We start from the raw sequence: 57196 nt of genomic DNA, 5'->3' as shown, positions 1-57196 counted from the left end.
ATCCCAGATTTCGAGGTAGTCCACCGCACCGATCACGACGCACTCCTTGGTCAGGCTCGCGTAGCGACGGTGATCGCCGGACAGGGTGATGCGGCCCTGCGCGTCGGGGTGCTGCTCGTCGGCGCCTGCGGCGAAAACGCGCAGGTCGGCACGAGCAGCGGGGTCATTCCGCGGAGTGCTCGCCACGCGGCGGGCAATCTCTTCTTCGAACTCGGCCCTCGGGTACACGGCGAGGCTGTGATCTGGACTCTTGGCGACCATCAACCCTCCTGCCAGTGCGTCGCGGAACTTGGCGGGCAACGTCAGTCGCCCCTTGTCGTCGAGCTTCGGCGTGTAGGTACCCAGGAACATCAGGCACCTCCTACCACTCCGGAGTCCGGTCTCTCCGACGTCCGCCACATTACCCCACAATCCCCCACTTCTCTCCATTCAAAGTCTAAAAATGACCTTATCTGCCCCACCCGGCACAGTGATCACGACAATCCCGGGGTGGAGGATGGCGGCAAACAGCCTGGATGCGCACTAAAACCGCAGCTGGAAGGCCATGTGGGGATGCGGTGGGGCAATGTGGGGAGCCGCGGAGCTCAGCCCCTGCAAAATCGCCGCGTCGCAGCCGCCGGCAAATTTCGCTACCAACCCGGCGTGTCTCGGAGTCACACCCCTCAAGGGGCGGCGAAAACAAAAACAGGGGTAGCCGAATCGGCTACCCCTGTTTCACGCGTCAGCGTTTACTCGTCGAACCTGCGACGGAATCGATCTTCCATCCGGTTTGTGAAGGAGTTACCGGCGCGAGCACGCTTGGACTTCCCGCCGGCCGGCACCGACTTCTCCTTGGACAGCACCCGGGGGCCGGTCACCGCGAACACCGCACCGGCAAACATCACCACGAAACCGATCACGCTCAGGATCGGCAGCTGGTTGACCCACAGAATCCGAAATGCCACGCCCAGCACCAACAGCGCCAGACCCAGGACGAACAACCCCGCGCCCTGTAGCCGACGGCGCGCCGACGGCGCGTGCACCGTGCCGCCCCGGACGCTCGAAGCGAACTTCGGGTCCTCGGCGTACAGCGCACTCTCGATCTGGTCGAGCATGCGCTGCTCATGATCGGAGAGTGGCATCCGCGCCTCCCAACTCACACCGCTGCCCGCAGCGGCTCCTGACGTCTGCACCCGTGGTCACGGATCCCTAACAGTCATGATACGAGGTCACACAGACACGTACCACATACTTCAGACTCCCGAATTGTAAGACTGGGACGTCGGCCCTGCGACAGCGCCTGTTCAGTACCCCGACACCGACTTCCCCGCCGCACCGAAAGGCTCACACCGTGGCGACGCTGCTGACCGATCTGTCGCTGGCTGACATGCAGCATCGACTCGACGACGCGTTGTCCGTCTACGTCGACGCCATGCGCTATCCGCGCGGCACCGAACGCCAGCGGGCCTCGATGTGGCTCGAACACACCCGACGTGACGGCTGGACCGGCGTCGCCGCGTTCGATGTTCCCTCGCCGGAATTGGCTGAAGGCGGGTCGATCGACTCGGCGCCCATGATCGGCGTCGCCTACGGGTACCGCGGCGCGCCCGATCAGTGGTGGTACCAACAGGTCGCCACGGGGCTGCGTCACGTCGGTACCCCGAGCGAACGCATCGACCAGCTGATGAATGGGTACTTCGAGCTCACCGAGCTGCACATCCATCCGCGGGCCCAGGGGCACGGGCTCGGCGAGGCACTCGCCCGCCGGCTGCTCGCCGGCGCCGCCGAATCGCACGTCCTGCTGTCGACGCCGGAGATCCTCGGCGAAGGCAACCGGGCCTGGCGGCTGTACCGCCGGCTGGGTTTCCACGACGTGATGCGCAACTACTTCTTCCCCGGTGATCCGCGACCGTTCGCCATTTTGGGCCGCGCCCTGCCACTCTGAAGCCCTGTGCACGCGCCATCTGGCACGATAACGGCGTGAACCGCCGCCGCCACCTGCGCGCCATGCTGCTGTTTCTGATGCTGCTCCCCCTCGCCGTCGGCTGCGTGCGCGTCCACACCTCACTCACCGTCTCGCCGGACGACCGGGTTTCGGGCCAGATCGTGGCCGCCGCCAAGGCCAAGAACTCGGACGACAAGGGTCCGCAGTTGACCAACAACCTGCCGTTCGCCCAGAAAGTGGCGGTCTCGGACTATCGCAAGGACGACTACGTCGGCTCCGAGGCGGTGTTCTCGGACCTGAGCTTCTCCGAGGTGCCCCAGCTGGCCAATCTGAGTCGCGACTCGGCCGGCGCCGACATCTCGCTGCGCCGTGCCGGTGACCTGGTGATCCTCGAAGGCCGCGTGGACCTGACCACGCTCAGCGATCCGGATTCCGACGTCACGCTGTCGGTAGCGTTCCCCGGCGACGTCACGTCGACCAACGGCGAGCGGGTGGCCAGCGACATCGTCCAGTGGAAACTCAAGCCCGGCGTCGTGAGCACCATGAAGGCCCAGGCGCGCTACACCGACCCGAGCGCGCGCTCGTTCACCACGGCCGCGATCTGGATGGCCGTCCTGGCCTTCGCGATCGCGGGCGTCATCGGCGGCCTCGCCTACTGGAGCCGCGACCGGTCCCCCACGTTCGCCGCAGCGTCCGATGAGTGACTTTGTCACTGTGTCCGATGAGTGACTTTGTCACTGTGTCCGACCTCTGATCCGACACCCTCTAATCTGGATGCACGATTCCGGGGTCAGGAGAGGGGACGCGCGCTGAGCGTCGATGCCGCAGGTCCGTCGGCTGGCGAGCTGGCGAATGCCATCACAGATCAACTGCGCGACTATCTCGCCGAACGCCGGCGGGACAGCGCCTACATCGGCGACGCCTACGCCGAGGTGACGGGCGCACTCGAAGAGTTCGTGCTCCGCGGCGGCAAGCGGGTCCGCCCGGCGTTCGCCTACTGGGGCTGGCGCGCCGTGGCTCCCGACCCCGGCCACCCGGCCGACTCCGCGATGTTGCGCCTGTTCTCCGCATTGGAACTGCTACAGGCCTGCGCCCTGGTCCACGATGACGTCATCGACTGTTCGGCAACCCGGCGCGGCCTGCCCACGGTGCACCGGCTGTTCGCCGACCGGCACCGCCGGCAGGGCTGGCGCGGCTCCTCGGAGCAGTTCGGATTGTCCGCGGCCATCCTGCTCGGCGACCTCGCGCTGTCGTGGGCCGACGACGTGGTCTCGGCCGCCGACCTGTCCGCCGATGCGCGGCGGCGCGTCAACGAGGTGTGGGCGCACATCCGCACCGAGGTCCTCGGCGGGCAGTACCTCGACATCGTCGCCGAATCCAGCGGCGCCGACACCGTGGCTTCCGCGATGAACGTGAACTTGTACAAAACCGCGTCGTACACCGTCACCCGGCCGCTGCAGCTGGGCGCCGCGGCGGCGGCCGACCGGCCCGACGTACAGAAGATCTTCCACGCGGTCGGCACCGATCTGGGCATCGCGTTCCAGCTGCGCGACGACGTGCTCGGCGTGTTCGGCGATCCGGCCGTCACCGGCAAGCCGTCGGGTGACGACCTGCGCTCGGGCAAGCGCACGGTGCTGCTGGCCGAGGCCGTTGAACTGGCCGAACGCGCCGACCCGGCCGCGGCGAGCCTGCTGCGCGACTCGATCGGGACCGACCTGACCGACGGCCAGGTCAGCGACCTGTGCGGCGTGATCGAGTCCGTGGGTGCGCTGGCCGCCGTCGAACAGCGCATCGCGCTGCTCACCGACCGCGGACTGGACGCCCTCGCGTCGTCCCCCATCGACGACCAGGCCAAGGCCGGACTCACCGAACTCGCCCGGCGGGCGTCGAACCGGTCCGCGTAGACACCGACGATGACCACCTCGACTACTGCGCCCGGGGCGCTGGCCCGGCTGACCACGTTCGGACGATCCGACGAGGGCCGCCCGGCGCTGCTCGGCTTTGCCGGCGCCATCCTGATCGCTCTGGGCGGGCTGGGCGCCGGGAGCACCCGTCAGCACGATCCGCTGCTGGAGTCGATGCACCTGTCGTGGTTCCGGTTCGGTCATGGACTGGTGCTGTCGTCGATCCTGCTGTGGACCGGCGTGGCCCTGATGCTCGTCGCCTGGCTGGCACTGGGCCGGCGCGTGGTGGACCGCACGGCGACCGACTACACGATGATCGCGACGACCGGCTTCTGGCTGGCCCCACTGCTGTTGAGCGTGCCGGTGTTCAGCCGCGACACCTACTCCTACCTGGCCCAGGGCGCGCTGCTGCGCGACGGACTGGACCCCTATCTCGTCGGGCCGGTGGACAACCCGAACTCGTTGCTGGACAACGTGAGTCCGATCTGGACCACCACCACCGCGCCGTATGGGCCGGCGTTCATCCTGGTGGCGAAATTCGTCACCATGATCGTCGGCGACCATGTGGTGCAGGGCACCATGCTGCTGCGGCTGTGCATGCTGCCCGGCCTGGTCATGTTGATCTGGGCGGCGCCCCGGGTGGCCCGCCACGTCGGCGCCAACAGCGCTGCCGCCCTGTGGATTTGCGTCCTCAACCCGCTGGTGATCATCCATCTGATGGGCGGCGTCCACAACGAGATGCTGATGGTCGGGCTGATGATGGCCGCCATCGCGCTGACCTTCGAACGGCATCCCATCGCCGGCGTCAGCATGATCGCCCTCGCGGTGGCGGTGAAAGCCACCGCGGGACTGGCGCTTCCATTCATGGTGTGGGTCTGGATGCGCCAGTTACGCGAACGACACCCGTGGGGCGCGGTGCGCACCTGGATCGCGGCGACCGCCGCATCCGGAGCGATCTTCACCGTGGTGTTCGCCGTGGTCACGGTGGCGGCGGGCGTCGGGCTCGGCTGGCTGACCGCGTTGGCCGGCTCGGTGAAGATCGTGAACTGGCTGACCATCCCGACTGCTGTGGCCAACCTGATTCACGCCATCGGCGGGCTGTTCACCACCGTCAGCTTCTACGCGGTACTGGACGTCACCCGCATCATCGGCATCGCGATCATCGCAATCTCCCTGCCGTTGCTGTGGTGGCGATTCCGCCACACCGACCGGGAGGCGCTGATCGGCATCGCGCTGGTGATGGCCGTCGTCGTGCTGTTCGTGCCCGCCGCGCTGCCCTGGTACTACACGTGGCCGCTGGCGATCGTCTCGGCACTGGCGCAGAGCCGGTCGGCGATCGCGCTGATCGCCGGTTTCTCGACCTGGATCATGGTGATCTTCAAACCCGACGGATCGCACGGCATGTACTCCTGGCTACATGTCATCCTGGCGACGGGATGCGCCGTGGCAGCGTGGTACTCGCTGGCCCACGCGCCGGAGCCGCAGACGGCGACGGCGACAGCCGAGCCGGCTAGTACCCCATAGCCTGGGCGCGCCGCAGCACTTCCCTGGCCTGGTGCGAATGCAGCGCGTCGACCGGACGGGCGTTGACGTGGCGTTCGGTGCTGCCGTCGCGGGTGAGGGTCAGCGACTCGTCGGCAGTGAACAACCAACGCACGATGTGGGTGTCGTCGTATCCGCCGTCGCGCAACAACACCAGCAGGCCGGGCAGCTGCTTGACCACATGACCCTTGGCGTCGAAGAAGATCTTGGGCACCACGACGGCACCACCCCGCCGCACTCCGATCAGATGACCATCCCGCAGCTGCTGATGCACCTTGGTCACCGGAATACCCAGCATGGATGCCACTGCGGGAAGGTCGTAGACCGCTTCATCGGGATCGATAACGTCCTCGGCGGCCGGAATGCTGCTCACCCAGGAGATTCTAGAGCCGTACGATTGCCACGTGCAGCCATCCCACCAACCCGACCCACTGATCGGTACGGTGCTGGACGGGCGCTACCGCGTGGATGCCCCGATCGCCAGCGGCGGCATGTCGACGGTGTACCGCGGCCTGGACACCCGGCTTGACCGGCTGGTCGCACTCAAGGTCATGGATTCGCGGTACTCCGGCGATCAGCAGTTCCTGACCCGGTTCCAGCGCGAGGCCCGCGCCGCCGCCGGTTTGAAAAGCCCTGGGCTGGTAGCAGTTTACGACCAAGGCGGCGGAGACATCAGCCGGGCGGCGCCTTATCTCGTCATGGAACTCGTCGAGGGCGGCACCCTGCGCGAGTTGCTGCGCGAGCGCGGCCCCATGCCCCCGCACGCGGTGGCGGCCGTGCTGGCTCCCATGCTCGACGGCCTCGCGGTGGCCCACCAGGCCGGCCTGGTGCATCGCGACATCAAGCCCGAGAACGTCCTGATCTCCGACAGCGGTGAGGTCAAGATCGCCGATTTTGGGCTGGTGCGCGCGGTAGCTGAGGCCAAGATCACATCGACGAGCGTCATCCTCGGCACCGCGGCGTACCTCTCCCCCGAACAGGTGAGCACCGGGGACGCCGACCCGCGCAGCGACGTCTACTCCGTCGGCATCCTGGCGTACGAGCTCCTGACGGGCACCGCGCCGTTCACCGGTGACAACCCACTCAGCGTCGCATATCAGCGACTGGACCAGGACGTGCCACCGCCGAGCGCCGCAATCGCCGGTGTGCCAAAGCAATTCGACGACCTGGTGGCGTGCGCGACCGCCCGCGTGCCCGACGACCGCTACCTCGATGCCGGCGACATGGCGGCAGAGCTGGCCGCGATCGTCACCGACCTGGGCCTGCCCGAATTCCGCGTGCCGGCACCGCAGAATTCGGCGCAGCACACCGCGGCGGCTGCCCAACGCGGCCGGGCTGATCGCACCACGGTGGCGACGGGCCGGGCACCGGCACCGAAGCCAGCGCCGCAGCACACGCTGCAGTTCACCATGGACCCGGCGATGGACCCGGCCCTACTCGAATCACCCGTGGTCGCAAAGCAATTCGCGGGCATCGACCTCGACGACTTCGCCTGGGCCCGGCAACGCTCGCGGCGCGCCGTGCTCTTCTGGGTCATCGCGGTCGTCACCCTGACGGCGCTGGTCGCCGCCGGCGCCTGGACGCTCGGCACCAATATCAACGGGTTGTTCTAGAACGCCGAGAGGCCACCTACTGCGCGGATTTCTCGGAAATCGCGCGGTAAGTGGCCACCGGCGGGCGGTTCTAGTCGCGCAGCATCTCCGCGACCAGGAACGCCAATTCCAGGCTCTGCTGGGTGTTCAGGCGCGGGTCGCACGCCGTCTCGTAGCGGCCGGCCAGGTCGTCGTCGGAGATGTCCTGCGCGCCACCAAGACATTCGGTGACGTTCTCGCCGGTGATCTCGACGTGGATGCCGCCCGGGTGGGTGCCCAGCGCGCGGTGCACCTCGAAGAAGCCCTGCACCTCGTCGACGATGCGGTCGAAGTGCCGGGTCTTGTAGCCGGTCGAGCTCTCGTGGGTGTTGCCGTGCATGGGGTCGCACTGCCAAATGACCTGGTGGCCAGAGGCTTCCACCTTCTGGATGATGCCCGGCAGCACGTCGCGCACCTTGCCGTTACCCATCCGGCTGACCAGCGTGAGCCGGCCCGGAATGTTGTGCGGGTCAAGGCGTTCCACGTACTCGACGGCCATCTCGGGCGTCGTCGTGGGGCCGATCTTGATGCCGATGGGGTTGGCGATGGTCTCCACGAACGCGATGTGCGCATGGTCGAGCTGGCGGGTGCGCTCGCCGATCCACACGTAGTGCGCAGACAGGTCGTACAGGCGCGGTTCGCCGAACTCCGTCGACAGCCGCAGCATGGCGCGCTCGTAGTCCAGCACCAGGGCCTCGTGGCTGGCGTAGATCTCAGCGGTCTGCAGGTTTCGGTCGTTGACGCCGCAGGCGGTCATGAAGTTCAGACCGCGGTCGATCTCGCCCGCCAGCGCCTCGTACCGGGCACCCGCCGGCGACGTGCGGACGAACTCGCGGTTCCACTCGTGCACCTGCTGCAGCGACGCCAGGCCCGACGAGGTCAGCGCCCGCACCAGGTTCATCGCGGCGCTCGCGTTGGCGTAGGCGCGCACCAGGCGCGACGCGTCGTGCACCCGCACCGCGGGGTCCGGGTCGAAACCGTTGACCATGTCACCGCGGTAGGACGTCAGGCCCAGGGAGTCGGTGTCCGACGAGCGCGGCTTGGCGTACTGCCCCGCGATGCGGGCCACCTTGACCACCGGCATGCTGGCGCCGTAGGTCAGCACGACGGCCATCTGCAGCAGGGTCCGGATGTTGGCCCGGATGTGCGGCTCGGTGTTGTCGACGAACGTCTCGGCGCAGTCGCCGCCCTGCAGCAGGAACGCCTTGCCCTGCGCCACGTCGGCCAGCTGCAGCTTGAGCTTCTCGATCTCCGACGGCACGGTGATGGGCGGCACGCTCTCGAGCACCTTGCGCATCGCGGCAGCCTGGTCCGCGGGCCAGCTGGGCTGCTGCGCGGCCGGGCGGGACAGCGCGTCGGCAAGGCGCGCGTGCAGGTCCCCGGGCAGCGGGGGCAGCTCGGGCAGCTGGTCGATGGGTACGTCGACGGTCCAGTTCACGTGTCCATGGTACCGGCGCCGACCAGCGAGTATTTACCCACCAAGACGGCCTTGGATCGACGGATTCGGGACCACTGGGAGAAAACCGGGCCCCGTGCGCGACTATTGACGATGTGGAGTGCGAGATTGCTCGGGAGGCGCTGTCCGCGCGGATGGACGGCGAGCACGAACCCGTCCCCGCGCGCCGCGTCGACGAGCATCTGGCGTCCTGCCCGGACTGCCGGCAGTGGCACGACGAGCTGAACGGCCAGATGGAACTCTTGCGCGGGCTCATCGCCTCTGACCGCACCCGCGTCACCGCGGTCGCCGACACCGTCTCCCATCCTGCCCTGCCCGACAACGGCACCGGTATCGACTGGGTGCGCGGCAGCCTCACGGCGGTGGGCGCCATCCAGATCGTGCTCGCCGTGCTCCAGGCAGCGGGCGTCAGCATCGGCGTGCATGTCGGCCATTCGATGGGCGGCCACGTGGTCAACGAATCGACGGCCTGGTCCGTCGCGCTCGGCGTCGCCATGCTGGTCGCCGCCGCCCGGCCCGCCGCGGCCATGGGTCTGGCCATCGTCGGCGGGGTGTTCACCTTGGTGCTCGCCGGCTACGTCGTCGTCGACGGACTGACCGGCGCGGTCGGTACGGTACGCATGCTGAGCCATCTGCCGGCGCTGGCCGGTGTGGTGCTGACCGTGCTGGTATGGCGTCGCCATACCAGCGAGCCGCCCCGGCGGGATCGCGACGCGGCGCCCACGCTCGACGACATCACGCTGCCGGACAACGCCTCGCGCGGGCGCCGCCGGGGCCATCTGTGGCCCACCGACGGCAACGCGGCCTGAGCCACTGCTTCAGACCATCACGGCGAACATGATCGCCATCCCGGCCGCCGCCATCGCCTGGCAGGCGACGGCGAACCACAGGTGCGCCGGAGCGTCGGGGCGCTGCTGCCGCACTGTGAAGTAGCGGATGGCCCACCACGCCGCCGCAACGCCGAACACCCCGGTGACCGTCCAGTTCACGACGCCGACCCACTCCGGCGGGTGCCCGCAGCCACTCATCGGGCCGGAATGCGTCGCCATGCCGGACATGTCCATGCCCGGCATGGACGGCATCGACGACGACGCCTCTGGTACGTCGGCAACCGTCCCGGCGCACTGCGCAGGCAGCACCCGACCATCCATCACCGCGTACATCCACGCCATCGCCAGCATCATCACCGCGTGATAGCCGTCGGCGACCCGGTGTCCGGTGCGCACCAGCAGGACCACGACGAACCATCCGGCCGCCAGCAGGAAGAGCACCATGGGCGGCCGGTTCGGCACCGCCATCCCCGCCGGCCATGCCATGACCAGCATCGCCACCGCCATCAGCAGATGCAGCACGCGGCTGGTCTGGTCGATCCACGTCCGGTTCTCGTGGGCCGTGACCAGGGCATACACGCATTGTGCCGCACTCAGGAGGAACAGCGCGGTCACGAACAACCGGAGCCAGATGTCGGCGATCATTGGAGCGCCTGCCGGCGCTGACGCCAACCGAGCGCGACGTCGACCGCCACGAACAGGGCAAGGGTGAGGCCGAACAGCGGGGCGAAGGAACCCACGCCGGCGAGCACCAGCACGAGCAGCACCGCCTCGTAGGGCCGTAGCGCCGACAGCGCGCCGCGCCGCCGGCCGGTGGGCAGTGCGAACCCGGCACCGCGGGTCGGCCGCCGTCGCCACCACATGCGGTAGCCCAGCAGGATCGCCACGATCATCGCGATGGCGACCGCGATCAACGCCAGCTGGTTGACCAGGCCGAACAGGATGCCCATGTGCAGATCGATGACCCAGTCGGTCATCTTGGCCATGAGCGGCCACTCGGCGAAGTCGAGCCGCGACGTCACCTTGCTCGTGGCGGGGTCGACGACGATCGCGTCGTACTGCGTCGGCCAGTCGCGTTTGCGCTCGGCCACTTGCCAACCCTGCCCGCTGGTCGCCGGCGGATACATCCACATCGGGGTCCTCAGGTGCGCATCGCGTGCGACCTGCAGCGTCGCGTCCGCACCACGTAGCGCGGTGGCCTCGTCCAGCGTCGTGCCGGCCGTCTGGCCCGGTAGCGCGGTGTCGACCGACGGGCTGGTCCAGCTCAGCTGTGTCCGCAGCTGGGCGACGTTCTCCCCTGCGAACCGGGACCATGTCATGCCCGACACCGCCAGCAGCGCGACCGCCGCGAGGATCCAGACCCCGAGGGTGCCGTGCCACGACAGCAACCGGCGCCGCCCCGCCGCCCGCACATCCGGGACGACCAGTCGGCGCGGCTGTCCCTTGTTGTGTCCGATCCACAGCAGCAGGCCGACACCGGCGATCACCCACGACCAGCTGGCCGCCAGCTCGCTGTAGTTCCGCCCGAAGGCCCCGAGGTGCAGGTTGCGGTGCAGTTCGTCGAACCAGGCGCGCACCGGCAGCCACTGGCCGTACGTGGTCAGGGCGCCGCGGACCGCGCCGGTGTACGGGTCGACGAACACCGTGCGCGCGTAGTCGGCCGGGACGTCGTCCACCGCGAGCGTCACCTGCGTCGTCTCGTCCGGCGCGGCGGGCGGCCGAATGCTGGTGACGGTGCCCTCAGGGTGGGCTGCGCGGACCGACGCCAGTTGAGCCGCCAATGGCAGCTGGCGGTCCCCGACATGGTCGACGGTGAGTTCGTGCCGGTACACCGCGCTGTCGATCTGCGGGATCACCGCGTACAGCAGCCCGGTGACCGCAGCGATCAGGATGAACGGCGCGACGAACAGACCGGCGTAGAAGTGCAACCGCAGCAAGGCCGGGCGAAAGCGCTTCCACAGCGATGGATCGGACGTTGCGGGGACGTCCGATTCAGGCAGTTGGGTGTGACTCACAATTTGTATTGGTCGGCCCGCGCGGCCAGGAGTTCCTGCGCCCGGGAAATTTCTACGACACCTGGTCGTAGACTGGGCGTGATCAGTTCTTCAGGTGGAAGGCCGGTATTTCGATGGGCACGGACGAGGCGCCGTCGCCGCGCCAGACCGGCAGGTTCGCAGCAGGGCGAGCGAAGCGACGGGATCAGTCACCGGGGCCAGCGAAGCGACGGGATCAGCTCGTGCCGTTGCTGGGGTATCTGGCCGCGCTGGTGGCACTGGTCGCCTACGCACTCATCTCGGGCGACCAGCGTTTTGTTGCCACGGGCGACAGCTACCCCGGCACGCTCACCTCGTGCGCTGAGCCGGTGGGGTACTTCACGGCCGTCCTCGCCGGCGCGATCTGCCTCGGTGGGCTGTTCTACATCGTCACCACCGCGCGACCGGACTCCAAAGGCGTCATCGACCCGCCGGCCTTCCGGATCCACCTTGTGCTGGAACGGGTTTCACTGGTGTGGCTGGTCGCCTCCGCGCTCATGGTTGTGGTGCAGGCGGCGACCGACGCCGGCGCCCCGGCGCTGCGGCTCGTGGAAAGTGGCCGGCTGGGCGAGGCCATCGGCGCCTCGGAGATGTCCCGCGGCTGGATCGCCGCAACCGTGTGTGCCGCGGTGGTAGCGCTGACGCTGCGGTTCAGCGTGCGCTGGATCGCGATGGTCGTGCTGCTGCTGCCCAGCGTCATCGGCGTGCTGGCACTGCCGGTCACCGGCAACGCGAGCGAAGGCCCCGACCACGACTACACCACCAGCGCCGTGATCGTGCTCGCGGTGGTGCTGGCGGTGCTGGCCGGCACGAAGATCGCCGCCGTCGTCAGCCCACCGGCCGCCGACCTCTACCGGCGCGTGCTGCTCATCCAGGTCGCCTGCGGAACCGCGGCCCTGATCTACGGCGTGCTGCTGCTGGCCGAACAACTCGGCCCCACCGGGCTGACGGGCAGCGGCTATGGGCGGTGGGCCATCGTCGCCGCGATAGCGCTCGCCGCGTCCTGGATCACCGATGCCGCGGCACTGCGCCGCGCCAAGCCGTCACCGCCGGCCACCTGCCTGCCCGCGATCACCGCGCTCGCCGCGGTGTCCGCCATGGCCGTACAGACGGCGCCGCGTCTACTGCATCACCAATTCACCACGTGGGACATCTTCCTCGGCTACGAACTGCCGGACCCACCGAATGTGGTTCGGCTGCTGACGGTCTGGCGGTTCGACACCTTCATCGGCATCGGTGCGATCGTGCTCGCCGGCGCGTACGTGTACGCCTATCTGAAGCTCCGCCGCCGCGGCGACGAATGGCCCGCCGGCCGGTTGCTCTCGTGGCTGATCGGCTGCGCCGTACTGCTGTTCACCACCAGCTCGGGTGTGCGCGCCTACGGGTCGGCGATGTTCAGCGTGCACATGGGCGAGCACATGACCCTCAACATGTTCGTCCCGGTGCTGCTGGTGCTGGGCGGTCCGGTGACCCTGGCGCTGCGCGCCCTGCCACCCGCGGGTCCCGACGCCCCGCCGGGGCCGCGCGAATGGATCCTGTGGCTGGTGCACTCGAAAGTCACCGCCGCACTGTCGAATCCGATCGTGGCTTTCGTACTGTTCGTCGCGTCGCTGTACGCGGTGTACTTCACCTCGATCTTCAACACCCTGGTGCGCTACCACTGGGGCCACGAGTTGATGAGCGTGCACTTCCTTCTGGTCGGCTACCTGTTCTACTGGGGCATCATCGGCATCGACCCGGGCCCGAAGCGCCTGCCGTTCCTGGGCCGGCTCGGATTGTTGTTCGCAGTCATGCCTTTTCACGCGTTCTTCGGCATCGCCACCATGACCATGACCGCCACCATCGGCGGGCCGTTCTACAAGTTCGTCGGCCTGCCGTGGCTGTCCAGCATCGGCGCCGACCAGCACCTCGGTGGCGCCATCGCCTGGGGCTCGAGCGAACTGCCGGTGATCCTGGTGGTCATCGCGCTGGTGGCGCAGTGGGCCAAGCAGGATCGCCGCGCCGCATCGCGCTCGGACCGGCACTCTGACGGTAACTACGGCGACGACGACCTGGATGCGTACAACGCGATGCTGCGCGAACTGGCCCGCCAGCGCGGCCAGCAGTAAGGGATTTGTGCACGATCAGGTCCGCTCAGCGCACCAGATCGTGCACAAATCACCGGAAGTTACGCAGCCGCAGGCTGTTCGACACGACGAAGAACGACGAGAAGGCCATGGCCCCGCCCGCGATCAGCGGGTTGAGCAGGCCGGCCGCCGCCACCGGGATGGCGGCGATGTTGTAGCCGAACGCCCACACCAGGTTCATCTGGATGGTGCGCATGGTCGCCTTGGCCAGGTCCAGGGCCTGCGGCACCGAATCCAGGCTGTCGCGGACCAGGATGATGTCCGCCGCGCCGATCGCGACGTCCGTGCCGCGGCCGATGGCCAGACCCAGATCCGAGCAGGCCAGCGCCGGGCCGTCGTTGATGCCGTCACCCACCATCGCGACCATGCGGCCGCGGTCGCGCAGCTGCTGGATGACGTCGACCTTGCCGTCCGGGAGCACGTCGGCGATGACGTCCTCGATGCCCACCGCGGCACCGACCGCCGCGGCGGCCGCCGGGTTGTCGCCGGTCAGCAGGATGGTCTTCAGGCCGCGCTCGTGCAGCGCCGCGATGGCACCCGCCGCCGATTCGCGGACCGCGTCAGCCACCGCAACGGCACCGCACAGCGCACCGTCGACGGCCACGAAAACCACCGTCTCCCCGCGGGATTCCGCGCCGCGTCGCGCCTCGGAGAGGGCCGCGGGCACCGCGGTACCGCCGGCCACCCAGGACGGCTTGCCGATACGCACCCCGCGCTCCCCCACGAAGCCGACGACGCCGCGGCCGGGGACAGCCTGGAAATCGGTGACGGGCTCGTGCTCCGGCGCGGCCGTCGTGATGGCCACTGCGACCGCATGCTCGGAGGCCGACTCCACCGCCGCGGCCAGCGCCAGCACGTCCTCGTTCTCCCAACCGTCGACTGCGGTGACGGCGGTGACGGCCAAATGGCCGGTGGTCAGGGTGCCGGTCTTGTCGAAGACGACGGTGTCGACGGCCCGGATCGCTTCGAGCGACCGGTGCCCCTTCAGGAAGATGCCGAGTTGGGCGCCACGTCCGGACGCCACCATCATCGCCGTCGGTGTGGCCAGGCCCAGCGCACACGGGCAGGCGATGACCAGGACCGCAAGCGCCGTGGCGAATACCTTGTCCGGGCCCGCACCGGCCAGGGCCCAGCCCAGCGCGGTCAGCGCGGCGATGCCGAAAACGCAGGGCACGAACACTGACGAGATGCGGTCGGCGAGGCGCTGCGTCTCGGCCTTCTGCGCCTGCGCTTCCTCGACCAGCCGCACCATGCCGGCGAACTGGGTGTCCGCGCCGACTGCGGCGGCTTCCACGATGAGCCGGCCGTCGAGAACGATCGTGCCGCCGATGACGCTGCTGCCCGGCGTGGCCCGGACCGGCTTGGCCTCACCGGTCATGACGCTGGTGTCGACGGCGGCCGAACCCTCGACCACGAGTCCGTCGGCCGCGATCGTCTGGCCGGGGCGCACCACGAATTTCTGCTGTTCGGCGAGCTCCTCGGCCGGGATGACCATCTCGGTGCCATCGCCCAGCAAGATCGAGACGTTCTTCGCGCTCAGCGCCGCGAGCGCCCGCAACGCACTGCCCGCCTTGGACTTGGCCCGTGCCTCGAAGTAGCGGCCGGCCAGCACGAACACCGTGACACCCGCGGCGACCTCGAAGTAGATCGCGTCGCTGCCGGCCAGGGCCTGCCAGACGCCGGTGCTGTTGGTGGCGTGATGGCCCACGAACATCGTGTAGAGCGACCACACCGTGGCAGCGGTCACGCCGACCGAGATCAGCGTCTCCATGGACGCGGCCCGGTTGCGGGCATTGCGCAGCGCCACGCGGTGGAACGGCCAGGCGGCCCACGTCACGACCGGTAGGGCCAGGGCGGTCAGGATCCACTGCCACCCGGTGATCCGGGTGCTCGGGACGACGGCGAACATCACCGACAGGTCGGCGAGCGGGACGAACAACACCGCGGCCACCAGCAGGCGGCGCAGCAGGTACCGGGCGTGCGACAGATCCTCGTCGTCGCGGTCCGCGTTGGTCACACCCGAGCGGGGCTCGGCCTCATAGCCGGCCTTGCGGATCACGTCGCACAGATCGGTATCGGCGATGTCGGGGAGCGCGTCGACCGTCGCCACGCGGGTGCCGAAGTTCACGGAGGCGCGGACACCCGGCATCTTGTTGAGCGTGCGCTCGACCCGCGCGGCGCAGGCACCACACGACATGCCGGTCACGTCGAGTTGCACCCGGCGGGCGGCCGCACTGTCGTCGGCGGCTGCGGCAGCGCCGACCGCGCTGCCACCCACTGTGCTGACCGAGGCCGTCATCATCCTCCTATTGTCCCCGCGTGAGCGGACCAACCCAAAAATATTGGTCGGATGTGCCCGGCTGTGAGTTCCCGGCACTCGTCACATATGGTCGGGCTGTGAACAGCCGCGGCGACGACGACGAAGTGACGCGCCTGGCGCTGGCCGCCGGCCGGGGTGATCGCGCCGCGTTGGAGCAGTTCATCAAGGCTACCCAGCGCGATGTCTGGCGCACCGTCGCCTATCTCGACGAGCCCGGCAGCGCCGACGATCTGACGCAGGAGACCTACCTGCGGGCGCTCGGCTCGCTGTCCCGGTTCCGCGGCCGGTCGACCGCCCGCACCTGGCTGTTGTCCATCGCGCGCCGCGTTGTCGTCGACCACATCCGGCGTAAGCAGTGCCGCCCGCGCAGCAGCGCCGCCATCGAGCCCGAGACCGTCATCGACATGCACCAGCCGACGGCGCGGTTCGAGGACATCGTCGAGATCCGGATGCTGCTCGACGGGGTGGACTCCGACCGCCGGGAAGCGCTGCTGCTGACCCAGGTTCTGGGTTTGTCGTACGCCGAGGCCGCCGAAATCTGCGGTTGCCCCGTCGGCACCATCCGCTCCCGGGTCGCCCGGGCCCGCGACGATCTCCTGCGCGCCGCGAACCAGGACCAGAGCGCGGGCTGACCCGTCGCGGAACCCGCGGGGGCGCGCATCCGACCAACTCTGCGAAACTGTTCTGCAGACTGAACGGAGCTCGGCTTGTCCACCCGCCACGCGATCGACCTCGAACACACCCTCAGCGCCATCGGGCGCCGGGTGTTCGATGAAGTCTGGATCGGCCCCGCGCGCCGCTACCCCACCGCCGTCGCTGTCGTCGTACTCGCGGTGTCCGCCGGCGTCTGCTGGTCCGAAACCCATCGCTGGGTACCGACGGTCGTCGCCGTGCTGTTCACCCTGGCTGCGGTCGCGTCGGCAACAGCCTTGTGGCGCAAGCGGTTCCGCGTATGTTGCGCCGCGCTGTACCTGTCGGGCGTGGCCACCGCGGCGGGGTTCGGCGCGGTGTGGTGGTGCCAGACGTCGCCGGCCCGGGTCGCGGTGTGGTGGCCGCTGGCCGGCTTAGTGTCAGCCGCGGTCTTGGCCGTCTGCTGGCTGGGTGTGGCGCTGACCCCGCTGGACCGATCGCAACCGGACATGCGGGCCAAGACTTCCGGGAACTGAAAACCTCTTTCATCCGACTAATAACAGCGTGATCGCCGACTCCACCCTGCGCTGGGCGCTGACTGTCGTGTTCGCGGTGGCGGCGCTGCTGTTCGCGGGCGCCGGGCGGCGGGTCCCCGGGCAGCGCGGCGTCGGGGTGTGGCACGCACTGGCGTCGGCCGGCATGATCGCGATGCTCTGGCCGGCCGGCATGCGGGTGTCACCGCTGCTGTACGTCCTGGTGTTCACCGCCGGCGCGTTGTACTTCGCCTACCTCGCGCTGTTCGGCTTCGAGCTGCCGCACCCCGTCTACCACTGCACCATGATGGCCGCGATGGCACTGATGGGCCTGCTGATGGCGCCGAATGCCGGCGTCCCGGTAGCAACCGCGCAAGCCTCCGGCCACCACAGCGCGCACCTCGGTCACGGCGCCGTCGCCGTGACGCCCCCGGGCTGGTTCACAACGGTGTGCGTCGTGCTCGCGATCGGATTCTGCGCCGCCGCGCTGTGGTGGTTCTACCTGCTGGTGCGCGGGCCGAAGCGCCCGTATGCCGACCTGCTCATGGCGCTCGGAATGAGCGCCGCCTTCGCTGTCATGGCCGTCTGACCCTCCCGAAAGGACAACATGCCCAGGCTGTTTCAGGCCGCTAAGCCTCTTCAGACCCTTGCCGCCGTCACCGCGACGGCGGCCTGCGCCGTCGCGGTGGCCGCGCCGGCTGCCGCCCACGTCAACGTGACCGGCGACGCCACCCAGGGTGGTTGGGGCGTGCTGAACTTCCGCGTGCCGACCGAGTCGGATACCGCGTCGACCACCGGCTTGCTGGTCGTCCTGCCCGATGACCAGCCGATCATCTCGGTCAGCACCCAGCAGAAGGCCGGCTGGACCGCCACCATCACCAAGAAGAAGCTGCCCGCACCGCAGAAGGACGACGACGGTGTCGAGGTCACGGAGTACGTATCGTCCGTCGAGTGGAAGGCCACCGCTGCAGACGCACCCATCCCGCCGCATCAGTTCAACGTGTTCGCCATCTCGGCCGGCCCGCTGCCCAAGGTGAACACGCTGGCGCTCCCGACCGTGCAGACCTACAGCGACGGCAAGACGGTGAACTGGAACGAGAAGGCCACCCCGGGCCAGCCCGAGCCTGAGCACCCGGCCCCGACCCTGCACCTGAAGCCCGCCGGCGGCGGCGACCACGACCGGGCCACAGCCGCCGCCCCGGCGCCCGCGACACCCGCCTGGCCGGGCCTGACGGCGCTGGCCGTGTCGGTGGTCGCGCTGCTGCTGGGCATCGCCAACCTGGCATCGTCCCGGCGAAAGACGACGTCACGACCAGAGAATTGAGATCGGTCGCAGCGCTGCCGGTCGTCCTGTTGGCGGCCCTGCTCGCGCTCGTGCTGCCTGCTCCCCTCGCGCAGGCGCACGCCGTCCTGGTCTCCAGCGATCCGGTCGACGGCGCCTCCGTGCCGGACGCGCCGAACCGGGTGATCCTGACGTTCGATGAACCGGTTCGCCTGATCCCTGGTGCGGTACAGGTGATTTCGGCAACCGGGGGCCGGATTGACCAGGGCGTCCGGCAGCAGTCGGGCAACACCACCGTCGTACTCGACCTGCCGCCGCACCTGCCTCGCGGCAGCTACACCGCGACGTGGCGGCTGATGTCGGCCGACGGCCACGAGGTATCCGGGTCGGTGAGTTTCGGGGTGCAGCAAGCTCCGGAAGCACCGCCGGAGGCCCATTCGGTCCCCTCGTCCTCGGCCGCCTCGGCCGCCTCGGACGTCGCCCGCGGCCTCCGGTACACCGGCCTGGCGTTATGCGTCGGCGTACTCGCGGCGGCCCGGCTGGTGTGGGGTTGGGCACTCGCGCTGCGCAGAACCCGCATCCTGGCCGGCATCGGTTGGGTGCTGCTGGCCGCGGCGACCACCATCGATGTCGTCGCCACCGGAGCTGATGTGCGGCTCTACGTGCAGGCAGCCCTGCTCGTCGTACTTGCGGCGACCATCCGCGCCGGTACCCCTGTGTTCCTCGTAGTTGCGACGGCACTCGCGGTCAGCGTCGCCGCCTCCGGACACGCCGCGGCCGGGCCCGACCCGTGGTTGGCGACGACCGTCACCACCGTGCACCTGCTGGCCATGGCGCTGTGGGTGGGCGGACTGGGTGTCCTGACGCTGGTCGTCCTGCCGGCACGCCGGACCGACGAGCTGCAGCGCTGGTCGCGGGTGGCGTTCGGCTGCGTGGCCGCAGTCCTACTCAGCGGCGAGTACCAGGCGTGGCGGCAGGTGTCGCCCATCGAGTCGCTGTGGTCGACGGGCTATGGAATGGCCTTGTGCGCCAAGGTTTTCCTGGTGACGCTGATGGCCGCCCTGGCGTATCTGGGCCGGCGCAGACTCATCCAGGAACGGCTGCGTCGCACCGTGCCGCTGGAAACCGCGCTCGCGGTGTTGGTGCTGCTGATGACCACGGTGCTGACCGGAGAGCCGCCGGCCCGCACCACATATGGCCCCGGCTTCACCGCCACCGCCCCGCTGGATCAGGACCGGCAGGCACTGGTGCATCTCGACACCACGCGGCACGGCGCCATCCCGATCGACATCACCGCGACCGGCGCCACCGGGCTGCGGGGCACCCTGTCGAGCGCCGAGATCGCCTCCCTGCCCGTGCGTTTCACCGCGGGCACCGACGGCCGCTGGCACAGCACGTACGCGACCGCACCACGCCCCGGACTATGGACCCTGCAGCTGACGGTCCAGTTCGGCCCGAACGACGCAGCCGTCACCAGCGTGCCGTTCCGAGTCTGGTGAGGCTGCTACTCCAGCTGATTTACCGGGGCGCCGTCATCATCTCGGCGATCAGCCGATAGCGGTCCAGGTTGTGCCGCGCGTCGACCAGCGCATCGTGGGAGTCGCGCGGCCGCGGTGGCATCCGCGGGCTGCCGCAGTCCTCCCAGAACTGCCGCAGCTCGCGGGTGAAGCGCGGCATCGTCGGCGGCAGGTCGGCCATCGGCCCCCACAACTGGCACAGCACCACATGGTCGTAGGCGCCGATCCAGGCCCACAGCTCGATCGGTTCGTCGCCGTCGATGCTGAAGAAGTCCTCGAGCTCCGACCGGATCTCCCGGCGCGAACGCCACACCTTCGACGACGGCGACGGCAGCTTCGGCAGCACGTTCTTGCGCACCCAGGAGCCCGCCCGGTCGGGATCGAACTCCGAGGAGACGGCGTAGTACTCGCGGCCGTCTTCCGCGGCCACGCCGATCGAGATCAGCTCGATGGTGCGACCGTCGTCGATGAACTCGGTGTCGTAGAAGTACTTCATTCAGGCAACCTCGGTCGGGATTCGGTCCGGCGGCGCGGGTGCCGCATGGATCTCACGGTCGAGTTGTTGGTCCACGGCCGCGTCGTCGGGAAACTTTGGCATACCGGCGATCGCATCCTGTAACCACAGCTTCGCCCGCACCACCGGCCGGCGCAGCCACCGCTCGCGTTCCAGCGCTTTGTGCATCTTCCGGGGCCTGCTCGTATACCGCCAACGGGCCCAGGGCGCGTGCGGCCGCGACAACCGGATGGCACCGACGACCAGCAGCGGTGTGATGAACATCCCAATCAGGCCGGTCCACACCTTGCCCTTGAGCAGCACGATGACCGCCATCGCCAGCGTGACGAGGGCCAGTGCCACGACCATGACGCGGGCCGCCACATCTTGGTCGGCACGCCAGACCGTGATGTCGAAGAACGACAGCGGGTTGAACCCGAGGACCAGCAGCCCCGCCACGGCGATCGCGACGAACACCGCGTCCACCGAGGTACGGCCGTCCTCGGCCCAGTACACGTCCGACAGATGCAGGATCAGCGCGAACTCGTCCAGGACCAGCGCCGCACCGATGCCGAAAAAGATTGCCGCCACGGTGAATTCCGGGACGCCGCCGTCGACCGCGAGAGTCACCATCGTCACCCCGGACACCATCACCAGCACCACACCGATCACCACGTGGTGGATGTGCAGGCTGCCATGACCGATGTTGCGCGGCTGCCACCATTTGCGCGGGGCCGGGTTGTCGGCGTGCGCGCGGATGTACCGCACCACGGTGCGCGTCACGAAAAACGTCAGGATGAACGCAATCAGGCACCACAACAACGGCAGCCGCCCACTGGACACGAACTCCGTAGGTAAGGGCGAGTGCACGGCCAGAAACTTACGCCCGTGTATGCGTGTCACTGCCCCGCAGGGCACCGGCGCGCCGGTGCCCCCGATAGGCTGTCCGGCGAGATGCGTATCAGACCCGGGGTGCTGCCTACCTCCGCAGGACCGCTGGCCTGGCGGCTGTTGCAGTTGCTGGCCACGTTGACGTTGGTATGGGGCGCCTGGCGGCTGCTGGGTCATACGCCGTACCGGATCGACATCGACGTGTACCGGATGGGCGGCCGCGCCTGGCTGAACAACACCCCGCTGTACAGCGAGAGCACGATCTTCCGTACTGAAGCGGGCATCGACCTGCCGTTCACCTACCCGCCGCTGGCCGCGATCATGTTCGCGCCGTTCGCCTGGCTCCCGCTGCCAGGGGCCAGCGTGGCCATCACGGTGACGACGTTCGCGTTGTTGCTGGTGTCCGTCGTGATCGTGCTGACCCGGCTGGACGTGTGGCCGCAGTCGGAACTCGGCGGCTCGGCCCTGGCCCGCCGCTGCTGGCTCGCCGCCGCCATCGTCGGACCGGCCATGCTGTTCCTCGAACCGGTGCGGTCCAACTTCAACTTCGGTCAGATCAACGTCGTCCTGATGACGCTGGTGATCGCCGACTGCGTCCCGCGCCGCACGCCGTGGCCGCGCGGTGTCCTGCTCGGGGTGGCCATCGCCCTCAAGCTGACCCCGGCGGTGTTCCTTCTGTACGTCCTGCTGCGTCGCGATTTCCGCGCGCTGCTGACGACGGTGGCGTCGTCGGTCGTGGTCACGCTGTTCGCGTTCGCCCTGGCCTGGGGCGATTCGTGGGAGTACTGGACCAAAACGGTCCGCAACACCGACCGCATCGGCACCGCGACGCTGAACACCAACCAGAACATCTCCGGCACACTGGCCCGGTTCGGGATGTCGGCGACGCCGCGATTCGTGCTCTGGGTGCTGCTGTGCTTCGCGGTGCTGGCGCTCACGGTGTGGGCGGCGCATCGGGTGCTCCGCGCGGGACAACCGGTGCTGGCCCTCATGTGCGTGGCGATGTTCGGGCTGGTCGTGTCACCGGTGTCGTGGTCGCACCACTGGGTGTGGGCCCTGCCGACCATGGTGACCATCACCGTGGTCGCCTACCGGGAGCGCAGCGCCACCCTCGCAGCGGTGAGCGCGATCGGCGCCTTCCTGCTGATCTTCACCCCGATCCGGCTGCTGCCCGAGCATCACGAGGTCGACGCGGCGCTGTGGCGCCAGGTGCTCGGCAGCTCGTACGTGTGGTGGGGACTGGCCGTCATCGCCGCAGCGGGCACCATCACCGGCCGCGGAACGCCGGCACCCGACGTGACGGAGCACATCGCGCCGGTCTCGGCAACGAACTGACCACGGGTCGCGTCCCAGCCGGCGCGACTGTGACCCCACGGCGGTCCGAGAGCCGATTTTCCGCCGCCGCGTTACGTTGGCGGAGCGGTGAGCGGGCTGAGGGAATCACCCAAGCCGAGGATTGCGGTCAGATGGTGACAGCGACTCTCGGCGTGTCGTTCTGGCGCGTTCAGCCCGCTTTGATCGCGGGCGGCGGCGTCTTGCCCTCTTTGACATCGGCCGCGTAGAGGTCGACGTACTCCTGGCCGGACAGTCGCATGAGCTCGTACATGACCTCGTCGATCACGGCGCGCTCGATGAACCGGTTACCGGCCAGGCCCTCGAAGCGACGGAAGTCCATCGGCTTGCCGAACTTGACCTCGACGCGGCCGAAGTGCCACATCTTGCTTCCGGGCGGGTTCACGACATCGGTGCCGATCATCGCGACCGGGATGACGGGGATGCCGGTCTCCAGCGCGATACGGGCCAGGCCGGTCTTGCCCTTGTAGAGCTTTCCGTCCGGCGACCGGGTGCCCTCGGGGTACATGCCCAGCAATGTGCCCTGATCCAGGATCTTGGCCGCGGCGGTCAGCGCATCGGCCGCAGAGTCCGCGTTGGTGCGGTCGATGGGCACCTGGCCGGTCGACGAGTAGAAGAACTTGGTCAACTTGCCCTTGATGCCGGTGCCGTTGAAGTACTCGGCTTTGGCCAGGAAGTAGATCCGTCGCCGCAGCACCAGCGGCAGGTAGAAACTGTCCGCGACGGCCAGGTGATTGCTGGCCAAAATGACGGCGCCACTGTCCGGAACATATTCGAGCCCCGTGACTTTCGGACGGCCCAGAAGGCGCAGCAACGGGCCCATCAAGATGTACTTGTAGAACCAGAAGAACATCGAACCTCCCGCTGCGGGCCCCCGGACGGTGCCCTCGACAACTTTACCTACCGACTGTCGGCCCGACCACAGCGCGCAGCGGACTGGTCATTCCTCCACAGATACCGGAATGGACTGATACCGGCCCGGACCTGGTGAAGTCTCGGGATCGTCGGACTGGGGGTGTCTGCCGCCCGGACCGGACGGGTCCGTCGGCGGTTCCGGATGCGGGCCCACAGGCCCCCGGTCGGCGAGCGCGGCACGCACCGCGTCCAGAAAGGTGGTGCTGTGTTCGGCGATGGCCGTCAGCATCGGATGCTGCTCATCGTTGGCCAGTGCGACAAGCGCACATACCGGGCACCACACCTGGTTGCAGTCACTCGGATTCTCGCCGTCGGCGAGCATGGCCACGGACAGTCGCACCACGGGGTCGATCTTGTCGATCAAGGCCTGGGCCAGCAGCCGCAGGTCCACCGGTAAGTCGCCGAGGAATTCGGCCCCGAATGCCCCCGCCCCGAAATTGGTGTGCGTCACTTGGGCCACACCTCCGGGTCAGGGCGAAAACGGACAGTCAGTTCACAGCCACGCAACGACGCGCCGGTCACGATGCAACGGCGTAGGACAGATGCCAACGGGACCCGGCGCCGGGTGCCGCCCGAGCCGATGATCAGGTCATCGTCGACGCGCCCCAGAGTCAGGGACTCCGGGTCGATTTGCGGCAATTCTATCCGCAGCCGGTAGACGGCGGCCAATCCTGAACCCGATTCGCGGTCGACGATGGGGCGCGGCGGGGCGGGCGGCGGGGCACCGTGGCGCAGCCGTGACGCCTCCAGCAGCTCCCCCAGCGCCTTGGGCCCGATGGGCTCACCCGCCAGATGCGGCACCAGCACCAGCCGCACATCGCCGACGGCGGCGTCCAGGTCGCTGAGCATGCTGCGCTGCTCGGCGATGCGCTCGGCGTACCAGTCGAAGGCCGGGTGCGCCGGCAGGTTCACATACTCGTACGAATCGTCTTGGATCAGAACCTGATTCACGATCAGCTCGGACACGTGCACGCCCATCAAGGTGAGCGACGCCAGGGTCCGCACCGCCTCGGCCACCACCACCCGTTCCGGGGTGAGCACCAGATGCGCGGTGACGTGCGGCTGGTCCAGCAGCTCGCCCAGCGCCTCGGTGGCGGCGGCCAGCCGCTCGACCAGCGCGACCATGGCGATCGTCTTCGTGTCGGCCAGACCGACCGACAGCCGCCGGTGCCGCGGCCAGGCCTTCTCCAGGTACAGCGCGAATGCCCCGGGCAACGTCAACATCCGCATCGCGTCGGCCGTCGAAGCACAGTCGACGATCACGTGGTCCCAGTTGCCCGACGCCGCCAGCTCGGCAACCTCGTGCAGTCCCAGCACTTCCTGAATTCCCGGCAGCGCCGAAAGCTCTTCCGGTGCAACATCTCCCACATCGGATTCCGGGAAACGGGCGACCAGCACCGCGGCCACCTCACGCCACCGGGCTTCCAGCAGTGCCAGGGTGTCCAGTGCCAGGGCGTCGACGACGACGCCGGCGCCATCGTCGACGGGCACCTGCGTGGGCGCCCGCAAGCCGGTCGGCGGGACGTCCGCGCCGAGCACGTCGCCGGTGGAATGCGCCTGGTCCGTCGAGACGATCAGCACGCGCTGCCCGGCCCGCGCATCACGTACCGCGGTGGCCGTGGCCACCGTCGATTTCCCTACTCCACCCTTACCGACGAACAGACTGATCCTGGCACGCCCAGCAGGGTCCGCCTCACTCAGACTCGACTCGCTTCTTCAGATCCTTGAGCGCCGTGTCGGTCAGCCGCCGCTCGGCTTTGCGCTTGAGCAATCCGATCATCGGAATCATCAGATCGACCGACAGTTCATATGTCACCTCGGTGCCAGAACCCTTGGGCGACAATCGGTATGTGCCTTCGAGCGCCTTCAGCAGCGTGCTGGACACCAGGGACCAGCTCACCGACTCGCGGTCGGCGGGCCACCGGTAGGCGAACACCATGGTGTCCTTCAGGACTGTGGCGTCGAGGACCATCCGGGCCGTCTTGGGGTTTCCGTCGGGGTAGATGTCGAGGACCTCGGTCTCCGGGTACTCGGCAACCCAGTCGGGATATGAGCCGATGTCGGCGATAACGTCCATCACGGTCGCCGGATCGGCGTCGATGTAGATGGTCTGCGCAGTCTTGTCCGCCACGTTTCCACTTCCCCGAGTTAACGATGCCGACACAGGCGTCGGACGCCCGTCTGCCGAGCTCTCAATGTACCGCCAGCGCGCGGCCCTGGCCGGGCGATGCGGGCCTCAGGCCAACCGGGACACGCCCACCGGGCGGGTCCGCTCGAGGTCGTTCTTGATCTCGAAAGCCATGTCCTTACCGGCCACCCGGCGCCGATGGTTGAGCTCTGCCAAGTTCAGCTCCGCCAGCGCCGCGCCCGTCACACCCGTCGGCTCGGCGTGCAGGAAGTAGTGCAACACGACACCGTCCATGACGCCTTCCAACCAGACCTCCATGGTCCCGGTCAGCGCGCCGGTGACGGTCCACCGCTGCCCCGCCGGGCCACGGTCCTCGACGACCGTCAGCGACAGGTCCGGCCACCATCGCCGCCAGCTGCTCTGGTTCGCCACGGCGGCACCGACAGCGGCAGGGTCGGCGCACACGAAGGTCTCGTCGGCGATCTGGATGCTGTTCATCCCCACCAGCTTCACATACGGCTCCACGCTGTGACGAAGCACCCGACTACGCTGAGCACGGCATTGCTGTCACGGCGCTGCCAGTACTGCTTTGCTCTGACCTGAAAGGCCCCACACCGTGCGTGAGTTCAGCGTTCCCGCATCGTTCACCGTCGGCGAGTACGACAACGTCGCCGCCCCGGTGTACTCCCTCGAGCGCGATGATCCCAACCACGTAGCCATCCAGCGCTTGGTTGACGGCACCTGGACCGACGTGACCAGCGCCGACGTTGCCGCCCAGGTCCGGGCCACCGCACTCGGTCTGATCGCCAAGGGCGTCAAGGCCGGCGACCGCGTGGTGCTGCTGTCGGCGACCCGTTACGAGTGGCCCATCATCGACTTCGCGATCCTGTCGATCGGTGCGGTGACGGTACCCATCTATGAGACCTCCGCCGCCGACCAGATCCGGCACGTGCTCGCCGACTCCGGCACTGTCCTGGCGTTCGCCGAGACCGACGCCCATGCCGCCAAGATCGAGTCCATCCGGTCCGAGGTGCCCGCGCTCGGCGAGGTGCTGGTGATCGAGGACGGCGCCCTCGAACAGCTGGCCGCCGCCGGTGCCGGCGTGGACCGCGCCGAACTGGACGCCCGCCTGGCCGGGATCAGGTCGAGCGACCCGGCCACCCTCATCTACACCTCGGGCACCACCGGCCGCCCCAAGGGCTGCCAGCTGACCCACGCCAACCTGCTGTCCGAGCTGCGCGGCGTCAAGGCCTGCTTCCCCGACCTGCTGGCCAAGGGCCAGAAGCTGCTGGTGTTCCTGCCGCTGGCACATGTGCTGGCCCGCGCGGTCGCGGTCGCCGGCTTCAGCAACCAGGTGACGCTCGGCTTCACCAGCGACATCAAGAACCTGGTCCCGATCCTCGGGGTGTTCAAGCCGACGCTGGTGGTGTCGGTTCCGCGGGTGTTCGAGAAGGTGTACAACACCGCCGAGCAGAACGCCCGCAACGACGGCAAGGGCAAGATCTTCCAGATCGCGGCCGACACGGCGATTGAGTGGAGCAAAGCGCAGGAGACCCCCGGGGGTGCCGGTCTGCTTCTGGGCCTCAAGCACGCGGTGTTCGACAAGCTGGTGTACGGCAAGCTGAAGGCCGCCCTGGGCGGCAACTGCGTCGGCGCCATCTCCGGCGGCGCCCCGCTCGGCGCCCGCCTCGGCCACTTCTACCGCGGCGTCGGCGTCACCATCTACGAGGGCTATGGCCTCACCGAGAGCAGCGCCGCCATCACCGTCAACCGGATCGGCGAGTTGAAGGTCGGCACCGTGGGCAAGCTGGTGCCCGGCAACAGCATGCGGGTCGCCGAAGATGGCGAGTTGATGGTGTCCGGCGGCGTGGTGTTCAGCGGCTACTGGAACAACCCGACCGCCACCGACGAGGCCTTCACCGACGGGTGGTTCCATACCGGTGACCTCGGTGCCATCGACGACGACGGTTACCTGTCGATCGTCGGGCGCAAGAAAGAGATCATCGTGACCGCCGGCGGCAAGAACGTCGCCCCGGCGCCACTGGAAGACGTCATGCGCGCGCACCCGCTGATCAGTCAGGCCATGTGCGTCGGCGATCAGGAGCCGTTCATCGCCGCGCTCATCACCATCGATCCCGAGGCCTTCGAGGGCTGGAAGCAACGCAACGGCAAGGACGCCGGCGCATCCGTCGGAGACCTCGCCGCCGACCCCGAGCTGGTCGCCGAGGTCCAGAAGGCCGTCGACGACGCCAACCAGACCGTGTCCAAGGCCGAGGCGATCCGGAAGTTCCAGATCCTGCCCGTCGATTTCACCGAGGACACCGGCGAGCTGACGCCGACGCTCAAGGTCAAGCGCAACGTGGTCGCCCAGAAGTTCGCCGCCGAGATCGCGGCGCTCTACAGCTGACGCGACGAAGGAGCACTACAACAATTCCGAGAGCCGTTCGCCCTTGAGCTTCCACTGCCAGTTGTCGACGACGAACTGACGGCCGGCGGCGCCCATCGCGGCGCCCCGGTCGGGATCGGCCAGGATGTCGCCGATGGCCGCGGCGATCGCGGCGACATCCCGGCCGTCGACCACGTGACCGGTCTTGCCTGCCACGACGGTTTCCGGCGCGCCACCGGAGTCACCGGCGACCACCGGCACCCCGCAGGCCGAGGCCTCGAGGAAGACGATGCCCAGTCCCTCGACGTCGAGCCCGTTCCCCCGCGTGCGGCACGGCATGGCGAAGACGTCGGCCATCGCGTGGTGCGCCGGTAGTTCGTCGCCGGGCACGCCGCCGGTGAACACCACATGGTCGGAGACGTCGTAGCGCTGTGCCAGCTTCTGCAGATCGTCGCGGTAGGGCCCGTTGCCGACGATCACCAGCGCGGCACCGTCGATCCGCTGCCGAATCGTGGGCAGCGCCCGGATCAGCATGTCCTGCCCCTTGCGCGGCACCAGGCGCGACAGGCAGACGATCACCGGGCGCCGGCCCAACCCGTAGCGAGCCCGCAGCTCGGCCCGGGCCACCTCGTCGGGGACGAAGCGGTTCACATCCACCCCGGGCGACAGGTATTCCAGTGCCGCGTCCGGCCCGAATGCCGCGGCGAACCGGTTGCGGGTGTAGTGGCTGACGAACGTCACCACGTCGGTGTTGTTCCCGATGTGGCGCAACGCGTTTCGCGCGACGGGCAGCATCGACCAACCCACCTCGTGGCCGTGCGTACTGGCCACCACCCGACTTGCTCCGGCGTCGCGCGCCAGCGGGGCCAGCAGGGCCAGTGGCGCCGCCGCGCCGAACCACACGGTGTCGATGTCGTGCTCGGCGATGATTCGGCGCATCCGCAGCGCGACTGTCGGTTCCGGCACCATCAGCGTCGTCGGGTGACGGACCACTTCGTATCCGGCGGCTGCCGCGGCCCGGTCGTACTCCGGGGCGCCCTTCCATTTCGGCGCGTAGACCGTCAGCTCGTGTGACCCGCGGCCGAGCAGCTCGCCGACCAGGTTCTCCAGATACGACTGGATGCCGCCACGGCGGGGCGGAAAATCATTGGTCAGCAGCAGAACCCGGGATGACATCGCGGTCAGGCTATCGCGTCAGACCCGGGCCGCGAGCCATCGCTGCCACGCAGCGGTCAGCGCGTCACGGTCCAGGCCGAGGGTGGCATGCAGCGCGGTGTCCAGGTCGGGGTGCCCGACACCGCACGCCGCCAGATACAACCGGCGCAGGGCCGGATCGCCGAACTGCGCGCCGACGAACCGGGCGAACCACCAGGCGCGGTCATAGGCCAGCGACAGTGCCGGTCCGGTGACCTGAAAGTCGGCGTTGGTGGGCAGTACTGCCATATCGGCGGGCGCGGGACGCGGCGTACGCGGGCGGCTGACGTAGTCGGCGACGCCCTCGGTGAGGCACCAGGGCGCGGCGGCGGCCGTGACGGGCCGTGAGGCGTAGTGGAAAAGCTCGTGGCGCAACACGATTCGCAGGGCGCCGGGTCCCATCGCGGCGGCGCCGGGCGCGAACACGATGCGGTCGACGGTGGTGGCCGCGGCGAACTCCTGACGGCCACCGGCCAGTGCCCGGAATTCCTCGTCGGTGCCAGTGGTCACGATGGTGATCTGCCGACGCCAGTCGTCGCCCCAGAAGCTGCTGACCGCGGCGACCGCACCGTCGAGCTCACCGGTGATGCGGCCCGGCAGCGTCGAGCCGGGGTCCAGAATCAGGAGTTCGACTGTCCGGCCATCAGCGAGCCGCGTGGTGGTCGGCGCTGACGGCGCGGGTGATGGTGACGGCGCGGGCGCCGATGACACGACCTCGTTTGGGTGGCCGTGGCTCAGCACCACGGTCGCGGCAGCCGCCTCAGCGGTCAACAGACCGAGGACAGCCCGTCGTGTGAGGCGTCGGGAGAGGCTCAGTAGCGACGCACGTTGTAGATCGGCGCGTTGTCGACCGGCGCCACGCGCACAGGCACACCGAACGTCGAGGCGTGGACCATCATGCCGTCGCCTATGTAGATGCCCACGTGCGAGGCATCGGAGTAGTAGCTCACGACGTCACCGGGCTGCATTTGATCGCGCGACACCGGCTGTCCGCCGGCCGCCTGCGCGTAGCTCGAGTGCGGCAGCGAGATCCCGGCCTGCTGGAACGCCCACATCACCAGGCCCGAGCAGTCGAACTGGCCTGGGCCGGCGGCACCCCACACATACGGGTCGCCGATGCGGGTGAGAGCGGCCTGGACCGCGATCTGACCGGTAGCGGTACCGCCGTTGTCCGAGGGCACGGGCAGCCCCTCGACCGGCGGGTTGGGGCCCGCGGCGTTGATGGACGGATCCTGCCCGGGCGCCGGAGGCACAGCGTCAGGAGCCGGCGGCACGCCGACCGGCGGCGGGGCCGGCGGGGCGGCGGCGGGAGCCGGGGGCAGGGCCGCCAAGGCCTCGCGCTGACTCGGCGTCAGCGCGGCGTAACGGGACTTGACGATGGCGATCTGCACCTGCAGCTTGCTTTGCTTGGACTGCAGATCGGCACGCACCGCGGCGGCCTGCTCGGCGGCGGTCTTGGCGTCGGACGCCAACTTCGCCGAGTCGGCCTCGGCCTTGGTGGCCGAATCGGAGGCGCTGTGGAAGTTGGCCATCTGCGCGGAGATCTCACTGGCCATCACGCGCTGGACCGAGAGCTGGTCGATCAGTCCCTGCGGCGAGTCCGCGGTCAGGATTGCGTCGATGCCGTCGGTCCGCCCGCCCATGTACTGCGCTGCAGCAATCTTGTCGACAGACGCCTGGTAGGTAGCCAGGTCGTTCTTGGCCGCTTCCGCAGCTGCCTCGGCGGCCTCATGCTTGGCGTCGGCGGCCTTAGCGGCAGCCAGCTTCTTGTCCAGATCCAGCCGCGCGCCGTGCATGGCCTCGGTGGTCTGCTCCGCCTGGCGCGAGAGCTCGTTGAGCTTTGCTACGGCGTCGTCCGCCGGATCGGCCTGGACGTTGCTCGCAAATACGCTGCCGAGTATGGTGAGCCCCGCGATGGCACCGGCTACTGGTCGTTTAAGACTGCATTTGGTGCGGTGTGTGCGGTGGAGACTCAAGATTTCGCGTCCTTCAACTGCGGGTTCGAGCCGCTTCGAACTCAGTGAGGTCTCGAATAGGTTACGAAACGGCATCGGCGTTGTCCAACGGGAATGGCCAATCTATCAGCCCGCTCCCCGATCCCGTTAACCAGCATCACAATGTGAGGGTCGTCACGCTACGCCCGTGGTGCTTGACTTTGGCTTGTTTTCAGTGCTGATCCCTCCCTTCGGCCGCCCGATCGGGACGAGCCGAAGCCGGGGCGCCAGGCCGGCGTCGGCGAGCACCTCCAGCGCGCGACGCTCGTCGTCCATCAATGTTTCGGGCACACCCAGCAAAACACTGACCACGCAGTCACCGCAGCCGGGACCACGCACCGCGCAGTCGTCGCAGTCGATCTTCACCGGCCCGTTGTCGAACTTCATCTCTGATTCCTCTCATCGGTTGAGGCGCACGCTAGCGACGTCCACCGACAAAAAGCGCGCGTGATCAGCAACCCGATAACGGAATGACATCGATGGGATTTCTTGTCGGTCCCGGCCCCTACTGTCACGTCATGGGCTCCGGCAGCACCACCGATCAGCTGGCTTTCGATCTTGACGAGGCGTTGCTGCGCGACACCACGTTCGTGGTGGTCGACCTGGAGACCACCGGCGGCCGGGCCCGGGCGGACGACACCGGCGGCGGCTGGGACGCCATCACCGAGATCGGTGCGGTCAAGGTGCGCGGCGGCGAGATCATCGGCGAACTGGCCACCCTGGTCGACCCGGGTCGCGCCATCCCGCCCCAAATCGTTCAGCTGACCGGGATCACCACGGCCATGGTGTGCGACGCCCCGCGCATCGAATCGGTGCTGCCCGCGTTTCTCGAGTTCTGTCGCGGCGCCGTCCTGGTCGCCCACAACGCGGGTTTCGACATCGGTTTCCTGCGGGCCGCGGCCGAGCGGGCGCAGCTGCCCTGGCCCAACCCGCCGGTGCTGTGCACGGTCAAGCTGGCCCGCCGGGTACTGACGCGCGACGAGGCGCCCAGCGTCCGACTCTCGGAGCTGGCCCGGCTGTTCCGTGCCACCACCACGCCCACGCACCGGGCCCTCGACGACGCCCGTGCCACCGTCGACGTGCTGCACGGGCTGCTGGAACGCATCGGCAATCAGGGCGTGCACACGCTGGCCGAACTACGCGGCTATCTCCCCGACGTGACCCGCGCGCAGCGCCGCAACCGCAAGCTCGCCGACGCCCTGCCGCACTCCCCCGGCGTGTATCTGTTCCGCGGGCCGTCCGAGGAGGTGCTCTACGTCGGCACCGCGGTCGATCTGCGCCGCCGGGTCCGGCAGTACTTCACCGGCGCCGACCCGCGCGCCCGCATGAAAGAGATGGCGTCCCTGGCTATCCGGGTCGATCACGTGGAGTGCGCCCACGAGCTGGAAGCCGGGGTCCGCGAACTGCGGCTGCTCGCCGCGCACGCGCCGCCCTACAACCGACGCTCGAAAGCTCCGCACAACTGGTGGTGGGTGGCACTCACCGACGAGGCGTTCCCCCGGTTTTCGGTGGTGCGAGCACCGCGGCACGATCGCGCCGTCGGCCCGTTCCGGGTCCACGCCGACGCCGTCGACGCCGCCCTGCTGCTGGCCCGCTTCACCGGCGTGCGGACGTGCACGACGCGGTTGGCACGAGCAGCCCAGCATGGGCCGCAGTGCCCTGAGCGCGAGCTCTCGCCGTGCCCAGCGCCCCGCGGTATCAGCGCGGACGCCTATGCCGAATTCGCCGCGACGGCCGCGAGAAACGTCGCCGGCGTTGCTGATTCCGCACTCGCCACGGCGCTGAACCACATCGACGATCTGGCCGCCGCAGGACGTTTCGAGACCGCGGCCCGGCTGCGGGACCATGCCGCAATCGTCATCGACGGGCTGTGGCGCGGGCAACGCTTGCGGGCTCTGACCGCGCTACCGGAACTGGTGGCCGCCCGGCCCGACGGCGCCGGTGGCTGGCACCTCGTCGTGGTCCGGTACGGCCAGTTGGCGGCCGCCGGCAACGCACCGCGGCGGGTGCCGCCGATGCCCGTCGTCGACGCGATATCCGCTGCGGCACAGGTGATCCTGACATCCGACCGGCCCCTGGGCGGCGCACCCGTCGAGGAGGTGGCACTGATCGTGCGCTGGCTGGCCGCCCCCGGTGTGCGGATCGTCCGCACCGATTCCGGCACCGGACCGGGGGCCGGCTACTGCCTGCCGATCACCGCGGCCGGCCGGTGGGCCGAGTGGGCCGCCGCCGCCCGGTCCGCCCGGGCGGCGGCGCAGCAAGCCGAGCGGTCAGACCTTCTGGGTGAACCGAGCCCACCGTGCGAGCAGCTTCTCGGCCGCACCCGAATCGATCGCCTCGGTGGCACGGGCCAGACCGCGCTCCCACGCCGGCACCCACTGGGCGTCGCTGGATAGCCCGGCATGAGCCACCATTGCCCCAGCGGCGTTGAGCACCACGGCATCCCGGACCGGACCGGCCTGGCCCGCCAGCACCGCACGCACCGACTCCGCGTTGGCCGCGGCGTCGCCGCCTGTCAGCTCACTCAGTTCGGCGCGGGCGAAGCCGAACGCCGCCGGGTCCAGCGTCAGCCGGTCAACGGTGCCGGCCTGCACCCGCCAGATGGTGCTCGTCGTCGTGGTGGTCAGCTCATCGAGCCCGTCGTCGCCATGCACCACCAGCACGCTGGAACCGCGCGCGGCGAACACACCAGCCATCACCTCGGCCAATTCCGCCCAGGCGCAGCCGATCAGGCCGGCCCGCGGCATCGCGGGATTGGTCAGCGGCCCAAGCAGATTGAAGACCGTCGGCACCCCGATCTCGCGCCGCACGGCAGACGCGTGCCGGTAGGACTGATGGAACTGCGGGGCGAACGCGAAGCCGATGCCGACCTCGGCAACCGAGCGGGCGACGTCACCGGGCGACAGATCGATCCGGACGCCCAGGGCCTCCAAGGTGTCGGCACCGCCGGACAACGACGACGCCGCGCGGTTCCCGTGCTTGATGACGGGCACCCCGCACGCGGCCACGACGATCGACGCCATCGTGGACAGGTTCACGGTGTTGGAACCGTCCCCTCCGGTGCCCACGATGTCGACCACATCGGTGCCGATCGCCGCGAGCGCGTCGGCGGGCACCTTTCGGGCGTGTCGCAGCATCACATCGGCGAGTTCGGAGACCTCCGCGGACGTCGGTCGCTTCATCTTCATCGCAATGGCGAAAGCAGCGATCTGCGCCGGGGTCGCGGTACCGGTCATGACCTGGTCCATTGCCCACCCCGCCTGACCCGCGGCAAGGTTCTGGCCGGTGGTCAGCCGGCCCAGGATCTGAGGCCACAGCGGCCCGTCGGCGGTCGGTTCCTGATGAGGATCGATGGTTGGCACGGACCCGATTATGACCAATGTCGGCACCCGGGTGGAGTTCAACAACTACAAAGCGTCATACTTACCGCTGTGACGAGCGCTGTAGGTACCTCTGGAACCGCGATCACGTCGCGGGTGCATTCGCTGAACCGGCCGAATATGGTCAGTGTCGGCACCATTGTGTGGCTTTCCAGTGAGTTGATGTTCTTTGCTGGGCTGTTCGCAATGTATTTCACCGCGCGTGCTCAGGCCGGCGGCGTATGGCCGCCGCCCCCCACGCACCTGAACCTGGCCGAGGCCGTTCCGGTGACGTTGGTGCTGATCGCGTCGTCGTTCACCTGCCAGATGGGCGTTTTCGCCGCCGAGCGCGGTGACGTCTTCGGCCTGCGCCGGTGGTACGTCATCACGCTGATCATGGGCACGTTCTTCGTCGGCGGCCAGGCGTTCGAGTACTACATGCTCGTCAGCGAAGGCACCACGATCCCGAGCAGCGCCTACGGTTCGGTGTTCTACCTGGCCACCGGATTCCACGGTCTGCACGTCATCGGCGGTCTCGTGGCGTTCATCTACCTGCTCGCCCGCACCAAGATGAGCAAGTTCACGCCGGCACAGGCCACCGCTGCCATCGTCGTGTCCTATTACTGGCACTTCGTCGACATCGTGTGGATCGCCCTGTTCGCCACCATCTACTTCGTCCGATGATCGGCTCGCCGATGGGTCCGACGACTAACTCGTCGATGAGAAGGGGTTCGATGACCAGCAAGTCCCGTCGTCGGTTACACCGGCGCCTCTCAGCAGCGATGCTGCTGCTGCTCGGACTTCTAGTCGCTGGTGGCCTGGCGGCCACCCTGACGCCGCGGCCGCAGGTCGCGGTCGCCGACGAGTCGCAGCTGGCTCTGCTGCGCACCGGCAAGCAGTTGTTCGAAACGTCGTGCGTCTCCTGCCACGGCGCCAACCTGCAGGGTGTGCCCGACCGCGGCCCGAGCCTCATCGGCGTCGGCGACGCGGCGGTCTACTTCCAGGTGTCCACCGGCCGCATGCCCGCCATGCGCGGTGAGGCTCAGGCGCCCCGTAAGGACCCGGCGTTCGACGAGCACCAGATCGATGCCCTCGGCGCCTACATCCAGGCCAACGGCGGCGGCCCCGAGGTCCCCCGTGACGCCAACGGCCAGATCAACCAGCACTCGTTCCTCGGTGAGAACGTCGCCCGTGGTGGCGACCTGTTCCGCCTGAACTGCGCTTCCTGCCACAACTTCACCGGCAAGGGTGGCGCACTGTCGTCGGGCAAGTACGCGCCTGACCTCGGCAAGGCTGCCGAGGTACCGGCGCAGGTGTACACCGCCATGCTCACCGGCCCGCAGAACATGCCCAAGTTCTCGGACCGTCAGCTGACCCCGGAAGAGAAGCGCGACATCGTCGCCTACGTCCATGAGTCGGCTAACGCCCGCAGCCAGGGCGGCTACGGCCTCGGCGGCTTCGGCCCCGCGCCCGAGGGCATGGCGATGTGGATTATCGGGATGGTCGCCGTGATCGGCGTGGCTATGTGGATCGGATCGCGAGCATGAGCGACAACGTGAACATTCCCAGTGACGCGGAACTGCGCGACATGTCGCGCGAGGAACTCGTCGAACTGGGCGGAAAGATCGACGGCGTCACCACCGTCTTCAAGGAGCCCCGCTGGCCCGTCGAGGGCACCAAGGCGGAGAAGCGCGCCGAGCGTCAGGTCGCGGCCTGGCTGCTGCTCGGTGGCCTCTCGGGCCTGGCCCTGCTGCTGGTCTTCCTGTTCTGGCCGTGGGAGTACAAGCCGTTCGAGTCCGACGGTGAGTTCATCTACTCGCTGGCCACCCCGCTGTACGGCCTGACCTTCGGTCTGTCGATCCTCGCGATCGGCATCGGTGCGGTGCTCTTCCAGAAGAAGTTCATCCCCGAGGAGATCTCGATCCAGGACCGCCACGACGGCGCCTCCCCCGAGATCCACCGGGCCACCATCGCGGCCAACCTGACCGATGCACTCGAGGCCTCGACCCTCAAGCGCCGCAAGCTGATCGGCTTGTCGCTCGGCGTCGGCCTGGGTGCGTTCGGCCTGGGCACCGCGGTCGCCTTCATCGGCGGTCTGATCAAGAACCCGTGGAAGCCGGTGGTTCCGACCGCCGAGGGCAAGAAGGCCGTCCTGTGGACGTCCGGCTGGACCCCCCGTTTCCACGGCGAGACCATCTACCTGGCCCGGGCGACCGGCCTGCCGGGTGAGTCCCCCTTCGTGAAGATGCGTCCCGAGGACCTCGACGCGGGCGGCATGGAGACCGTGTTCCCGTGGCGCGAGTCCGACGGCGACGGCACCACCCTCGAGTCGCACGAGAAGCTGTCCGAGATCGCTCTCGGTGTGCGTAACCCGGTGATGCTCATCCGCATCAAGCCCGAAGACCTGTCCCGCGTGGTCAAGCGCCAGGGCCAGGAGAGCTTCAACTTCGGCGACTTCTTCGCGTACACCAAGGTGTGCTCGCACCTGGGCTGCCCCTCGTCGCTGTACGAGCAGCAGACCTACCGCATTCTGTGCCCCTGCCATCAGTCGCAGTTCGACGCGCTGCACTTCGCGCGGCCGATCTTCGGGCCGGCCGCCCGCGCCCTGGCGCAGCTGCCGATCACGATTGACAAAGAGGGCTATCTGGTCGCCAACGGCGACTTCATCGAACCCGTCGGACCGGCATTCTGGGAGCGCAAATCATGAGTCCCAAGCTCGCTGACATCGCTGCCGCACAAGGCAATGCGATCGACTCGCGGTACCACCCGTCGGCCGCGGTACGCCGCCAGCTGAACAAGGTCTTCCCGACGCACTGGTCCTTCCTGCTCGGTGAGATCGCGCTCTACAGCTTCATCGTGCTGCTGCTCACCGGCGTGTACCTGACCCTGTTCTTCGACCCGTCGATGACCGAGGTCGTCTACCACGGCGTCTACCAGCCGCTGCGCGGCGTGCAGATGTCGCGGGCCTACGAATCGGCCCTCGATATCTCGTTCGAGGTCCGGGGTGGCCTGTTCGTCCGCCAGATTCACCACTGGGCCGCCCTGATGTTCGCCGCGGCGATCATGGTCCACCTGGCGCGCATCTTCTTCACCGGCGCGTTCCGCCGCCCGCGTGAGGCCAACTGGATGATCGGCTCGCTGCTGCTGATTCTGGCCATGTTCGAGGGCTACTTCGGCTACTCGCTGCCCGACGACCTGCTGTCCGGCATCGGTCTGCGCGCCGCGCTGTCCTCGATCACCCTGGGTATCCCGGTCATCGGCACCTGGATGCACTGGGCGCTGTTCGGCGGGGACTTCCCCGGCCACATCATCATCCCGCGCATGTACGCCCTGCACATCCTGCTGATCCCGGGCGTCATCCTGGCCCTGATCGGTGCGCACATGGCGCTGGTCTGGTTCCAGAAGCACACGCAGTTCCCGGGTGCCGGCCGTACCGAGAAGAACGTCGTCGGCGTGCGCGTCATGCCGGTGTTCGCCGTCAAGTCCGGCGCATTCTTCGCCATGGTCACCGGCATCCTGGGCATCATGGGCGGTCTGCTGCAGATCAACCCGATCTGGGAGCTGGGCCCCTACAAGCCCTCGCAGGTGTCCGCCGGTAGCCAGCCCGACTTCTACATGATGTGGACCGAAGGCCTCGCCCGTATCTGGCCGGCCTGGGAGCTCTACCCGTTCGGCCACACCATCCCGGCCGTCATGGGTGTTGCGGTGATCATGGGCCTGGTGTTCGGTCTGCTGATCGCGTGGCCGTTCCTGGAGAAGAAGTTCACCGGCGACGACGCGCACCACAACCTGCTGCAGCGTCCGCGTGACGTGCCGGTGCGCACCGCCATCGGTGCCATGGCCATCGCGTTCTACATGGTGCTGACCCTGGCCGCAATGAACGACATCATCGCGCTCAAGTTCGACATCTCCCTGAACGCGACCACCTGGATCGGTCGTATCGGCATGGTGGTCCTGCCCGCAGTCGTCTACTACCTCACCTACCGCTGGTGTGTGGGCCTGCAGCGCAGCGACCGCGCGGTGCTCGAGCACGGCATCGAGACCGGCATCATCAAGCGCCTGCCGCACGGTGCCTACGTCGAGCTGCACCAGCCGCTCGGCCCGGTCGACGACCACGGCCACCCGCTGCCGCTGGAGTACCAGGGTGGCGCCCTGCCCAAGCGCATGAACAAGCTCGGCTCGGCCGGCTCGCCCGGCACCGGCAGCTTCCTGTTCGCCGACTCCGCCGTCGAGCAGGCCGCCCTCGCCGACGCCGAACATGCCGCCGAGCACAAGGCGCTGACCGCGCTCAAGGAGTACCAGGACGAGATTTCGCCCGCCAATGGCTCCAACGGGCATCACTAGCTCGATCTACGGTTTCGGCCCGGTCTGGTTTCCACCAGACCGGGCCGAATTCGTTTGTGGGATGCCCGAAACCGGCCCGAGCGTGAACTCAATAGCGGGTTCCAGGCCTCTGACGCGGCATCTACTACACGTTCGGACACGCGCCACTCCCCTACCCACGCGCACAACGGCATCGGATTGCGCCGGGGCCAATGAATCACTGCAGACATCGAATGACGATCTGTTCTGCCGTGGCCCCAGGCTCAAATCGGTGTGGCGGTAAGCCTCATGCACCGCAATGCCGCGGCCAACACGCCCTCCACAACTGCGCCACGAATACCGGCTCAACGCCGCAGCAGGGCCACATCAGCGTTGACCCTCACACGGTGGCACCCGACACTCGCACAACTGCGCCACACGTACAGGCTCAACGGACAACGAGACGACTGCCGAGGCAGCACTGCCCTTACCAGTCCCCGGCTGACGTCAGTCGGCGCGGGAGGTCCTTCGCCGGCTAAGCGGCGCGGGCGTCCTCCGCCGCAGCCTCCAGCACCGCGTGCAGACCCCGCAAGCAGTACCAGGGAATGGCGACCATGGCAGCGGTGATGACGATGGCCAGGCCGTACAGCATCCAGGCCAAATCATCGTGGCGGTCGGCCAGCATGTACGCGCCCAGGAAGACGAACAGCGTCGCACCGCCCATGGCAGCGGCGATGCCGACCGTGCAGCGCAACCACAGCTGGTCCACCGCCGCTATCGGAAAGCCCACCATGCTGGTCGCCGGGGACACCGAATACCGCCGCACCACCGGATCGTCGAAGGACCGGAGCGCGCTCTGCGGGACGTCACCGGCTGGACGACGGTCCTCGGCCTCGGACGGCCCGCCGCCGAGCAGCGGCAGCGGCGCAGCCCCACCGCGACGGGCCCGCAACAGCAGCGGGATGGCACCGATGATCACCGCGGCGGACACCCCGATGACGGAGTACAGCAGCCACGGCGTGGGCGACGACGAAGTACCCGACGGATGCCGGGTACCGAGATCCACCAGCGCGACGGCAGCCGCCACCCCGGCGCCCAGGGCAGCCAACCACAGGGCCACACAGCCACCGAGCAGAAGACGGTCCAACTGCTCTGGGCTGCCGCCCGTCACTCGCGACCGGGTTGAAGTCTCAGCGTTGTACGGCATTAACAGCTCGTCTGCCAATCATCGTTGGTCTGGGAGGCCAGGGTCTGGCCGTCACTGGTCACAATCGAACAGTTCAGGTGGCTCAGCCGCAGCAGGCTGGAGGCTTGGACCGAACCCACGTCGGACATCGAGATGGGTGTCAGCGTGATCATCCACGGGATGTAGACGTTCTGCTGGGTGCGCTGGCGTCCGGCAGCGTCGGTATATGTCACCGAAATGCGGTCCAGCGGCGCCTTCGTGCCCCAAATCCGATACGTGACATACCGCGGTCCGGTCGGCGGAGCGGACGTCGTCGCCGGCGGTGCGGCCGCTGGGGTGCTGGGCGGTGGGGGCGGCGGCGGTTCTTCCGACGTCGGCGGCGGCTGGGTCACCGTCACCGTCGACGGAGGCGGCGGGGGTGGTGGTGGCGGAGGCGGCGCCTCGGTCGTCGTCGGCGGAGGCGGCGGCGTCGTGGTGGTGAACTCGTCCTGGAACGGAGGCGCCGAGGTGGTGCTCGTCGAGGGCGTTGCCACGTTCTCCGAGCTGGTGTTGCGGGTCACCAGGATGGCAACGGACGCCACCAGCGAGATCGCGGCGATGATCGCCACGACACCGACAACCCACGGCCACCGCGGCGGCGGGGCGTCGCTGGCCTCTGGCTTGGCTTCGTAGCTGTCGTAGTCGTAGAGCGCCGGCTCCGGCGGCACATACGGCGCAATGGTGAAGTGCTCGGATTCGGGCGCAGAGTAGGCCTGCGAATAGATCTCGGTTTCGCCCGTGCCTTCACCGACGCCCGATGGCTCCCGGGCCGCATCATCATCCGAGCCCGGGGAATGTGACCCGCTCACGTACGCCTATCCCTCTCGACCACTATGTCGCCACAGCTACGGAATACCGCGCTTCGGCAGACATTACCCAACATGGGCCTGGCATGGCCGTTCCGGACGGCGCCAGAGGACCATCTGACATACGGTTGTGACCTGACCGCGGAGGCGATCAGGTCACAGGGGCCGTAGGTGTCAGTGCTTCTCGGGGCCGACGTAGTACTCGAACACCAGGCCGGCGACGGTGGCCAGCACGAAGCACACGCCGGCGACGATCAGCCAGGGCAGCCAGAGGCCGATACCGACCGCGGTGGTCGAAGCCGACAGGGCGATCAGCAGCGGCCACCAGCTGTGCGGGCTGAAGAAGCCCAGCTCGCCGGCGCCGTCGGAGACCTCGGCGTCTTCGTAGTCCTCAGGCCGGGTGTCGAGGCGGCGTGCCACGAACCGGAAGAACGTGCCGATGATCAGCGACAGACCCGTGGTCAGCACCAGCGCGGTGGTGCCGGCCCACTCGATGCCACCGTTGGCGTACAGCGCGGTCAGCGTGCCGTAGCCGATGGTCGCCAAGGCGAAGAAGGCAGTCAGAATCTCGAAAAGCCGGGCTTCGATATGCATTTCGTATCCCCTACTTGCTCGCCTGAACCGGCGAACCGGCCTGCTCGCCGCGGCGAGTGTCGAACGGACGGGTCGTCTGGGCCACCGGGGGCAGACCGATCGACACCAGCGCCTCGGCGTTGGTCGCCTTCGGGTGATCGATGCGGTACTGCAGGTAAGCCTTGAACTGGTCGGGCTCCACCACGCGCACTTCGAAGTTCATCATCGAGTGGTACGTACCGCACATCTCGGTGCAGCGGCCGACGAACGGACCGGTCTTCTCGATCTCACTGACCTGGAAGATGTTGTCCGAGTGGTTGGCCTCGGGGTTCGGGATGACGTCCCGCTTGAACAGGAACTCCGGCACCCAGAAGCCGTGAATGACGTCGGCCGAGGCGATCTGGAACTCGATGCGCTTGCCCTTCGGCAGAACCAGGACCGGAATCTCGGTGCTGGAGCCGATGGTCTCGACCTTGTCGAAGTTCAGGTAGCTGCGGTCCTCGGGGTTGATGCCGCGGATCGCGCCGACCTTCTCCTCGCCGTGCTCGTTCTTGCCCTCGGGCTTGGACGTCATGGCTTCCTTGCGAGCGGTGTCGGCGCCGTCGTAGGAGAAGGTGTTGTCCTTGAAGGCGACCTTCTGGTAGCCGAACTTCCAGTTCCACTGGAACGCGGTGACATCGATGGTGACCTCAGCAGGCTTGCTGTGGTCCATCATCTTCTCCTGCACCACGACGGTGAAGTAGAAGAGCACCGAGATGATGAGGAACGGCACCACGGTCAGCACGAGTTCCAGCGGCATGTTGTAGCCGAACTGGCGGGGCAGCTCGGTGTCGGTCTTCTTCTTGCGGTGGAACGCCATCGCCCAGAAGATCAGCGCCCACACGATGGCGCCGACCACGAACGAGGCGATGACCGACCACACCCAGAGGTCACGGTTTGCGTGTGCTTCTGGGGTGATGCCGGTCGGCCAACCCAGGCCGAAGACTTCCTGCCAGCTGCATCCGCTGAGCAGCAGCGTCGACGCGCCGAGAATGGCGGACAACGCCACCAAACGGAGCCCGCGAGCGGTCACGTTGAGGCCCTCCTAGAGGTCGGTCAAGCCGGTCGAATACTACGCAGCGTAGACCACGCCCACGGTGCCGAGCGAAGCGACCGGCCAATCGGCAGCGCCAGTTCTGAGTTCACCTGCCTGAACAGGCATACTGGCGCCCGTGTGCGGACTGCTGGCCTACCTGGCCGACCCTGTTGCCGACCATTCCACCGACCTCGTGAACGCGGTTTCGGATGCCACGCATCCGATGCGTCACCGGGGCCCGGACGAGTCGGGTGCCTGGGCCGACGACACCAGCGGACACCACACCGAGGCCGGCCACAGCGGCTCGGCTGCTGTCGTCTTCGGTTTCAACCGGCTCTCCATCATCGACATCGCGCACAGCCATCAGCCGCTGCGCTGGGGTCCGCCCGAGGCGCCGAACCGCTACGCACTGGTGTTCAACGGCGAGATCTACAACTACCTCGAACTGCGTGAGGAACTACGCGGCGAGTTCGGCGCCGAGTTCGCCACCGAGGGCGACAGTGAGGCGATCGTCGCCGCGTACCACTACTGGGGCACCGCTGCCCTGGCCCGCTTGCGGGGGATGTTCGCCTTCGCGCTGTGGGATACCGAGACCCGCGAGCTGTTCTGCGCACGTGACCCGTTCGGCATCAAACCGCTGTATCTGGCGACGGGACCCGGCGGCACCATCGTGGGCAGCGAGAAGAAGTGCATTCTCGACCTGGCGGCCCGCGCCGGCATCGATCTGAGCATCGACGAACGTGCCGTCCAGCACTACACCGTGCTGCAGTACGTGCCCGAACCCGAGACGCTGCAGGTCGGCATCCGCCGACTGGAGTCGGGCAGCTACGCCCGCATCCGGCCGGGCCAGCAGCCGGAGGTAACGCGGTACTTCAAGCCGAAGTTCGCCGCCGTGCCGTTTGTCACAGGGCAGGAGCAGGCCCGGTACGACGAGATCACCGCGGTGCTCGAGGACTCGGTCGCCAAGCACATGCGGGCCGACGTCACCGTCGGCGCGTTCCTGTCCGGCGGCATCGATTCCACCGCCATCGCCGCGCTGGCGATGCGCCACAACCCCAAGCTGATCACGTTCACCACCGGCTTCGAGCGCGAGGGCTTCTCCGAGGTCGACGTGGCCGTCGCCTCCGCCGAGGCCATCGGGGCGCGGCACGTGACCAAGGTGGTCAGCCAGGCCGAGTTCGTCGCGGCGCTGCCGGAGATCGTCTGGTACCTGGACGAGCCTGTGGCCGACCCGGCGCTGGTGCCGCTGTTCTTCATCGCCCGCGAAGCCCGTAAGCACGTCAAGGTCGTGCTTTCGGGCGAGGGCGCCGACGAGTTGTTCGGCGGTTACACCATCTACCGGGAACCGTTGTCGCTCAAGGCGTTTGATCGTGTCCCCCGTGGGCTGCGCCGTGGGCTGGGCAAGGCGTCCAAGTCACTGCCCGAGGGAATGCGCGGCAAGAGCCTGCTGCACCGCGGGTCGCTGACGCTCGAGGAGCGCTACTACGGCAACGCCCGCAGCTTCTCCGACGAGCAGCTGCAGGCGACCCTGGCGCAGTTCAATCCGGAGTGGACGCACACCGACGTGACGGCGCCTGTCTACGCCGAGTCCGCCGGCTGGGATCCGGTCGCCCGCATGCAGCACCTGGACCTGTTCACCTGGCTACGCGGTGACATCCTCGTCAAGGCCGACAAGATGACCATGGCCAACTCACTGGAACTGCGCGTGCCGTTCCTGGATCCCGAGGTGTTCGCGGTCGCGTCCAAGCTGCCGTACGACCAGAAGATCACCCGGACCACGACCAAATACGCACTGCGCCGCGCCCTCGAACCCATCGTGCCGGCCCATGTGCTGCACCGGGCGAAGCTGGGTTTCCCGGTGCCGATCCGGCACTGGCTACGCTCCGGCGAGCTGCTGGAGTGGGCCTACGCGACGGTCGACGCGTCGCAGACCGGGGACCTGATCAACCTCGCCGCCGTGCGCCAGATGCTCGAAGACCACCGGGGCGGCGTCAGCGACCACAGCCGCCGGCTGTGGACGGTGCTGATCTTCATGTTGTGGCACGCCATCTTCATCGAGGGCAGCGTCACCCCGCAGATCAGCGAGCCCGTCTACCCCGTCGAACTCTGATCGTGCACGCCGGCAGTGCGGGAAATGACCGCGAGGTGGAGCTGATTTCGGTCGTTTCCCACACTATCGGCGCTTAGATCACGGCGGTAATCTCGTCGGCGGCGTCGGCCCCGAAGGCGGCCGAAAGACGCGGCAGCGCAGTGGCCTTGTCCCAGGTCCATTCCTGCGGGCCCGGCGCCTCGAGCACCAGCGTGGCGACGAGCGAGGCCAGCTGAGCGGCCCGCTCCAGGCTCAGGCCGGCGCCGCGGCCGGTGAGGAAGCCGGCGCGGAAGGCGTCACCGATACCGGTCGGGTCGACCTTCTCATTCTCGGGCACCACGTCGACGTGGATGAATGAACCGTCGCCGACGATGTCGACGCCCTTCTCCCCCAGTGTGGTGACGCGCAGCTCGATCTGGCTCATCACCTCGGCCTCGGACCAGCCGGACTTCTGCAGCAGCAGGTCCCACTCGTAGTCGTTGGTGAACAGGTAGGCGGCACCGTCGATGAGGCGACGGATCTCCGCGCCGGACAACCGGGCCAGCTGCTGGCTGGGGTCGGCGGCAAACGGCAGACCCAGCTTCCGGCATTCCTCGGTGTGCAGGAACATGGCCTCGGGATCGTTGGCGCCGATGATCACGAGCTCCGGCTCGCCCTGCGCGGCGACGAGATCAGCCAGCTTGATGTTGCGCGCCTCGGACATGGCACCGGGATAGAACGACGCCAGCTGTGCCATGTCCTCGTCGGTGGTGCAAACAAAACGTGCGGTGTAGGCGGAGTCGGACACCAGCACCTGCGAGCAGTCGACGCCGTGCGACGTCAGCCAGCCGCGGTAGTCATCGAAGTCCTTGCCCACCGCGCCGACCAGCGTCGGGCTGCCGCCCAGGATGCCGATGGCGTAGGCGATGTTGCCGGCGACGCCGCCACGGTGCACCACCAGGTCGTCGACCAGGAAGCTCAGCGACACCTTCTGCAGGTGTTCGGCCAGCAACTGCTCGGCGAATCGGCCGGGGAAGCGCATCAAATGGTCGGTCGCGATCGATCCGGTCACGGCAATGGTCATTCGGCGAGCTTACCCAGCGCAGCCGGAGTAACCGGACCGGGACGTCCGCCCGGGTGCGCTAGCCTGTGGTCAACATGGACGGCGTATATCCGTACCCGGAATCGATCCCCCCGCAGCCGGGTCCGGGGAACCCCACCTACGGTGCCCCCTACGGTGCACCCTCCGCCGGCCCTCCTCAGGCCTACCCGACGACGCTCCCGCCGGCGGTGTCGTATCGGTCAGGTGGCGGCAACAACACCAAGCGAATCCTGCTGGTGGTTGGCGCAGTCGTTGCGGTTGTCGCCGTCATCGGCGGCATCATCTTCGCGGTCCGCGGCACCAGTGATCGGGGTCTGACCGATGCCTCTGCCAAGTCCGCGATCCAGGGCTATCTGAACGCGCTGCTGCATCAGGACAAGCAGACCGTAGCGCGACACGCGCTGTGTGGCTTGTATGACGGCGTCAAGGACCACGCCACGGACTACACCGTCGCGAATCTGGCCAGCGATGCATTCCGTAAGCAGTTCGGCCAGGCGGATGTCACGTCGATCGACAAGATCGTGATGCTGTCACCGAATCAGGCGCAGGTGCTGTTCACCATGAAGGTGGCGCCGTCAGGTCGGCTACCGCGCGGTTCGGGACCGAAGAACAACGAATTCCAGGCCGTCGCCCAGCTGCTGGTACAGCCGCGCGAAACCCTGGTCTGCTCATACCTGCCGCGTCCGGCGGACTCCCTGTAGGAGACCGCCGGACCAGCTAGGTCAGTTGAACGAATCGCCGCAGGCGCAAGAGCCGGTGGCGTTCGGGTTGTCGATGGTGAAGCCCTGCTTCTCGATGGTGTCGACAAAGTCGATCGTGGCGCCCTGCACATACGGGGCACTCATCCGGTCGACGGTGAGGTTGACGCCGCCAACATTGGTGGTCAGGTCACCGTCGAGGGTGCGGTCATCGAAGAACAGGTTGTAACGCAGGCCGGCGCAGCCGCCCGGTTGCACGGCGATACGCAGCGCGAGGTCGTCACGGCCTTCCTGGTCCAGCAGAGCCTTGGCCTTGGCGGCCGCCGCGTCCGACAAGACCACGCCGTGGGTCTCGGTCGAGGTACCGGTGGTGGTCGCGTCCTCAACAGTCATTGCATCTCCCTGGTACACACTCGATTGCCTGGCACTTATCCAGGCAACATCAACGGTACCTTGTCCGGCCGCTATTCCCGACTTCAGCGGCGACGGCCGCAGCTAATCCGGTCAGCTGGTTGGCCGCGTCGCTGATGGCCAGCGCCACCGAACCGGCGTGGTCGGCGATGGAATAAGCGGCCGCGACCCCCGCGGCAGCTACCGCCGCCGGGTCCAGCGTCACCTGCCCGGCCAGCACGAGCACGGGCGTGCCGTGTGCCTGGCTGACCAGGGCGCTGATCACCTTGCCATGCAGCGACTGGTCGTCGAACCGGCCCTCACCGGTGATGACCAGGTCGGCAGCGGCCAGGTCCGCAGCCAGCCCGGTGTGGCCGGCGATCACCGTCGCGCCCGATTCGCGCCGTCCACCCAGCGCCAGCAGCGCCGCCCCGAGACCGCCGGCGGCGCCGGCACCGGGTTCGACAGCGACGTCTCGGCCGGCCACGGATTCGAGTTCGCGGGCCCACTCCGTCAGCCGCTGCTCCAGTACTGCCACCGTCGCGGGATCGGCCCCTTTCTGCGGACCGAACACCGCCGCGGCACCCATCGGCCCCAACAGCGGGTGCTCGACATCCGAGGCGACGATCAGTTCGACGCCGGCCAGCCTGCGGTGCGCGGCCGCCAGCCCGCCCAGCGCTTCGACGAGCCCGCGGCCGCCATCGGTACAAGCACTGCCGCCGAGGCCCACGACCACGCGCCTCGCGCCCGCCACCAGCGCGGTATCCACCAGCTGCCCCACTCCGAAGCTGGTCGCGTTCAGCGCGGTCGCTGCCGTCGGCGGCCCGCCGAGCAGCGCCAACCCGCAGGCCTGCGCGCACTCGATATAGGCGGTGGCCTCGTGCAGCACCCAGTGCGCGGTGACCTCGCGATCCAGCGGGCCGCGCACCGTGGTCGTCTGCACACCGCCCAGCCGTTCGGCCAGGACGTCGACGAAGCCGGGCCCACCGTCGGACTGCGGAGCGAGCACGAGGGTGTCGGCCGGGCGCGTGGCGGCCCAGCCCGCGGCGATCGCCGCCGCGGCCTGCACCGCGGTGAGGCTGTCGCCGTAGCAGTCGGGGGCGACGAGGACTCTCATCGGAGCAGGTTAAGCCCCCTCTGACTTGGGTGCATGACGGCCGACCGCGGCCACCGAAGTAACCTGACACCGTGAATCTGCTGGGCCGCAAGAAGGACAATCCCGACTCTGAGGGTGGACGCGACGAGGGCGTTGACTCCGCCGGGGCCACCGACGCGGGCGTCGACGTCGCCGGGGGCACCACTGCGCCCAAGGGCCGCCCGACGCCCAAGCGGAGCGCCGCGGCGCGCAAGCGCGGCCCGGTCGCTCCAGCGCCGATGACGACGGCCGAGGCACGCAAGCGGCGCAAGGAACTTCGCAACTCCCAGTCCAAGGAAGAGCGCAAAGCCGAGCGGGTGGCCCGCCGGGCGGATATGGATTCGCGACGCGCCAAGATGATGGCCGGCGACGAGGCCTACCTACTGCCCCGCGACAAGGGCCCGGTCAAGCGGTACGTTCGCGATCTCGTCGACTCCCGGCGCAACGTGCTGGGGCTGTTCATGCCGTCGGCGCTGGTACTGGTGTTCTTCATGATGGCGCTGCCGCCGGTGCAGACCCAGGGCCTGCTGTCGATTGCGATGCTGGCCTTGATGGTGATCATGGCGATCGACGGTGTCCTGCTGAGCCGACGCATCAACAAGCGGGTCGACGCGAAGTTCCCGGACAACACCGAAAGTGGTTGGAAGCTGGGCTTTTACGCGTCCAGCCGGGCCTCGCAGCTGCGCCGCATGCGGGTGCCGAAGCCGCAGGTCAACCGCGGGGACAAGGTCGACTGAGCCCGGTGCGCACCCTGGTGCTCGGCGGCATCCGGTCGGGAAAGTCGCAGTGGGCCGAGGACTGGATCGGTCGCGCGGCCGGCCCTGGTGAACCGGTGCATTACGTCGCGACCGGCTCCGTGGGCGGCGACGCCGACTTCGCGGCCCGGGTTTCGGCTCATCAGCACCGCCGGCCGGCACACTGGTCGACCGTCGAATCCGCCGATGTGGCAAGCACTTTGCACATGTCCGCGGCCGCCACGATGGTCGATGACATCGGCGGTTGGCTGGTCGCCGCGATGGACCGCCGCGACGCTTGGACCGGCGGATCGATTCAGTCCGAGGTCGACGAATTGACCTCGGCAGTCAGCGAATTCACCGCACCGCTGGCCCTGGTCAGCCCGGAGGTTGGCCTGGCCGTCGTCCCGGCCACCGAATCGGGCCGCCGGTTCGCCGATCAATTGGGCTCGCTCAACCAGCGCCTGGCCGCGGTCTGCGACCGCGTGGTGCTGGTGGTGGCCGGCCAGCCTCTCACCGTCAAGGAGCCTCGATGAGCGATCCCCGCGCCCAGTTTCCCGACCTCACCAAACCGGACGCCGATGTCCGGGTGGCCGCCCTCGCGCGGCAGGACACCCTGACCAAGCCGCCGGGCTCCCTCGGCCGGCTGGAAGAGCTGGCGGTCTGGGTGTCGGCATGCCAAGGCGTCTGTCCGCCAAAGCAATTCGAGCGGCCCCGGGTCGTTGTGTTCGCCGGCGACCACGGCGTGACGGCATCGGGGGTGTCCGCCTTCCCCTCGGAAGTCACCGCGCAGATGGTGGCGAACTTCGACTCCGGCGGCGCCGCCATCAACGTGCTGGCCGAGGTGGCCGGTGCCACCGTCCGCGTCGCTGACATCGCGGTCGACGGTGAGGCGCACTCCCCCGCGATCGGCGCCCACAAGGTGCGACGCAGCAGCGGCAACATCGCCGTCGAGGACGCCTTGTCGACGGCGGAGGCCGTGGCGGCGATCGCGGCCGGCCGCACCATTGCCGATCAGGAGGTCGATGCCGGCGCCGACCTGCTCATCGCCGGCGATATGGGCATCGGGAACACCACCCCCGCAACGACTCTGGTCGCCGCCCTGACCGCTTCCGAGCCCGTCGCCGTGGTGGGCCGCGGCACCGGCGTCGACGACGAAGGCTGGGCCCGCAAGACCGCGGCCATCCGTGACGCGCTGTTCCGCGCACGACACGTCAAGGCCGATCCGGTTGCGCTGCTTGCCGTTTGCGGTGGCGCGGACCTGGCTGCCATGGCCGGCTTCCTGGCCCAGGCCGCGGTGCGCCGGACCCCCGTCCTACTCGACGGCGTGGTGGTGACGGCCGCGGCGCTGGTCGCCGACCGGTTGGCCCCCGGCGCGAAGGCCTGGTGGCAGGCCGGCCACCTGTCGACCGAACCCGCTCACGCGGTGGCACTGCAACGTCTGCAGCTGACGCCGATCCTGGATCTGAGCATGCGCCTGGGCGAAGGCAGCGGCGCGGCAGTGGCCCTGCCGGTCCTGCGGGCCGCGGTCGCGACCCTGGCGGCCATGGCCACCTTCGGTGAGGCGAACGTCGCAGGAAGAGCTGACCAAGCCCCGTGATCGGTTCCCTCGCTTCGGCTTTCGCGTTCAGCACCGTCCTCCCGGTGCGCAGCAACCGGCCGTTCGGGCGGGGCACCCTGACCGCGCTCCCAGCGGTGGGCATCGTCCTCGGCGGCATCGCAGCAGCAGTCGTCTGGGGCGCCGGGCACGTGTTCGGGACCGGGCCGCTGGCGGGTTTGATCGCCGTGGCGGTACTGCTCCTGCTGACCCGCGGTCTGCACATCGACGGGCTGTCCGACACCGTCGACGGCCTCGGCTGTTACGGACCGCCCGAGCGGGCGCTGACCGTCATGCGCGGCGGTACCGCGGGCCCCTTCGGCGTGGCGGCGATCGTGGTGGCGATCGGGGCGCAGAGCATGACGTTCACCGCGATCAGTCCCGTCGCCGTGGTCGTCGCGGTGGCCGCAGGCCGGGTCGCCGCACTGGCCGCCTGCCGCACGTCGGTTCCAGCCGCGCCCGGCAGCACGTTGGGCGCGATGGTCGCCGGTAGTCAGCCGGCGTGGGTGGTCGCGGCGTGGACAGTGGCCGTCGCCGGCGCATCAGCCTGGGCGACCCCGCGGCTGTGGCAGGGGCCGGTCGTCGTGCTCGTCGCACTGGGCATCACTGCCCTACTGGTGGCGCACTGCGTTCGCCGGTTCGGCGGGATCACCGGCGATGCGCTGGGCGCGGCCGTCGAGGTCACGACCACGCTGACCGCGCTGGGGCTCGCCGCCCACTAGTCGCAGAGGGTCACGACGATCGCGAGATTTCGTGGAAATCCTCGCGATCGTCCTCACGTTGGAGCGGGCTAACCGAGCCGGGTCATCCAGTTGTGGGTGTCGGCGAAGGTGCCGCGCTGAATGCCCGTCAGGGTGTCGCGCAGCGCCATGGTGACCTCGCCGGGCTGGCCGTCACCGATGGTGAACTCACCCGCCGACTCACCAGCCAATTCACCCTTGCCGTACTTCACGTGCGCCACCGGTGTGATGACGGCCGCGGTGCCGCAGGCGAACACCTCGGTGATCTCCCCCGCGGCGGCCTTCTTCTGCCACTCGTCGATGTCGATCTTGCGCTCTTCGACCGCGAAGCCGGCGTCAACCGCCAACTGCAGCAACGAATCCCGCGTGATGCCGGGCAGGAGCGAACCGGACAGCTCCGGGGTGACCAGCCGGGCCGAGCCACCGCTGCCGAAGACGAAGAACAGGTTCATGCCACCCATTTCTTCGACGTATCGACGTTCGATGGCATCCAGCCAGACCACCTGGTCGCAGCCCATCTCGGCAGCCTGCGCCTGGGCCAGCAGCGAGGCGGCGTAGTTGCCACCGAACTTGGCCGCACCGGTACCGCCCGGGCTCGCTCGCACGTACTCGGTGGACAGGTAGACCGACACCGGCTTGATGCCGCCCTTGAAGTACGCGCCGGCCGGCGAGCCGATCACCAGGTAGCGGTACTCGGTGGCGGGCCGCACGCCCAGGCCCGGCTCGGTGGCGATGATGAACGGCCGCAGGTACAGCGACGCCTCACCACCGGCTGCCGGGACCCACTCGTTGTCGACGGCGATCAGCTGACGCAGCGAGTCGACGAAGACGTCCTCGGGCAGTTCCGGAATGGCCAGACGCCGGCACGACATCTGCAGCCGGGCGGCGTTGGCCTCCGGGCGGAACGAGACGATCGAGCCATCGTTCCAGCGGTATGCCTTCAGACCCTCGAAGACCTCCTGCGCGTAGTGCAGGACGATCGCCGACGGGTCCAGTTCGATGGGCCCGTACTCGGTGACCCGGGCGTCATGCCAGCCGCGGTCGGCGGTGTAGTCGATCGACACCATGTGGTCGGTGTGGAACCGCCCGAATCCGGGGTCGGCCAGAACCTGAGCCCTTACCTCATCGCTCACTGGGTTGCTCGCGCGCGAAACGGTGAATTCGAGGGGGCCGTCGGTCATATGCCGATTGTATCGCCCGTGGCTAACAAGTTTTCCCGTCGCTCCGCTCGCCCCCGACCAAGTTTTCCCGTCGCTCCGCTCGCCCCTACCGGGTTTTCGCTGCCACGAACGGCGGTGCGACGACCTCGCATTCCAGCGCCCGGCCCCGGACGTCGACGGTCACGCGCGCCCCGTCGGCGATATCTGCCGCGGTGTCCAGCAGCGCCAGCGCGATGCCGACCTTGAGGCTCGGCGAGAAGGTGCCCGACGTGGTGATGCCCACCGGCGTATCGCCGTCGAGCACTGTCAGGCCGGCGCGCAGCACGCCGCGGCCGACGGCCTTGAGACCCCGCAGCGTCCGCTTGGGGCCTGCCGCCTTCTCCGCGAGCAGGGCGTCGCGCCCCCAGAAGGCGTCTTTCTTCCAGCCGATGGCCCAGCCGCAGCGGGCCTGCAGCGGCGAAATGTCCAGCGACAGTTCGTGTCCGTGCAGCGGGTAACCCATCTCGGTGCGCAGCGTGTCGCGCGAGCCCAGCCCGGCGAGTTCGCCGCCGGCGGCCTTCACCGCGGCGACCAGCGCGTCGAACACCACGCCGGCGCGGTCCCACTCGGGCAGCAGTTCGTAGCCGTGCTCGCCGGTGTAGCCGGTGCGGCACACCCGGACCGGGACGCCGTCGTACTCGGCGTCGGCGTACCCCATGTAATCCATGTCGGTCGGCAGACCGAGCGCGGTGAGCACCTCGGTGGACTTCGGCCCCTGGACCGCCAGCACGGCGTAGGACCGGTGCTCGTCGGTGATGGTCAGTTCGGGCGGTGCCACCCGCTGCAATTCGGCGACCACGGCGGCGGTGTTGGCGGCGTTGGGTACCAGGAAGATCTCGTCGTCGGAGACGTAGTAGGCGATGAGGTCATCAATCACGCCGCCGGACTCGTTGCAGCACAACGTGTATTGCGCCTTGCCCGGCCCGATGCGGCGCAGGTCGTTGGTGAAGGCGGAGTTGACGAAGTCGGCCGCGCCGGGGCCACGGACCAAGGCCTTGCCGAGGTGGCTGACGTCGAACAGACCGACGGTCTCGCGGGTGGCGTTGTGCTCGGCCACGGTGCCGGCGTAGGACACCGGCATCAGCCAGCCCCCGAATTCGGCGAAACTCGCCCCGAGTTCGCGGTGACGGTCTTCCAGCGGGCCCTGCAACAGTTCGCTCACGGCAGGCAAGCGTAGTCGGCCCCGCGGCCGCGTTGTAGCTGGCAGACTCACATTGTGGTCGATTTCGACGCACTGGAAGCCGCCGGCATCGCCGATGCGCGGCTCCGCGCACCCCTGATCGAATACCTCGACGGCCTCGGCTTCACCACCGAGCAGATGGTCCAGGCCGAAGCACGCGGCCGGTTGTTCGGGCTGGCCGGCGACGTCGTGCAATGGTCCGGGCAGCCCAGCCACAGCGTGGCGTCCGCCGCCCGTGCGCTCGGGCTGCCGCTGGCCGATGTCGAACAGACCTGGGCGGCACTGGGCCTGACGGTCGCCGACCCGACCGCGCCGACGCTGAGCGATGCCGACCTCGAAGCGTTGCGCACCTGGGCGGATCTGCGGGCCGCGATCGGCGACGATGCCGCACGAGGATTCCTGCGGGTCATCGGCGTCAACGTGGCACGGGTGGCCGAGGCCCTGGCGTCGATGAGCCGCGCGGGCCTGCCCGACCTCGATCTGGCCCGCAGCCACGACGAGCTGGTCACCGCGCGCGCCTATCGGGCGGCAGCCCAGTTCATCCCGCGCATCGGCGCCATGATCGACGCCGTCCACCGCCACCATGTCGCCTCCGCCAGAACGTATTTCGATGGCATCGTCCATCGGGACTCGTCGACCGTGGTGTGCGGCATCGGGTTTGCCGACCTGTCCAATTTCACGCAGCTCACGCAGCGGCTCACGCCGGACGATCTGACCAGCTTGCTGAGCGAGTTCAACGCCATCACCAACGACGTGGTGCGCGCCGACGGTGGCCGGGTGATCAAGTTCATCGGGGATGCGGTGATGTGGGTCAGCGCCACACCCGAATCGCTCGCGCGGGTCGCGATCGACCTGGTGCACCATCCACGGCCGAAGATGGCCCACATCAGCGTGCGGGCCGGTCTGAGCTTCGGCTCGGTGGTGGCCACCGGTGGCGATTACTTCGGTAATCCGGTGAATCTGGCGGCCCGGCTGGTCGCGGCGGCCGAACCCGGGCAGATTCTGGTGGCCGCGCCGTGGTACGACATGCCCGGCAAATGGCCGGTCGCTCCCCGGGAGCCGTTGGTGCTCAAAGGTTTCAACGACCCTGTCACCGCGTTCGAGGTATGCGCGGAGGCTGAGCGGGCGGCCCGGCAGACACGGTGACTAGGGTGGGTCCGGTGAGCAGCGCACCCGGTTACCAGCCCCCCACCGTCATCGTCGCCTCCGAGCTGCCGTCCGGCTTGGACTCCGCGGTACTGATCGTGCCCGTCATCGCGGGCGAGAACGACGAGGCCAAGATCCTGGCCAACCCGTTCCTGGACGCCGAAGCCACCGGCGAGATCGAGGTGTCGCTCAAGACCCTGGGTGCGAAAGGCTCCAATGAGCAGCTGACCCGCGTGCTGGTGCCGTCGCTGCCGGTGGCCAGTGTGCTGGCCGTCGGCCTGGGCAACGATCGCGACGAGTGGCCGGCCGACGTCGTCCGCCGCGCCGCCGGTGTGGCGGCCCGCTCGCTGAACGGCACCGAGACTGTGGTGACCACACTGTCGGAGCTGGACATGGCGGCCGCCGTCGAGGGCCTGATCCTGGGCGCCTACCGCTTCAGCGAGTTCCGCAGCGCGAAGACCGCGCCGAAGGAAGCGGGCCTGACGTCGCTCATTGCCCTTTCCACCGCGGACGACGCCGAGACCGCAGCGGCGCGTGGCATCGATGTGGCCACCGCCGTGGCGACTGCGCGCGACCTGGTCAACACCCCGCCGAGCCACCTGTTTCCGGGCGAATTCGCCAAGCGCGCAAAGGCTCTGGGCAAGTCGGCGGGCCTCGAGGTCGAGGTGCTCGGCAAGAAGGAGCTCGAGGACGCCGGCTTCGGCGGCATCGTGGGCGTCGGCAAGGGCTCGTCTCGCGGGCCGCGCCTGGTGCGGCTGACCTACCGCTCCGGCAAGAAGAACGCCAAGAAGGTGGCGCTGGTGGGCAAGGGCATCACCTTCGACACCGGCGGCATCTCGATCAAGCCGGCCGCCAACATGCATCAGATGACCTCCGACATGGGCGGTGCCGCAGCGGTCATCGCCACCGTCGTGCTCGCCGCGCGCCAGAAGCTGGCGGTCGACGTCGTCGCAACCGTCCCCATGGCCGAGAACATGCCGTCGTCGACGGCGCAGCGGCCGGGTGACGTGCTGACGCAGTACGGCGGCACCACCATCGAGGTGCTCAACACCGATGCCGAAGGTCGGCTGATCCTGGCCGACGCCATCGTCCGCGCGTGCGAGGACAACCCCGACTACCTGATCGAGACGTCGACGCTGACGGGCGCGCAGCTCGTGGCGCTCGGCGCGCGTACCCCCGGCGTCATGGGCAGTGACGAGTTCCGCGACCGGGTCGCCAAGCTCTCGCAGGACGTCGGCGAGAACGCCTGGGCCATGCCGCTGCCCGAGGAATTGAAGGATGACCTGAAATCGACGGTCGCCGACCTCGCGAACGTGAGCGGTGCGCGCAACGCCGGCATGCTGGTGGCCGGGGTGTACCTGCGCGAGTTCGTCGCCGACGGTGTGCAGTGGGCGCACCTCGACGTCGCCGGCCCGGCGTACAACACCGGCGGTCCGTGGGGTTACACCGGCAAGGGCGGCACGGGTGTGCCGACGCGAACCATGTTCGCGGTGCTGGAGGACATCGCAGCCAACGGTTAGCCGCCCTCAGCGAGGGGGCCACCCGGAGCGCGAGAGCGGCCGATTCGGGTGGCCGGTTCTGGCCTGTCCTAGCCTGCCCTAGCTTGCCTTGCCGGCGACCTGAGCCCGTTCCAGATCCCGCGCGGGCTCGGCGCCGGCCACGTGGTCGGCCAGCTCGCGGACCGCGGTGGCGAGCAGCTCCGGGTGTGACATCGGCGACCAGTGCCCCGACTTGATGTCCCGCCGCCACAGCTGCGGAACCCATTGCGGCGTCTCGTCGTACAGGTGCGGGCGGACGAACTGGTCGCCACGGTTGACGATCACCTGAACCGGCACGTTGACGTAGTGGTCGCGTCGGCCCGTGAAGATCGTCCGCCAGTAGTTGGCGGGGTACACCTTGAGGCTGTTCGCGGCATCGGTCGCAAAGGTGTCCGAATGCCGAATCTGGTTGTCGGACATACCATCCAGCCGCTTCAGCAGCTGCGGGATGATGGTCGGCACGGCGGCCCGGACGAACACTCGTGCCACCAGCGGGATCGAGAAGAACCCCTGATAGGTCAGCCGCAGGAACTGCGACACCGAGTGCAGGAAGCGCACCGGCCGGTGGGGGCGCTTGAGACCCTCCATGATGTAGCGACGCGTGTGGTCGGCGCTCGGCCCTGACGTCGAGGTGAACGACGCGATGCGGTCCACCGACTCCGGCCGCGACAGGTACTCCCACATGCCGACCGATCCCCAGTCATGGGCCAGCACGTGGACCTTCCGGCCGGGCGCCAAGGCCTCGATCACGGCCGCGAAGTCGTCGGCGTAACGCGCCATGGTGTACGACGAAACCTTCTTGGGCACAGCAGAATTGCGCGAGCCGCGGTTGTCGTAGCGGATCACCCGGTAGGTGTCGGCCAGGTAGGGCACCGTGGCGTCCCACATGTCGTGCGAGTCGGGCCAGCCGTGCACCAGCACCACCACCGGGCCGTCCGGGTTTCCCTCTTCGTAGGTCGCGATCCGCGTCCCGTCCGCACTGTTCACAAACTGCATCTTCAGACCCTGCCTGACCTCGAAATATCCAGTACCGCCGGTACCAGTTTCGATGCGACAGTAGCCTGCTCAGTGGTGGTGTCAAGACACCCGGACAAAGTCCCCGGCCCGCCACTCCTCGACTGCGTGAGCATGACAGGATGGGGCCTGAGACATTCGAAGTGACGAGCGACCTTTTCGAGGAGTCAACGTAATGGCCATCTCCGTCCAGATGCCCGCACTCGGTGAGAGCGTTACCGAGGGGACCGTCA

The 57196-nt window shown here is 68.4% G+C and carries 56 protein-coding genes and 1 pseudogene (2 of these 57 only partly in view); 28 read left to right on the top strand and 29 right to left on the bottom strand.

Annotated features, from left to right (window positions below):
- On the bottom strand, window positions 1–351 hold the 5' portion of the coding sequence (gene mraZ / locus ACX12F_RS09760) for a division/cell wall cluster transcriptional repressor MraZ (protein ID WP_459369375.1). 84 nt of this gene lie to the left of the window's left edge; only the first 351 of its 435 coding nucleotides appear in the window; its start codon is at window positions 349–351; the stop codon falls past the left edge of the window.
- 377 nt (window positions 352–728) lie between these two features.
- Window positions 729–1121, bottom strand: a complete 393-nt coding sequence (locus tag ACX12F_RS09755; protein ID WP_459369374.1) for an SCO2097 family morphological protein — start codon at window positions 1119–1121, stop codon at window positions 729–731.
- Between the two features lie 209 nt (window positions 1122–1330).
- Between ACX12F_RS09755 and ACX12F_RS09750 the strand changes: the two genes are divergently transcribed.
- From ACX12F_RS09750 to ACX12F_RS09735, 4 genes are all read left to right on the top strand, one after another.
- The gene (locus tag ACX12F_RS09750; RefSeq protein WP_459369373.1) at window positions 1331–1924 is read left to right on the top strand and encodes a GNAT family N-acetyltransferase; all 594 of its coding nucleotides are present in this window, start codon (window positions 1331–1333) and stop codon (window positions 1922–1924) included.
- A gap of 62 nt (window positions 1925–1986) precedes the next feature.
- The gene (locus tag ACX12F_RS09745; protein WP_459370296.1) at window positions 1987–2628 is read left to right on the top strand and encodes an LppM family (lipo)protein; all 642 of its coding nucleotides are present in this window, start codon (window positions 1987–1989) and stop codon (window positions 2626–2628) included.
- A gap of 141 nt (window positions 2629–2769) precedes the next feature.
- Window positions 2770–3828 carry a bifunctional (2E,6E)-farnesyl/geranyl diphosphate synthase gene (gene idsA2 / locus ACX12F_RS09740; RefSeq protein ID WP_459370295.1) on the top strand — a complete coding sequence of 353 codons (1059 nt, stop codon included), beginning with the start codon at window positions 2770–2772 and terminating at the stop codon, window positions 3826–3828.
- Window positions 3829–3837: 9 nt separating this feature from the next.
- The gene (locus tag ACX12F_RS09735) at window positions 3838–5352 is read left to right on the top strand and encodes an alpha-(1->6)-mannopyranosyltransferase A (protein ID WP_459369372.1); all 1515 of its coding nucleotides are present in this window, start codon (window positions 3838–3840) and stop codon (window positions 5350–5352) included.
- Here ACX12F_RS09735 and ACX12F_RS09730 read toward each other — a convergent pair.
- On the bottom strand, window positions 5339–5743 hold the full coding sequence (locus tag ACX12F_RS09730) for an Rv2175c family DNA-binding protein (RefSeq protein WP_459369371.1): 405 nt from the start codon (window positions 5741–5743) through the stop codon (window positions 5339–5341). The genes ACX12F_RS09735 and ACX12F_RS09730 overlap by 14 nt on opposite strands.
- Between ACX12F_RS09730 and ACX12F_RS09725 the strand changes: the two genes are divergently transcribed.
- A complete protein-coding gene (locus ACX12F_RS09725) occupies window positions 5733–6983 on the top strand; it encodes a protein kinase domain-containing protein (RefSeq protein ID WP_459369370.1) in 1251 nt (416 codons plus the stop codon). The two genes, ACX12F_RS09730 and ACX12F_RS09725, sit on opposite strands and share 11 nt — an antisense overlap.
- 70 nt (window positions 6984–7053) lie before the next feature.
- On the opposite strand, the gene ACX12F_RS09720 is transcribed toward ACX12F_RS09725, so the two are convergent.
- Window positions 7054–8439, bottom strand: coding sequence for a class II 3-deoxy-7-phosphoheptulonate synthase (locus ACX12F_RS09720; protein ID WP_459369369.1), 1386 nt, complete (start codon window positions 8437–8439; stop codon window positions 7054–7056).
- 113 nt (window positions 8440–8552) lie between these two features.
- On the opposite strand from ACX12F_RS09720, the gene ACX12F_RS09715 reads away from it, so the two are divergent.
- Complete coding sequence (locus ACX12F_RS09715) at window positions 8553–9266, top strand: zf-HC2 domain-containing protein (protein ID WP_459369368.1); 714 nt, start codon at window positions 8553–8555, stop codon at window positions 9264–9266.
- 9 nt (window positions 9267–9275) lie between these two features.
- Here ACX12F_RS09715 and ACX12F_RS09710 read toward each other — a convergent pair whose 3' ends face one another.
- Window positions 9276–9932, bottom strand: coding sequence for a DUF5134 domain-containing protein (locus tag ACX12F_RS09710; protein WP_459369367.1), 657 nt, complete (start codon window positions 9930–9932; stop codon window positions 9276–9278).
- Window positions 9929–11302 (bottom strand): PepSY-associated TM helix domain-containing protein, encoded by a 1374-nt coding sequence (locus ACX12F_RS09705; RefSeq protein WP_459369366.1) that lies wholly within the window; start codon window positions 11300–11302, stop codon window positions 9929–9931. The genes ACX12F_RS09710 and ACX12F_RS09705 overlap by 4 nt, the downstream gene beginning before the upstream one ends.
- Before the next feature lie 113 nt (window positions 11303–11415).
- On the opposite strand from ACX12F_RS09705, the gene ACX12F_RS09700 reads away from it, so the two are divergent.
- Window positions 11416–13428, top strand: a complete 2013-nt coding sequence (locus tag ACX12F_RS09700) for a cytochrome c oxidase assembly protein (protein WP_459369365.1) — start codon at window positions 11416–11418, stop codon at window positions 13426–13428.
- Between the two features lie 49 nt (window positions 13429–13477).
- Here the strand turns inward: ACX12F_RS09700 and ACX12F_RS09695 are convergent, their stop codons facing one another.
- Window positions 13478–15643 carry a heavy metal translocating P-type ATPase gene (locus ACX12F_RS09695; RefSeq protein WP_459370294.1) on the bottom strand — a complete coding sequence of 722 codons (2166 nt, stop codon included), beginning with the start codon at window positions 15641–15643 and terminating at the stop codon, window positions 13478–13480.
- A 200-nt stretch (window positions 15644–15843) separates the two neighbouring features.
- Here ACX12F_RS09695 and sigC point away from each other — a divergent pair, with 200 nt between their 5' ends.
- The 5 genes from sigC to ACX12F_RS09670 all read left to right on the top strand — a co-directional run bounded on the left by sigC (window position 15844) and on the right by ACX12F_RS09670 (window position 19710).
- A complete protein-coding gene (gene sigC / locus ACX12F_RS09690) occupies window positions 15844–16398 on the top strand; it encodes an RNA polymerase sigma factor SigC (RefSeq protein WP_138229737.1) in 555 nt (184 codons plus the stop codon).
- Between the two features lie 75 nt (window positions 16399–16473).
- The gene (locus tag ACX12F_RS09685) at window positions 16474–16932 is read left to right on the top strand and encodes a hypothetical protein (RefSeq protein WP_459369364.1); all 459 of its coding nucleotides are present in this window, start codon (window positions 16474–16476) and stop codon (window positions 16930–16932) included.
- A gap of 28 nt (window positions 16933–16960) precedes the next feature.
- Window positions 16961–17518, top strand: a complete 558-nt coding sequence (locus ACX12F_RS09680) for a DUF5134 domain-containing protein (protein ID WP_459369363.1) — start codon at window positions 16961–16963, stop codon at window positions 17516–17518.
- Between the two features lie 18 nt (window positions 17519–17536).
- The gene (locus ACX12F_RS09675; RefSeq protein WP_459369362.1) at window positions 17537–18253 is read left to right on the top strand and encodes a YcnI family protein; all 717 of its coding nucleotides are present in this window, start codon (window positions 17537–17539) and stop codon (window positions 18251–18253) included.
- A complete protein-coding gene (locus ACX12F_RS09670) occupies window positions 18250–19710 on the top strand; it encodes a copper resistance CopC/CopD family protein (protein WP_459369361.1) in 1461 nt (486 codons plus the stop codon). Before ACX12F_RS09675 ends, ACX12F_RS09670 begins: the two co-directional genes overlap by 4 nt.
- Window positions 19711–19729: 19 nt before the next feature.
- On the opposite strand, the gene ACX12F_RS09665 is transcribed toward ACX12F_RS09670, so the two are convergent.
- Together ACX12F_RS09665 and ACX12F_RS09660 are read right to left on the bottom strand one after the other, a co-directional pair.
- Window positions 19730–20224, bottom strand: coding sequence for a polyadenylate-specific 3'-exoribonuclease AS (locus tag ACX12F_RS09665; RefSeq protein WP_459369360.1), 495 nt, complete (start codon window positions 20222–20224; stop codon window positions 19730–19732).
- The gene (locus tag ACX12F_RS09660) at window positions 20225–21091 is read right to left on the bottom strand and encodes a hypothetical protein (protein WP_459369359.1); all 867 of its coding nucleotides are present in this window, start codon (window positions 21089–21091) and stop codon (window positions 20225–20227) included. It abuts the gene before it with no gap.
- A gap of 84 nt (window positions 21092–21175) precedes the next feature.
- On the opposite strand from ACX12F_RS09660, the gene ACX12F_RS09655 reads away from it, so the two are divergent.
- A complete protein-coding gene (locus tag ACX12F_RS09655) occupies window positions 21176–22447 on the top strand; it encodes a glycosyltransferase 87 family protein (RefSeq protein WP_459369358.1) in 1272 nt (423 codons plus the stop codon).
- A gap of 169 nt (window positions 22448–22616) precedes the next feature.
- On the opposite strand, the gene ACX12F_RS09650 is transcribed toward ACX12F_RS09655, so the two are convergent.
- The 5 genes from ACX12F_RS09650 to ACX12F_RS09630 form a co-directional block, all read right to left on the bottom strand.
- A complete protein-coding gene (locus ACX12F_RS09650; protein WP_459369357.1) occupies window positions 22617–23318 on the bottom strand; it encodes a lysophospholipid acyltransferase family protein in 702 nt (233 codons plus the stop codon).
- 87 nt (window positions 23319–23405) lie between these two features.
- A complete protein-coding gene (locus ACX12F_RS09645) occupies window positions 23406–23831 on the bottom strand; it encodes a hypothetical protein (RefSeq protein WP_459369356.1) in 426 nt (141 codons plus the stop codon).
- Entirely contained in the window at window positions 23828–25081 is a 1254-nt protein-coding gene (locus tag ACX12F_RS09640; RefSeq protein WP_459370293.1) for an ArsA family ATPase, read from the bottom strand. Before ACX12F_RS09640 ends, ACX12F_RS09645 begins: the two co-directional genes overlap by 4 nt.
- A complete protein-coding gene (locus ACX12F_RS09635) occupies window positions 25074–25511 on the bottom strand; it encodes an SRPBCC family protein (protein ID WP_459369355.1) in 438 nt (145 codons plus the stop codon). The genes ACX12F_RS09640 and ACX12F_RS09635 overlap by 8 nt, the downstream gene beginning before the upstream one ends.
- 105 nt (window positions 25512–25616) lie before the next feature.
- The gene (locus tag ACX12F_RS09630; protein WP_459370292.1) at window positions 25617–26006 is read right to left on the bottom strand and encodes a polyketide cyclase / dehydrase and lipid transport; all 390 of its coding nucleotides are present in this window, start codon (window positions 26004–26006) and stop codon (window positions 25617–25619) included.
- A 118-nt stretch (window positions 26007–26124) separates the two neighbouring features.
- Between ACX12F_RS09630 and ACX12F_RS09625 the strand changes: the two genes are divergently transcribed.
- Window positions 26125–27915 (top strand): AMP-dependent synthetase/ligase, encoded by a 1791-nt coding sequence (locus ACX12F_RS09625; RefSeq protein WP_459369354.1) that lies wholly within the window; start codon window positions 26125–26127, stop codon window positions 27913–27915.
- Window positions 27916–27930: 15 nt separating this feature from the next.
- Here the strand turns inward: ACX12F_RS09625 and ACX12F_RS09620 are convergent, their stop codons facing one another.
- From ACX12F_RS09620 to ACX12F_RS09605, 4 genes are all read right to left on the bottom strand, one after another.
- Window positions 27931–29070, bottom strand: a complete 1140-nt coding sequence (locus ACX12F_RS09620; protein ID WP_459369353.1) for a glycosyltransferase family 4 protein — start codon at window positions 29068–29070, stop codon at window positions 27931–27933.
- Between the two features lie 18 nt (window positions 29071–29088).
- Window positions 29089–29859: a peptidase gene (locus tag ACX12F_RS09615; protein WP_459369352.1), complete on the bottom strand. Its 771-nt coding sequence runs from the start codon at window positions 29857–29859 to the stop codon at window positions 29089–29091.
- 41 nt (window positions 29860–29900) lie between these two features.
- Entirely contained in the window at window positions 29901–31064 is a 1164-nt protein-coding gene (gene ripC, locus ACX12F_RS09610) for a peptidoglycan hydrolase RipC (protein ID WP_459369351.1), read from the bottom strand.
- Between the two features lie 153 nt (window positions 31065–31217).
- Window positions 31218–31469 (bottom strand): hypothetical protein, encoded by a 252-nt coding sequence (locus tag ACX12F_RS09605; protein ID WP_459369350.1) that lies wholly within the window; start codon window positions 31467–31469, stop codon window positions 31218–31220.
- 83 nt (window positions 31470–31552) lie between these two features.
- Here ACX12F_RS09605 and ACX12F_RS09600 point away from each other — a divergent pair.
- A pseudogene (locus ACX12F_RS09600) lies at window positions 31553–33415 on the top strand (DEDD exonuclease domain-containing protein); the annotation flags it as partial.
- On the opposite strand, the gene trpD reads toward ACX12F_RS09600, so the two are convergent.
- Window positions 33353–34453 (bottom strand): anthranilate phosphoribosyltransferase, encoded by a 1101-nt coding sequence (trpD, locus tag ACX12F_RS09595; RefSeq protein WP_459370291.1) that lies wholly within the window; start codon window positions 34451–34453, stop codon window positions 33353–33355. The pseudogene ACX12F_RS09600 and the gene trpD overlap by 63 nt on opposite strands.
- Window positions 34454–34513: 60 nt before the next feature.
- On the opposite strand from trpD, the gene ctaE reads away from it, so the two are divergent.
- The 4 genes from ctaE to qcrB are packed head-to-tail and all read left to right on the top strand — an operon-like array spanning window position 34514 to window position 38785.
- Window positions 34514–35125 carry an aa3-type cytochrome oxidase subunit III gene (gene ctaE / locus ACX12F_RS09590; RefSeq protein ID WP_455983155.1) on the top strand — a complete coding sequence of 204 codons (612 nt, stop codon included), beginning with the start codon at window positions 34514–34516 and terminating at the stop codon, window positions 35123–35125.
- A 50-nt stretch (window positions 35126–35175) separates the two neighbouring features.
- A complete protein-coding gene (qcrC, locus tag ACX12F_RS09585; protein WP_459369349.1) occupies window positions 35176–35988 on the top strand; it encodes a cytochrome bc1 complex diheme cytochrome c subunit in 813 nt (270 codons plus the stop codon).
- A complete protein-coding gene (gene qcrA, locus ACX12F_RS09580) occupies window positions 35985–37148 on the top strand; it encodes a cytochrome bc1 complex Rieske iron-sulfur subunit (protein ID WP_459369348.1) in 1164 nt (387 codons plus the stop codon). Before qcrC ends, qcrA begins: the two co-directional genes overlap by 4 nt.
- Window positions 37145–38785 carry a cytochrome bc1 complex cytochrome b subunit gene (gene qcrB / locus ACX12F_RS09575; protein WP_459369347.1) on the top strand — a complete coding sequence of 547 codons (1641 nt, stop codon included), beginning with the start codon at window positions 37145–37147 and terminating at the stop codon, window positions 38783–38785. Before qcrA ends, qcrB begins: the two co-directional genes overlap by 4 nt.
- A gap of 493 nt (window positions 38786–39278) precedes the next feature.
- On the opposite strand, the gene ACX12F_RS09570 is transcribed toward qcrB, so the two are convergent.
- The 4 genes from ACX12F_RS09570 to ctaC all read right to left on the bottom strand — a co-directional run bounded on the left by ACX12F_RS09570 (window position 39279) and on the right by ctaC (window position 42419).
- Complete coding sequence (locus tag ACX12F_RS09570) at window positions 39279–39950, bottom strand: DUF2561 family protein (protein ID WP_459369346.1); 672 nt, start codon at window positions 39948–39950, stop codon at window positions 39279–39281.
- Entirely contained in the window at window positions 39950–40777 is an 828-nt protein-coding gene (locus tag ACX12F_RS09565; RefSeq protein WP_459369345.1) for a hypothetical protein, read from the bottom strand. The genes ACX12F_RS09570 and ACX12F_RS09565 overlap by 1 nt, the downstream gene beginning before the upstream one ends.
- Before the next feature lie 171 nt (window positions 40778–40948).
- On the bottom strand, window positions 40949–41368 hold the full coding sequence (locus tag ACX12F_RS09560; RefSeq protein WP_459369344.1) for a cytochrome c oxidase subunit 4: 420 nt from the start codon (window positions 41366–41368) through the stop codon (window positions 40949–40951).
- Window positions 41369–41378: 10 nt separating this feature from the next.
- Complete coding sequence (gene ctaC, locus ACX12F_RS09555) at window positions 41379–42419, bottom strand: aa3-type cytochrome oxidase subunit II (protein WP_459369343.1); 1041 nt, start codon at window positions 42417–42419, stop codon at window positions 41379–41381.
- Between the two features lie 139 nt (window positions 42420–42558).
- Between ctaC and asnB the strand changes: the two genes are divergently transcribed.
- The gene (gene asnB / locus ACX12F_RS09550; RefSeq protein ID WP_459369342.1) at window positions 42559–44532 is read left to right on the top strand and encodes an asparagine synthase (glutamine-hydrolyzing); all 1974 of its coding nucleotides are present in this window, start codon (window positions 42559–42561) and stop codon (window positions 44530–44532) included.
- A 73-nt stretch (window positions 44533–44605) separates the two neighbouring features.
- Here the strand turns inward: asnB and ACX12F_RS09545 are convergent, their stop codons facing one another.
- Entirely contained in the window at window positions 44606–45574 is a 969-nt protein-coding gene (locus tag ACX12F_RS09545; protein ID WP_459369341.1) for a carbohydrate kinase family protein, read from the bottom strand.
- Window positions 45575–45648: 74 nt separating this feature from the next.
- Between ACX12F_RS09545 and ACX12F_RS09540 the strand changes: the two genes are divergently transcribed.
- Window positions 45649–46293 carry an Rv0361 family membrane protein gene (locus ACX12F_RS09540; protein WP_459369340.1) on the top strand — a complete coding sequence of 215 codons (645 nt, stop codon included), beginning with the start codon at window positions 45649–45651 and terminating at the stop codon, window positions 46291–46293.
- Between the two features lie 21 nt (window positions 46294–46314).
- On the opposite strand, the gene ACX12F_RS09535 is transcribed toward ACX12F_RS09540, so the two are convergent.
- On the bottom strand, window positions 46315–46683 hold the full coding sequence (locus tag ACX12F_RS09535; RefSeq protein ID WP_459369339.1) for a HesB/IscA family protein: 369 nt from the start codon (window positions 46681–46683) through the stop codon (window positions 46315–46317).
- A gap of 49 nt (window positions 46684–46732) precedes the next feature.
- Window positions 46733–47797 carry a glycerate kinase family protein gene (locus ACX12F_RS09530; protein WP_459369338.1) on the bottom strand — a complete coding sequence of 355 codons (1065 nt, stop codon included), beginning with the start codon at window positions 47795–47797 and terminating at the stop codon, window positions 46733–46735.
- A 71-nt stretch (window positions 47798–47868) separates the two neighbouring features.
- On the opposite strand from ACX12F_RS09530, the gene ACX12F_RS09525 reads away from it, so the two are divergent.
- Genes ACX12F_RS09525 through ACX12F_RS09510 form a run of 4 tightly spaced genes read left to right on the top strand, consistent with a single transcriptional unit; the run spans window position 47869 to window position 50868 of the window.
- Window positions 47869–48552: a DUF3043 domain-containing protein gene (locus ACX12F_RS09525; RefSeq protein WP_459369337.1), complete on the top strand. Its 684-nt coding sequence runs from the start codon at window positions 47869–47871 to the stop codon at window positions 48550–48552.
- 5 nt (window positions 48553–48557) lie between these two features.
- Entirely contained in the window at window positions 48558–49085 is a 528-nt protein-coding gene (locus ACX12F_RS09520) for a bifunctional adenosylcobinamide kinase/adenosylcobinamide-phosphate guanylyltransferase (protein ID WP_459369336.1), read from the top strand.
- A complete protein-coding gene (cobT, locus tag ACX12F_RS09515) occupies window positions 49082–50149 on the top strand; it encodes a nicotinate-nucleotide--dimethylbenzimidazole phosphoribosyltransferase (protein WP_459369335.1) in 1068 nt (355 codons plus the stop codon). Before ACX12F_RS09520 ends, cobT begins: the two co-directional genes overlap by 4 nt.
- Window positions 50146–50868, top strand: coding sequence for an adenosylcobinamide-GDP ribazoletransferase (locus tag ACX12F_RS09510; protein ID WP_459369334.1), 723 nt, complete (start codon window positions 50146–50148; stop codon window positions 50866–50868). The genes cobT and ACX12F_RS09510 overlap by 4 nt, the downstream gene beginning before the upstream one ends.
- A 68-nt stretch (window positions 50869–50936) precedes the next feature.
- On the opposite strand, the gene ACX12F_RS09505 is transcribed toward ACX12F_RS09510, so the two are convergent.
- Both ACX12F_RS09505 and gcvT read right to left on the bottom strand, forming a co-directional pair.
- Window positions 50937–52067, bottom strand: coding sequence for a branched-chain amino acid aminotransferase (locus ACX12F_RS09505; RefSeq protein WP_459369333.1), 1131 nt, complete (start codon window positions 52065–52067; stop codon window positions 50937–50939).
- An 85-nt stretch (window positions 52068–52152) separates the two neighbouring features.
- Window positions 52153–53247 carry a glycine cleavage system aminomethyltransferase GcvT gene (gene gcvT / locus ACX12F_RS09500; RefSeq protein ID WP_459369332.1) on the bottom strand — a complete coding sequence of 365 codons (1095 nt, stop codon included), beginning with the start codon at window positions 53245–53247 and terminating at the stop codon, window positions 52153–52155.
- Between the two features lie 54 nt (window positions 53248–53301).
- On the opposite strand from gcvT, the gene ACX12F_RS09495 reads away from it, so the two are divergent.
- Both ACX12F_RS09495 and ACX12F_RS09490 read left to right on the top strand, forming a co-directional pair.
- Window positions 53302–54411 (top strand): adenylate/guanylate cyclase domain-containing protein, encoded by a 1110-nt coding sequence (locus tag ACX12F_RS09495; protein ID WP_459369331.1) that lies wholly within the window; start codon window positions 53302–53304, stop codon window positions 54409–54411.
- Between the two features lie 5 nt (window positions 54412–54416).
- Complete coding sequence (locus tag ACX12F_RS09490) at window positions 54417–55931, top strand: leucyl aminopeptidase (protein WP_459369330.1); 1515 nt, start codon at window positions 54417–54419, stop codon at window positions 55929–55931.
- 78 nt (window positions 55932–56009) lie between these two features.
- Here the strand turns inward: ACX12F_RS09490 and ACX12F_RS09485 are convergent, their stop codons facing one another.
- The gene (locus ACX12F_RS09485) at window positions 56010–56945 is read right to left on the bottom strand and encodes an alpha/beta fold hydrolase (RefSeq protein WP_459369329.1); all 936 of its coding nucleotides are present in this window, start codon (window positions 56943–56945) and stop codon (window positions 56010–56012) included.
- Between the two features lie 193 nt (window positions 56946–57138).
- Between ACX12F_RS09485 and sucB the strand changes: the two genes are divergently transcribed.
- Window positions 57139–57196, top strand: partial view of a 2-oxoglutarate dehydrogenase, E2 component, dihydrolipoamide succinyltransferase gene (gene sucB, locus ACX12F_RS09480; RefSeq protein ID WP_459369328.1) — the start only. Its footprint extends 1724 nt past the window's final position; 58 of the gene's 1782 nt are visible here — the first part of the coding sequence; its start codon is at window positions 57139–57141; its stop codon lies beyond the right edge, outside the window.

The organism is Mycolicibacterium sp. HS_4_1 (assembly GCF_054515875.1).
This window is presented reverse-complemented; position numbering and strand designations above follow the sequence as displayed.

Excerpts from the sequence above, each read along its gene's own strand:
- ACX12F_RS09650 (WP_459369357.1), bottom strand. The coding sequence starts at position 23,318 with ATGTTCTTCTGGTTCTACAAGTACATCTTGATGGGCCCGTTGCTGCGC.
- qcrA (WP_459369348.1), top strand. The coding sequence starts at position 35,985 with ATGAGCGACAACGTGAACATTCCCAGTGACGCGGAACTGCGCGACATG.
- ACX12F_RS09755 (WP_459369374.1), bottom strand. The coding sequence starts at position 1,121 with ATGCCACTCTCCGATCATGAGCAGCGCATGCTCGACCAGATCGAGAGT.
- ACX12F_RS09570 (WP_459369346.1), bottom strand. The coding sequence starts at position 39,950 with ATGCCGTACAACGCTGAGACTTCAACCCGGTCGCGAGTGACGGGCGGC.
- ACX12F_RS09620 (WP_459369353.1), bottom strand. The coding sequence starts at position 29,070 with ATGTCATCCCGGGTTCTGCTGCTGACCAATGATTTTCCGCCCCGCCGT.
- ACX12F_RS09695 (WP_459370294.1), bottom strand. The coding sequence starts at position 15,643 with ATGTCGTGTGGTGCCTGCGCCGCGCGGGTCGAGCGCACGCTCAACAAG.
- ACX12F_RS09485 (WP_459369329.1), bottom strand. The coding sequence starts at position 56,945 with ATGCAGTTTGTGAACAGTGCGGACGGGACGCGGATCGCGACCTACGAA.
- ACX12F_RS09630 (WP_459370292.1), bottom strand. The coding sequence starts at position 26,006 with ATGAACAGCATCCAGATCGCCGACGAGACCTTCGTGTGCGCCGACCCT.
- ACX12F_RS09735 (WP_459369372.1), top strand. The coding sequence starts at position 3,838 with ATGACCACCTCGACTACTGCGCCCGGGGCGCTGGCCCGGCTGACCACG.
- ACX12F_RS09700 (WP_459369365.1), top strand. The coding sequence starts at position 11,416 with ATGGGCACGGACGAGGCGCCGTCGCCGCGCCAGACCGGCAGGTTCGCA.
- ACX12F_RS09505 (WP_459369333.1), bottom strand. The coding sequence starts at position 52,067 with ATGACCGACGGCCCCCTCGAATTCACCGTTTCGCGCGCGAGCAACCCA.
- ACX12F_RS09540 (WP_459369340.1), top strand. The coding sequence starts at position 45,649 with ATGGACGGCGTATATCCGTACCCGGAATCGATCCCCCCGCAGCCGGGT.
- ACX12F_RS09530 (WP_459369338.1), bottom strand. The coding sequence starts at position 47,797 with ATGAGAGTCCTCGTCGCCCCCGACTGCTACGGCGACAGCCTCACCGCG.
- ACX12F_RS09560 (WP_459369344.1), bottom strand. The coding sequence starts at position 41,368 with ATGCATATCGAAGCCCGGCTTTTCGAGATTCTGACTGCCTTCTTCGCC.
- cobT (WP_459369335.1), top strand. The coding sequence starts at position 49,082 with ATGAGCGATCCCCGCGCCCAGTTTCCCGACCTCACCAAACCGGACGCC.
- ACX12F_RS09675 (WP_459369362.1), top strand. The coding sequence starts at position 17,537 with ATGCCCAGGCTGTTTCAGGCCGCTAAGCCTCTTCAGACCCTTGCCGCC.
- ACX12F_RS09745 (WP_459370296.1), top strand. The coding sequence starts at position 1,987 with ATGCTGCTGTTTCTGATGCTGCTCCCCCTCGCCGTCGGCTGCGTGCGC.
- qcrB (WP_459369347.1), top strand. The coding sequence starts at position 37,145 with ATGAGTCCCAAGCTCGCTGACATCGCTGCCGCACAAGGCAATGCGATC.
- qcrC (WP_459369349.1), top strand. The coding sequence starts at position 35,176 with ATGACCAGCAAGTCCCGTCGTCGGTTACACCGGCGCCTCTCAGCAGCG.
- ACX12F_RS09710 (WP_459369367.1), bottom strand. The coding sequence starts at position 9,932 with ATGATCGCCGACATCTGGCTCCGGTTGTTCGTGACCGCGCTGTTCCTC.
- ACX12F_RS09725 (WP_459369370.1), top strand. The coding sequence starts at position 5,733 with ATGCTGCTCACCCAGGAGATTCTAGAGCCGTACGATTGCCACGTGCAG.
- ACX12F_RS09655 (WP_459369358.1), top strand. The coding sequence starts at position 21,176 with ATGCGTATCAGACCCGGGGTGCTGCCTACCTCCGCAGGACCGCTGGCC.
- ACX12F_RS09535 (WP_459369339.1), bottom strand. The coding sequence starts at position 46,683 with ATGACTGTTGAGGACGCGACCACCACCGGTACCTCGACCGAGACCCAC.
- ACX12F_RS09545 (WP_459369341.1), bottom strand. The coding sequence starts at position 45,574 with ATGACCATTGCCGTGACCGGATCGATCGCGACCGACCATTTGATGCGC.
- ACX12F_RS09605 (WP_459369350.1), bottom strand. The coding sequence starts at position 31,469 with ATGAAGTTCGACAACGGGCCGGTGAAGATCGACTGCGACGACTGCGCG.
- ACX12F_RS09665 (WP_459369360.1), bottom strand. The coding sequence starts at position 20,224 with ATGAAGTACTTCTACGACACCGAGTTCATCGACGACGGTCGCACCATC.